This is a genomic window from Pseudonocardia sp., from assembly GCF_035305885.1.
GTDB lineage: Bacteria > Actinomycetota > Actinomycetes > Mycobacteriales > Pseudonocardiaceae > Pseudonocardia.
Genome location: NZ_DATGOP010000003.1, coordinates 1 through 48076 on the forward strand (window position 1 = coordinate 1; position 48076 = coordinate 48076).

Below are 48076 nucleotides of genomic sequence, written 5' to 3' on the forward strand. Positions count from 1 at the left end.
CCTGACCAGGAGCAGGTAGGGCGGGAGCACGTCGGTCCACGGTAAACCCCCGCGCAAGCGGTTTCCGTGCTGCAATCCGCCGGCGGGCGAGCCCGGGCGGAAACCGGGTGGAGCGACGCGGGCTCGACGATCTACGGTGCCGGCCGTGCCGTCCCCGGTTGTGGGCGCTCGCGGCGGCCGCGTTCGTCCACTACACCGACGACTACGTGGTCGCGGGCGTGCTGTCGGAGATCGCCGCCGACCTCGCCGTCTCCGAGGCCGTCGCAAGCCAGCTGATCACCGTGTTCTCGCTGACCGTCGCGTTCGCCGCCCCGGTCGCGGCGGTGGTCACCGCGTCGTGGCCGCGCAGGAGGTTGCTCGTTCGGCCCCCTGATGGCGCTGCGGGTGGTCGCGGCGCTCGCCGCGGCGAGCGCGACGCCGGCCCTGTTCGCCGTCACCGCGGCGCTCGCGCCCGTCGAGCGGCGCGGCCGCTACCTGGGCCTCGTCTCGCTCGGCGTGACCGGCTCGATCGCGACCGGGGTCCCGCTGGGCACGTGGATCGGCGGCGAGTTGGGCTGGCGCGCCACGTTCGGCGCGGTCGCGCTGGCCGGCGTGGTCGTTGCCGTCGCCCTGCTCGCGACGGTGCCCGCCACGCCGCCCGGGCCGGTCCCGCGGCTGCGGGAGCAGCTCGCCGTGCTGGCCGCCCGCCCGATCAGCCTCGGCCTGCTGGCGAACACGATCACGCTGTCGGGCAGCATGCTGCTGCTGAGCTACCTCGCGCCGTTCGTCCGGGACGTGTCCGGCACCGGGCCGGACGGGCGGGCGGTGCTGTTCGCCGTCTCGGGCGTGGCCGGGATGCTCGGGGTGTGGCTCGGCGGGCACGCCGTCGACCGCTGGGGCGCGGACACCTCGCTCCTGATCGGCATCGGCAGCCTGGTCGCCGTGATGGTCGCCTTCTCCGGGATGTGGTTCGCACGGCAGGTGCCGTTCCGGCTCGTCGCGCCGGTCACGGCGGTGTGGTGCGGGTTCGCGTTCTGGAACGCCCCCGCGATCCAGGCGCGCCTGCTCGGGCTCGCCGGCCCGGCCGGGGGCCAGGCGCTCGCGCTGACCACGACCGCGACCTACCTGGGCGTCTCGCTCGCGGGCGGGATCGGCGGCCTGGTGCTCGCACAGGCCGGGACGGGCGGGCTGGCCCCGGCCGCCGCCGTGCTGATCGCGCTCTCGTGGCTGGTGTTCCGGTGGGCCGCGGCGGGTCAGCAGTCGCGCATCACGCGGGCCACCTGATCCTCGGTGAGCGGCGGCACCGGCAGCGGGTGGGCGGCCGGGGCGCGCAGGCCGTCGAGGATGAAGCCGAGGTGGCGCCGCCAGGCGTCGGGCTCGACGCCGGCGGTCGCCTCGACGGTGCGGGTGATCGCCCAGATCACGAACGCCATGTCGGAGAGCGTGAAGTCCGCGCGCAGCGCACCGGCCTCCCGGGCCCGCTCGACCACCCGGGTCATCAGCTCGTGCCCGCGGGCGTGCTGCGGGGTGGCCTGCGGGAGGGCGCGTGCCGCGAGGTCGTTGTAGCCCCGGTCGGCCGCCAGCATCCGGCACACCTGCTCGACGAAGTGGACGAAGCCCGCCCACGGGTCGGCCATGCCCAGCGCGTGCTCGGTGATCCGCACGACGGTCTCCGCGCGGTCGGCGAACACGGCCCGCACCAGCTCGGCGCGCGTGGGGAAGCGGTTGTAGAGCGTCCCGATGCTCACCCCCGCCCGGCGCGCGATCTCGTCGAGCGCGACGTCGAGGCCGCGCTCGGCGAACACGGCGCGGGCAGCCTCGACGAGCCGCTCGCGGTTGCGCTGGGCGTCCTTGCGCAGGGCCATGGTCCTCCCGGAAGTTGACGGTGCCCTCAGGTTACCGGTAAGAACTTGAGCATGTCCTCAAGTTCCGTGATCGCCGTGCTCGGCGCGGGCCCCGGCCTCGGGATGTCCATGGCGCACCGGTTCGGCCGGGAGGGGTTCGCGGTGGCGCTGGTGTCCCGCTCGGCGCGGCGCCACCCCGGCTACCGGGCCGCGCTCGCGGCAGAGGGGATCGACGCGCGGACCTACGCCGCCGACGTCACCGACCCCGCGCAGCTGGCCGGTGTGGTGGAGCGCATCGGCGCCGACCTCGGGCCGATCGACACCCTCTACTTCGGCCCCGCCACCCCGGACGCCGGGGCGGACGTCGTCCCGCTGCCCCAAGCCGGCCCCGCCGAGGTGCGCGCCCCGTTCGAGTCGGTGGTGACACCCGCGGCGGGCGCCGTCGCGGCGGTGCTGCCGCGGATGCTGGAGCGCGGCCGGGGCGCGCTGCTGTTCGGCGGCGGGCTCGCCGGCCTGCGGCCGCTCCCGGCGCTGGGGACGCTCGCTCCCGCGTCGGCGGCCCTGCGCATGTACGTGCTCACCCTGCACGCCGCGCTCGCCGAGCACGGCGTCCACGCGGGCGTGCTCACCATCGGCGGGCTGGTCGAGCGCGGCGACATCCATCGGGTCATGACGGAGCGGGGAGCCCGGCTCCCCACGCTCGACCCGGACGTGATCGCCGAGCGGGCGTGGCGCATGTACCTCGCCCGCGACGAGGCGGAGGCGGTGTTCGACGCGCTGCCGCCCGCCGCCTGAGCGGCGCCCGGCCGGGGTGGCCGGGCGCCGTCGGTGGGTCAGAACTCAGCGAGGGCGGCGTTGAACGTCGCGCTCGGGCGCATCACCGCGTCGGCCTTGGCCTTGTCGACGAAGTAGTAGCCGCCGAGGTCGACCGGCTTGCCCTGCACCGCGTTGAGCTCGGCGACGATCTTCTCCTCGTCCGCGGCGAGCCGCTCCGCGAGCGGGGCGAACGTGGCCGCGAGCTCGGCGTCCTCGGTCTGCCGCGCGAGGGCCTGCGCCCAGTAGAGGGCGAGGTAGAAGTGGCTGCCGCGGTTGTCGAGCTCGCCGACCCGCCGCGACGGGGACTTGCCGGTCTCCAGCAGCGTGCCCGTGGCCTCGTCCAGCGTCTTGCCCAGCACCGCGGCGCGCTGGTTCCCGGTCTTCTCGGCGAGGAACTCCAGCGACACCGCCAGCGCCAGGAACTCGCCGAGCGAGTCCCACCGCAGGTGGTTCTCCTTGAGCACCTGCTGCACGTGCTTGGGCGCCGACCCGCCCGCGCCGGTCTCGAACAGCCCGCCGCCGTTCATCAGCGGCACGATCGAGAGCATCTTCGCGCTGGTGCCGAGCTCGAGGATCGGGAAGAGGTCGGTGAGGTAGTCGCGCAGGACGTTGCCGGTGACCGAGATCGTGTCCTCGCCGCGCTTGGCGCGCTCGAGGGTGTAGCGGGTGGCCTCGGCCACCGGGAGGATCTCGATCGTCAGGCCCTCGGTGTCCTCCTCGGCGAGGTAGACCCGGACCTTCTTGATCAGCTCCGCGTCGTGGGCTCGGGTCTCGTCGAGCCAGAACACCGCGGGCCAGCCCGTGGCGCGGGCGCGCGAGACCGCGAGCTGCACCCAGTTGCGGATCGGGGCGTCCTTGGTCTGGCAGGCCCGCCAGATGTCGCCCGCGGCGACCTCGTGCTCGAGCAGCGTGCCGCCCGAGGCGTCGACCACGCGGACGGTGCCGGGCGCGCTGATCTCGAACGTCTTGTCGTGGCTGCCGTACTCCTCGGCCTTCTGCGCCATCAGGCCGACGTTGGGCACCGTGCCCATCGTGGTCGGGTCGAACGCGCCGTGCTCCTTGCAGAACGCGACGGTCTCGGCGTAGAGCGCGGCGTAGGACGAGTCGGGGATCACGAACTTCGCGTCCTGCAGCTCGCCCTTCGCGTTCCACATCTTCCCGGACGAGCGGATGGCCGCGGGCATCGATGCGTCGATGATGACGTCGCTCGGCACGTGCAGGTTGGTGATGCCGCGGTCGGAGTCGACCATCGCGAGCGCGGGACCCCGCTCGTAGGTCTCGGTGATCGCCCGCTCGATCTCCTCGCGCCTCTCGGCGGGGAGCTTCTCCAGCGCGGCGAGGATGCTCGCCAGGCCGTCGTCCGGGTCGGCGCCCACGCTCGCGAGGTCGTCGCCGTAGCGGGCGAAGACGTCGGAGAAGTAGGTCTGCACCGCGTGCCCGAACAGCACCGGGTCGGAGACCTTCATCATCGTGGCCTTGAGGTGCACCGAGAACAGCACGCCCTTGGCCCTGGCGTCGGCGACCTGCTCGGCGAGGAACGCGCGCAGCGCGTCCACCCGCATGACCGCGGCGTCGACCACCTCGCCCGCCAGCACCGGCACCGACTCCTTGAGCACGGTGACGGTGCCGTCGGTGCCCACGTGCTCGATGCGCAGCTCACCCGGCTCGGCGATGGTGACCGAGCGCTCGGAGTGCCGGAAGTCGCCGTCGGACATCGTCGCGACGTGCGAGGCCGAGTCGCGCGACCACTCGCCCATCGAGTGCGGGTGCTTCTTCGCGTAGTTCTTCACCGACGCGGGCGCCCTGCGGTCGGAGTTGCCCTCGCGCAGCACCGGGTTGACCGCGCTGCCCTTGACCGCGTCGTACTTCGCGCGCGCGGCCCGCTCCTCGTCGGTCTTCGGGTCGTCGGGGTAGTCCGGCACCGCGTACCCGGCGGCCTGCAGCTCCTTGATCGCCGCCTTCAGCTGCGGGATCGACGCGCTGATGTTGGGCAGCTTGATGATGTTGGCCGACGGGGTCTTGGCCAGCTCGCCGAGCTCGCCGAGCGCGTCGGGCGCCAGGTCGAACGCGGCCAGGATGCGCCCCGCCAGTGAGATGTCGCGGGTCTCGACCTCCACGCCCGCCTTGCCCGCGTACGCCTCGATGATCGGCAGGAACGAATGCGTGGCCAGCGCGGGCGCCTCGTCGGTGTAGGTGTAGATGACCTTCATCTTCTGCTTTGGCCTGCCTCGGGACGGGTGGTCGGACGGGGACACGCTATCCCGAACGACGCGTGCGCCGCGTGGGAGGCGCCCGAGGCCACATCCCGGATACGGTGTGTTCCCACACGCTTTCGGGGAGGCATGGACGTGGCCAGGATCACGGTGCCCAAGTTGGAGGCCTCCACCTTCAAGGGGTGGACGTTCGTCTTCGTCGCGGGCGTGGTGCTGGCACTGCTCGCGATCATCGACCGGGGTGGGCTGGGGTCGGTCACGGCGGCCAACGGGTCCACCGGCTGCCAGGTGGAGGTCGTGACCGACCAGCTGAACGTGCGCAGCGGCCCGAGCCAGGGCGCGGCGCTGGTCGACACGCTGCCGCGCGGAACGCGCGTCGACGCCACGAGGGTGGTCACCGACGGGTTCCGGGAGTTGGAGGACGGCCGGTGGGCGGCCGACCAGTACCTGTCCCCCCTGCCGGGCTCGGACTGCTAGCGCGTGATACACCCCGCCCGCGACGCCGCTGACCCCCCATGACCGGACTCAGCCCCACCCGGGTGATCGGCGGGCGCTACGTCGTGCTCGGCGCCGCCGCACCCGACGCCGCAGGTGCGCGGTGGCGCGCCGCCGACCGGGTGACGGGCCGCGAGGTCGCCGTCGCCGAGCTGCACCTCCCGCCCGGACCCGACGAGCGCCGGGTCGCGCGGGAGGAGCTGCTGCGGGTCGCGCGGGCCACCGGGCGGCTCGGCCACCCCGCGTTCGTCGCCGTCCACGACGTCGTCGCCGACGGTGACGTCGACCACATCGTCACCGAGCTCGTGGACGCCCCGACGATCGCCGACACCGTCGCGGCCGACGGCCCGCTCGACGAGCGCGCCGCCACCGGGGTCGCGCGCCAGCTGGCCGCGGCGCTGCACGCGGCGCACTCCGCGGGGGTCGTGCACGGCGACGTCGGCCCGCACACCGTCCGCATCGGGCCGGACGGCCGGGTTCGCCTCGCGGCCGCGGGCCTCGCCGCCGCGCTCGGCCACCGGCCGCACCTCCTCGCCCCCGAGCTGCGCGAGGGCGGACGGGCGACCGCCGAGTCGGACGTGTGGGCCCTCGGCGCCACCGTGCACGTCGCGCTCACCGGCACGCCGCCGGTCGACGGCGTCGCGCCCGGGGTGGCGACCGGCGCGCTCGGAAGCGCGCTCGCCGGGTCGCTGGAGGCGGCACCGCGCAACCGGCCGACCGCGCTGCAGGTGGTGCGGGCCCTCGACGCGGGAAGCCGGGCCCGCGCCCGGCGCCGGTGGTGGCCGGTCGCGGGGGCGGCCGCGGTCGGCCTGCTCGCCGGCCTCGCCGCGGGCTTCGCACTCGCCCAGCCGCGCGTCGAGGTGCTCACCTACGGGGCCGACGGCGACGTGCGCCTGGGCGCGGCGGCCACCTGCCTCGACGCGGCTCCGGCCCCCGGCGCGGTGCTGGGGCCGGCGGACTGCGCAGGCCCGCACGGCGGCGAGATCGTGGCGTCGGTCGATCCGCACGCCGAGCGCTTCCCCGGACCGGACGCGCTCGGCCGGATCGCGGCGGCCGCGTGCCCCGCTGCCTCCGAGGCGGTCGGCGACCGGGCGGATCTCGTGGCGCTGGTCCCGACCGGCGCGGCGTTCGGCGCGGGCGAGCGCGAGGTGCTGTGCGTGGCGCGCTCCCCCGCAAAACCGGGATGACGCCCGTGGTCTGATTCGGGAGTGAGCACCGCGACCCACCGCAACGTCGAACTCGTGGTCGCCGCCCTGGAGAAGGGTGGCGCCGACCCCGCCCGGGTGGCGCGCCTGCAGGTGCTGCCCGACGCCGTCACCACCGCGGCCGCGGCGGCGGAGGCGCTCGGCGTCGAGGTCGGGCAGATCGCGAACTCGCTGGTCTTCGACGCCGACGGCGAACCGCTGCTGGTGCTGACCTCCGGCGCGCACCGCGTCGACACCGCCAAGGTGGCGCGCCTGCTCGGCGTGCAGCGCGTGCGGCGGGCGACGCCCGACTTCGTCCGCGCCGCCACCGGCCAGCCGATCGGCGGCGTGGCCCCGGTCGGGCACCCGAAGCCGCTGCGGACCCTCGTCGACAGGGCGCTGGAGGCCTACGACGAGGTGTGGGCCGCCGGGGGCATCCCGCATGCGGTCTTCCCGACGACCTTCGCCGAGCTGGTCGAGGTCACGGGGGGTGAACCGGCCGACGTGGCGTGAACGATGAGGCTGGCTAACCTCACCGCGTCGCGCCGGAGATCGTCAGGAGGCAACGTGCCTGCCGCCCACCCGTTCGGTCCGTTCGGCCACGTGAGCCGCCGTCGCCTGCTCGCCGGCGCGGGCGCGCTCGGGGCGCTCGGCCTGCTCACCGCCTGCGGCGGTGGCGACACGGCGGCGCCCGTCTCCCAACCGGCCGCCGGGGGCGCGTTCCCGGTCCGGGTCGAGCACAGCAAGGGCGTCACCGAGATCCCGAGCCCGCCGCAGCGCGTGGTCACGGTCGGCTACAGCGATCAGGACCCGGTGCTCGCGATGGGGGTGCGGCCGGTCGGGGTCACCGACTGGTACGGCGACCACCCGTACGCCACCTGGCCGTGGGCGCAGGACGAGCTCGGTGACGCCCGGCCCGCGGTCCTGAACCGGGGCGCCTTCACCGGCACGCCCGAGTACCGGTACGAGGAGATCGCCGCGCTCTCCCCGGACCTGATCATCGGGCTCTACACGTCGATGGACGACACCCAGTACCAGACGCTGTCGCGGATCGCGCCCACGGTCGCGCCGCCCGCCGGCTACCCGGAGTGGGGCGCGCCGTGGGACGAGTACACCCGCCTCGCCGGCCGCGCCCTCGGCGTCCCGGACCGGGCCGAGCGGATGATCGCCGAGGTCAACGCGCAACTCGAGGCGGCGGCCGAGGCGAACCCGCAATTCGAGGGGCGCACCGCGGTGGTTGCGGAGCGGGTCGGTGCCGGCCAGACGTTCGTCCGCTCGCCCAGAGACCAGCGCTCGCAGCTGGTCACCGCGCTCGGGTTCGTGATCCCGCCGGAGATCGGCGAGCTGGCTGGCGACCTGGACGGGGCCACGATCAGCGACGAGCAGATGGGGCTGCTCGACCGCGACCTGCTGCTGTGGAACACCGGCTTCGAGCCGCAGGCACGCGCGGACATCGAACGGGCCCCGCTGTACTCGCGGTTGGAGGTCGTGCGGGAGGGCCGCTCGGTGTTCGTCGACGACCCGCTGGTCTCCGCCGCGTGGACGTGGGGCACCGTGCTCAGCATCCCGACCGTGATCGACGCGCTGGTCGCGAAGATCTCGGCCGTCCTGCCCTGACCCGCGTCTATTCCCGTCCGGCGCTGTGATCTGTAGCGGCGCCGAGCAGGTCGACCCGCCCGCCCGTGCCGACCTACTGTTCACCCCATGGTCGAGGTGCCCCGCGAGCCCGCGCCGTCCGATGCCGCCCTCCGTCGAGCGCTCCGGCGCGCCCGCGACGGCGTGACCCTGGACGTCGCCGAGGCGTCGGTGCTGCTGGCCGCGCGCGGCGACGCCCTCGACGAGCTGCTCGCGGTGGCATCCCGGGTGCGCGACGCCGGCCTGGTGGCCGAGGGCCGCCCGGGCGTCGTCACGTACTCGAAGAACGTGTTCATCCCGCTCACCCGGCTGTGCCGCGACCGCTGCCACTACTGCACGTTCGCCACGGTCCCGCACCGGCTCCCGGCCGCCTACCTGGAGCGGGACGAGGTGCTCGAGATCGCGCGGGCGGGCGCGGCCGCCGGGTGCAAGGAGGCGCTGTTCACCCTCGGCGACCGGCCGGAGGACCGCTGGCCCGCGGCCCGCGAGTGGCTGGAGGAGCGCGGCTACTCCTCCACGCTGGACTACGTGCGGGCCTGCGCGATCGCCGTGCTCGAGGAGACCGGTCTGCTGCCGCACCTCAACCCCGGCGTCATGTCGTGGGAGGAGCTGACCCGGCTCAAGCCGGTGGCCGCGAGCATGGGGATGATGCTCGAGACCACGGCCGAGCGGCTGTGGAGCGAGCGCGGCGGCCCGCACTACGGCAGCCCGGACAAGGAGCCCGCCGTCCGACTCCGCGCGATCACCGACGCCGGGCGGGTGGGCGTCCCCTACACCACCGGGATCCTGATCGGGATCGGCGAGACCCGCACCGAGCGGGCCGAGTCGCTGTTCGCGATCCGCGCGGTCGCCCGGGCGCACGGCCACATCCAGGAAGTGATCATTCAGAACTTCCGGGCCAAGCCGGGCACGGCGATGGCCAACGACCCGGACGCCGACCTGCACGACCTCGCCGCCACGATCGCCGTCGCGCGGCTCGTGCTCGGCCCGAAGATGCGCATCCAGGCGCCGCCGAACCTGATCGGCGACGAGTTCGCGCTCATGCTGCGCGCCGGGATCGACGACTGGGGCGGCGTCTCGCCGGTCACCGCCGACCACGTGAGCCCGGAGATGCCGTGGCCCGCGATCGACGAGCTGGCCACCCGGTCGGCCGCCGCGGGCTTCCGGATCCGGGAGCGGCTCGCCGTCTACCCGAAGTACGTGCTGGCCGGCGCGCCGTGGATCGACGCCCGGATCTCCGCGCACGTCGCCGCGCTCGCCGACCCGGAGACCGGGCTGGCCAACGAGTCGGCCGAGGTGGTCGGCAGGCCGTGGCAGGAGCCGGACGGCGGGTTCGCCTCCACCGGCCGCACCGACCTCAACACCGCGATCGACACGGAGGGCCGCACGAGCGACCGGCGCGGCGACTTCGCGTCGGTCTACGGCGACTGGGACGCCGTGGCCGAGGAGCTCGCCGCCACCCGGCGCTCGGCACCGGAGCGCCTCGACGGCGACGTCCGCGCCGGCCTCTCGCTGGCCGCCTCGAACCCGGCCGCCCTGCTCGACCCGGCGCACGAGGCCGCGGCGATGGCCGTGCTCACCGCGGAGGGGCCCGCGTTGGACGAGCTCGCCCGCCTCGCCGACGCCGTGCGCGCCGACGTCGTGGGCGACGAGGTCACCTACGTCGTCAACCGCAACATCAACTTCTCGAACGTCTGCTACGTCGGCTGCCGGTTCTGCGCCTTCGCGCAGCGCGAGCGCGACGCCGACGCGTTCCGGCTCTCGCTCGACGAGGTCGCCGCCCGCGCCGTGGAGGCGGCCGAGGCCGGGGCCACCGAGGTGTGCATGCAGGGCGGGATCGACCCGCAGCTGCCGGTCACCTTCTACGCCGACCTCGTGCGCGCGGTGAAGGCCGCCGTGCCGGGCATGCACGTCCACGCGTTCTCGCCGATGGAGATCGTGTCGGCGTCGGCGAAGGCCGGGGTGTCGATCGAGGAGTGGCTCACCGAGCTGCGCGACGCCGGGCTCGGCTCCATCCCGGGCACCGCGGCGGAGATCCTCGACGACGAGGTGCGGTGGGTGCTCACCAAGGGCAAGTTGCCCGCCGCGCAGTGGCTCGAGGTGGTGCGCACCGCGCACCGGCTCGGCATCCCGTCGTCGTCCACGATGATGTACGGCCACGTCGACGAGCCGCGGCACTGGCTCGGCCACCTGCGCACGCTCGCTGCGCTGCAGGACGAGACCGGCGGGTTCACCGAGTTCGTCCCGCTCCCGTTCGTGCACCACAATGCGCCGATCTACCTGGCGGGCATCGCCCGGCCCGGTCCGACGGTGCGCGACAACCGCGCCGTGCACGCGTTCGCCCGGCTCGCCCTGCACGGGCGGATCGACCACGTCCAGTGCTCGTGGGTGAAGCTCGGCGACGACCTCGCCGCCGAGATCCTCCGCGGCGGCGCCGACGACATGGGCGGCACGCTCATGGAGGAGACGATCAGCCGGATGGCGGGCTCGGAGAACGGCTCGGCCCGCACCGTCGCCGAGCTGACCGCGATCGCCGCGGCGGCCGGGCGGCCGGTGCGCCAGCGCAGCACCACCTACCGGGAGCCGGTCGAACGCCTCGTGCCCGCGCAGCGGCCGGGGCCGCGGCTGCTGCCGCTCACCCCCGCGTAGTGCGCGCGGTCGTCTACACCGAGGTCGGCGGGCCGCTGCGGGTGCAGGAGGTGCCCGAGCCCGAGTGCCCGCCGGACGCGGTGGTGCTCGACGTCCGGGCGACCGGGGTGTGCCGGTCGGACTGGCACGCGTGGCGCGGCCACGACCCGGTCGCGCTGCCGCACGTGCCCGGCCACGAGTTCGCGGGCGTCGTCGCGCGGGTCGGGGCGGACGTCACGTCGTGGCGGCCGGGGGACCGGGTCACCGCGCCGTTCGTCTGCGGCTGCGGGACGTGCGGCTACTGCCGGGCGGGCGACCCCCAGGTGTGCCCGGATCAGACCCAGCCCGGGTTCACCCACCACGGCTCGTTCGCCGAGCGGGTGGTCGTGCGGTCGGCGGAGTTCAACCTCGTGCGGCTGCCCGATCGGATGTCGTTCGTCGCGGCGGCCGGGCTCGGCTGCCGGGTGGCCACCGCCTACCGGGCGCTCACCGCGCACGGCCGCCTCGGCGCGGGCGAGTGGCTCGCCGTGCACGGCTGCGGCGGGGTGGGGCTGTCGGCCGTGCTGCTCGGCCGGGCGCTCGGGGCGCGGGTGGTGGCCGTCGACGTCGCCGCCGACGCCCTCGCGCTGGCCGCCGACCGCGGCGCCGAGGTGGTGCTCGACGGCTCGGCCGCCGACGTCCCCGGCCAGATCCACCGGATCACCGGCGGGGGAGCGCACGTGTCGGTCGACGCGCTGGGTTCGCCCGACACCGCGGTGGCCTCGGTGCGGTCGTTGCGCCGCCGGGGCAGACACGTGCAGGTCGGCCTGCTGCTCGGCCCGGACGCCACGCCGCCGCTGCCGATGGACCGGGTGGTGGCCTGGGAGCTGTCGGTGCACGGCTCGCACGGCATCGCCCCGCACGAGTACGCCGCGCTGCTCGACCTCGTGGCGACCGCGGGCATCGATCCGGCGTCGCTGGTGGGGAGGGTGATCCCGCTCGAGGAGGCGGGGGCGGCGCTGGCCGCGATGGACGGGCCCACCCCAGCCGGGATGACGGTGGTCGCCCTCGACGCGTGAGAGCGCTGCCCACAGCGTGGCCGCGGCCGGGGCACCGGGTGGATCGCGTCGTCCGGGCGGAACAGCCGGTTGCAGCAGCACGCTGGAGACGCGCGGCGTGCGCTCGCCCTCGAACGCGTTGCGCCCGGTACGGCCCGGCAGCGGGGTGACCGCGGTGCCACCTCCAGCTCCCCGGTCTCGCCCGGCACCCCCGCCGCGGCGCCGGATCCGCTCCCGCGGCCTCGTCACGCAACTCATCGGTCGTCCCGGCGGAGGCGCGTACCGTGGCGGCCATGGGTGTGCTGGGCGAGATGTTCCCGGGACGGAAGATCAAGCACGAGGAGTCGGAGACGGGTAGCGGCCAGGAGCACTACCAGCTCGGGCCGATCGACCTCGACAACTACACGGTGCAGGTGCAGCGGGTGGTCGACGAGCCCGACGAGGACGGCACCGCCCCGGAGTGACCGGCGGGCGGGTGCTGCAGAATCGTCGCCATGACCGCCGCCACCGACCGCCGCCAGCGGGTGCTCTCCGGCATCCAGCCGACCGCTGACTCGTTCCACCTGGGCAACTACCTCGGCGCGGTCCGGCAGTGGGTGGCGATGCAGGACTCGTACGACGCGTTCTACTTCATCCCCGACCTGCACGCGATCACGGTCGAGCACGACCCGAAGGTGCTCGCCGACCGCACGCGCAACGCGGCCGCCCAGCTGCTGGCGCTCGGCCTCGACCCGCAGCGCTGCACGCTGTTCGTGCAGTCCCACGTGCCCGAGCACGCGCAGCTGGCGTGGGTGCTGGGCTGCCTCACCGGCTTCGGCGAGGCGAGCCGGATGACCCAGTTCAAGGACAAAGCCGCCCGCCAGGGCACCGACCGGGCCACCGTCGGCCTGTTCACCTACCCGATCCTGCAGGCCGCCGACATCCTGCTCTACCAGGCCGACGGCGTGCCGGTGGGCGAGGACCAGCGCCAGCACCTCGAGCTCACCCGCGACCTCGCCCAGCGCTTCAACAGCCGCTTCGGCCGGGCGTTCACGGTCCCGGAGGCGTTCATCCCGCCCGGGATCGCGAAGATCCAGGACCTGCAGGACCCGACGGCCAAGATGAGCAAGTCGGCCTCCAGCCCCGCGGGGATCATCGAGCTGCTCGACGACCCCAAGGTGAGCGCCAAGAAGATCCGCTCCGCGGTCACCGACACCGAGCGGGAGATCCGCTACGACCCGGAGGCCAAGCCCGGCATCTCCAACCTGCTCACGATCTACTCGGCGCTCACCGACCGGAAGATCTCCGAGATCGAGGCCGACTACGCGGGCAAGGGCTACGGCGACCTGAAGAAGGACCTGGCCGAAGTGGTGGCGCAGTTCGTCGAACCCCTGCGGGAACGGGTACGTACCTACCGGGACGACCCGGCGGAGCTGGACCGGGTGCTCGCCCGGGGCGCCACCCGGGCGCGCGAGGTCGCAGGCGAGACGCTGGCCGTCGTCCACGAGAAGATCGGGTTCCTGCCGCCGACGTGAGGGGATGACGGCCGTGGCCGCACCAGCCGACGAGAAGCCATCGATGCTCCAGCGGCTGCGTGCGCGCCACGAGTGGCTCGACCACCTGCTGCGGGCGGCGACCCGGTACACCGAGCGGCACGGCAACCACTACGCGGCGGCGATCACGTTCTTCAGCGTGCTGTCGCTGGTGCCGCTGATGATGATCGCCTTCGCCGCCGCCGGGTACGTGCTGTTCTTCAACCCGGCGCTGCTCACCGAGCTGCAGGCCGCCATCACCGAGAACGTCCCGCCCGGGCTGAACACGATGGTCGAGCAGATCATCCAGCAGGCGATCGACCAGCGCGGCGCCGTCGGCCTGCTGGGCCTGCTCGCCGCGCTCTACTCCGGCATCGGGTGGATGTCGAACCTGCGGGAGGCGCTGTCGGAGCAGTGGGCGCAGGTGCCCGCCACGCCCTCCATGCCGAAGCGGATCCTGTTCGACCTGCTCACCCTCGGCGGGCTCGGGCTGGCGCTCGTCGGGTCGTTCGCGATCACCGGTCTCGTCGCCGGTTTCGCGGAGGTCCTGCTGGGGCTCGTCGGGCTCGGCGACGAGGGGTGGGCCCTGTTCCTGCTCGGCGTGCTCGGCTTCCTGCTCGGCATCGTCGCCAACTGGCTGATCTTCCTGTGGGTCATCGCCCGGCTGCCCCGCGAGCACGCCACGCTGCGCAGCGCCGCCAAGGCCGCCCTGCTCGGCGCGGTGGGCTTCGAGGTCCTGAAGATCGTCATGACCTACTACCTGGCCAGCGTGACGTCCTCGCCGAGCGGCGCGGTGTTCGGCTCGTTCCTCGGTCTGCTGGTCTTCGTGTACTTCGCCTCCCGCTTCGTGCTCTTCGTGACGGCCTGGGCCGCCACGGCGCGGGAGAACGAGCAGGAGGAGCCGGTGCCGGTGCCCGAGCCGCCGGTGCTGCACACGCAGGTGGTCCTGCGCAAGGGGCCGACCGCCACCACCGCGCTCGGCCTGCTGGGCGCCGGCGCGCTCACCGGCTGGCTGGTGCGCCGGAGGTGGTAGCGCCCGCCCGGCGCAGGCGCAGCTCGAGCCCGTCGAGGTAGCGGGCCAGCGCGTGCTCGAGCACCGCGTCCAGGTCGTCGAGCTGCCTGCCGTGCACCGCGGCCAGCTGGGGGAAGCGGCCCGAGCGCAGCAGCGCGCGCACCTGACCGTCCAGGGTGGCCCACCACTCGCCGACGTCCTGGCCGGTCTCCCGCTCGGCCTGGGCCTCCGCGGTGAGGTTCGCGGCCAGGCCGCGCACCATCGCGGGTAGCGCGAGCGCCTCGCGGAGCCGCTCGGCCTCGGACAGCGGGAGGTCGGCGAGCGCGCGCAGCGTCCACTCGGTGTGCGCCATCGCCTCGGGCACCAGCATCGGCCTCGTCACGGAGATCAGCTCGGGGAGCCACGGGTGGGCGCGGTAGGCCTGCCACTGCACCCGGCTCACCAGCTCCAGCTTCGCCCGCCAGCCCGGCGGTCCCGGCTCGGGCAGCGGGTGCGCCCGCAGCACCTCGCGCACGAGGAGCACCTCCAGCGCGTCGCGCCCGGCCACGTGCCGGTACAGCGACATCGGGGCGACCCCGAGCGTCGCGGCCAGCCTGCGCATCGAGAGCGCCTCCAGGCCCTCGGCGTCGGCCACGTCCAGCGCGGCGGCCACGATCCGATCGGTCGAGAGCTCCCTCTCCGGCGCGCGGCGCCGGGCCGGCGCGTCCGGGGCGCGCACGACGGTGCCCGACCCGGGGCGCGTGACCACGAGCCCCTCGTCGCGCAGGGCGGCGAGCGCGCGGGTCGCCGTCGCCATCGCCACGCCGAAGTCGCGGACCACCTGCCGGGTGGACGGCACGCGGTCGCCCGGCCGCAGCTCGCCCGCCTCGATCCGGCGGCGGATGGCGGCGGCGATGCGGAGGTAGGGCGGCTCGTCCACGCCGCAACTGTACTAGTGCGCACAAGAGGTGCACTGCGATTTCCGCTGGCGAATCGTCGCCAGATCTACGGTGTACGCATGCTGTCCAGCACGCCGACCACGGCGGCCGCGGTCGACGTCCTCGCCGCGGCCTTCGCCGACGACCCGCTCACGCGGTGGCTGCTGCCGGGCGACCTGGCCGGCGCGGCGGAGGAGGTCGGGTACGGCCCGCTCGTCGCCGCCTCGGCGGCCCACGGCGAGCTCGCCCTCTCCGCGGACGGGGCGGCGGTCGCCGTCTGGCTGCCCGGCGCCGCCGAGCCGGCCGACGACCCGCCGCCGATCCCGGACGAGCTCGCCCGCCTCCGCGCGTTCCTGGAGCTGACCGGGGCCCGGCACCCGACCGGCGCCGCGCACCTGTACCTGGTGCTGCTCGGTGTCCGGCCCGAGGCGCAGGGCCGCGGGCTCGGCGGGGCGCTGCTGCGCGAGCGCCTCGCCCGTGCCGACGCCGAGGGGCTGCCCGCCTACCTGGAGGCGACCTCGCGACGCAGCCGCGCCCTGTACCAGCGCCACGGCTTTCGCGACCACGGCCCGCCCGTCCACCTGCCCGACGGCCCGGCCCTGTGGCCGATGTGGCGACCCACCCCATCCTGACCAGGAGGAACGAATGCACGTCACCGTCGAGACCGTCGCGGGCGACAGCGGCGACTTCATGACCGTCCGCCACATCACGGTGTCCGGCAGCCAGGCCGACATCGGGCGCGCGCTCGCCGTCGAGGCGCGCCGCACCTACGGCTGGACGCCCGCGCCCGCCGACCCGGTCAAGGCCAGGGCCCGCCGGGCCTGGTTCACCCGGTACTGGCCGCAGCACCTCGTGCGCATGCACGGCGCGGCGGCCGCGCTGGGCCTCGACCCGGAGACCGACGAGTTCTACCTCGACGGGGCCGGCGGGATCCCGCTCGGCTCGGCCTGCTCGACGAGCTTCTACCCGCCCACCGCCACCGTCGACGGCCGCGCCGTGCTCGGCCGCAACTACGACTTCTTCACCACCGGCGCCACGGAGCTGTTCGCCCTGCTCGCCGGGGCGCCTGCCCCGCCGATCGACGAGCGGCCGCTCAGCGCCCGCCCGTACGTGATCACCAGCGTCCCCGACGACGGGCCCGCCACCACCGTGCTCACGATGAACGAGCTCGACGGGTGCATGGAGGGGGTCAACGAGCACGGCCTCGCCGTCGCGCTGAACCTGGCCGACGCCGAGAACGCGGGCACGCCGGTCGACGCGGGCCCGCAGGTCGGGGTGTCGAGCGGGCAGCTGCCGCGGTTCCTGCTCGACACCTGCCGCACCGCCGAGGAGGCGAAGGCCGCCCTGCTCTCCGCCAAGCAGTACGACCTCGGCGTCGGGCTCCACTACCTCGTCGCGGACCCGAGCGGGGCGGCGTTCGTGTGGGAGCGCGGGCTGGGCGGCGACGAGCACGTCGTGGAGGCCGACGGCGGCGCGCTCTGCATGACCAACCACCCCCTGCACCGCCACCCCGACCCCGCGGCCCTGCCCGAGGACACCGGGGAGACCCTGCTGACCTACCAGCGCTACCGGACGCTCGTCGAGCGGTCGGCGGGCACGGGCCTGTCCGCCGAGCGGATGCGCGAGGCCCTCGACGCGGTCCGCGTCGACGCCTCCACCGACACGCCCTACCCGATCCGGACGCTGTGGCGCACGGTCGTCGACCTGGAGCGGCGCGCCATGGCCACCCGCTTCTACCTCGGCGACGCCCCCGACGGCGCCCCCCGCTACAGCCCCGAGCGGGAGTTCGCGGTCCCGGCCCCGCACCCCGCCTGACCCGCGCGGACCCGCACCCCGACTCGCCTGCGCTCACACCGCGACTCGCGCACATTCACACCCCGACTCGCCGAGGCATCGGGGTCGCCTCGGCGAGTCGCGGTCTGGGCGCAGGCGAGTCGCGCTCTGGGTGTCGGCGAGTCGCGCCGTCAGTGCCGTCGGCGCAGGGCGAGGCCACCGATGACCATGCCGGCCAGCGCGACCGCGCCCAGGCCGAGCGGCAGCAGCGGGGGCACCGGCCGCACGGCGAGGGTCTGGGCCGCCGCCTGGTCCGCGGCCGGCGGGGGCGCGGGCGGCTCGGGAGGGGCGGGCGCCCTGTCCACGAGGTGGCCGACGGCCGGGGTCGTCGCGGGCAGCTCGAACCCCCACTCGAGCAGGCGCATCCCCTGCTTCCACATCGGCACCGGCGACTGCTCGCCCCGCATCAGCGCGATCACCAGCCGCCTGCCGTCCCGCTCGGCCGCGGCGACGAGCGTGTGCCGGGCCGCCTGGGTGAAGCCGGTCTTGCCACCGATCGCGGCCTCGTAGTTGGCGAGGAGCTTGCTGCTGTTGTAGAGGACGAACCCGGGGTGGTCGGCGTAGCCGGGGAACGGGATGGACCGCAGCCGGATCGTCTCGGCGAACAACGGCTCCCGCATGGCCACCCGGAACAGCAGGGCGAGGTCGTAGGCCGAGGACGCCATGCCCGGCCCGTCGAGGCCGGACGGGGTGGCGGGGCGGGTGTCGAGGGCGCCCACCTCGCGGGCGATCTCGGTCATCTTCGCGATCATGGCGGCGTCGCCGCCCATCGCGCGGGCGAGCGCCTGCGCGGTGTCGTTGCCGGAGTTGAGCAGCAGCCCGGCCAGGAGCTGCCGCACGGTGTACTGCCCGCCGGGGCCGATGCCCGCCTTGCTGCCCTCGATCGCCTGGTCCTCCGCCGTGCCCTGGACGACCTGGTCCGGGTTCAGCGACCGGATGGCGGTGAGCGCGGTGAGCACCTTGAGCGTGGACGCGGGCCGGTGCCGCGCGTGCGGGGCTTGCGCGGCGAGCACGGCGCCGGTGTCGAGGTCGGCGAGCACCCACGACTCGGCCGTGAGCTCGGGCCCGCCGTCCGGCCCGATCCGCCCGCAGGCGCCCAGCTGAGGCCCGCCGACCGGCTCCGGTGGCCAGGGCAGCGGGGCGGGCGGGGGATCCGCCTGCTCCTCCTCGACGGGCGGTCCGGGCGGGACCTGCTGGTCCGGACAGCCGACCGTCACGGCCGCCACCGGCTGCGGATCCGCCACCGTGACGGTCGGGCAAGCCAGTGCGCACACCAGCGCCACCGCCGCGACCCATCGCACGTCAACGAATGTAGGCGCGTTTCGACCGCCCGCGCCCGGCGAGAACGGCCTGATCAACTCCAATGGGGGGACGACGTCACCCGGTCACGCTCCGGAGTCGACGATTCGGTCACGCCCGTCGGTCCAGCATGTGAACCTCCGGGAGCCTCGGATACGGTTCCCCACCGTCGGTCAGGCCGGAACAGGAGAGGTCTCCCTTGCGGATCAGTCGAGGATTCGTCCTGGCAGCCGCCGTGCTGACCAGCGCTCTGGTGGTGACGGGTTGCGCTCGCGACACCGGCACCCCGCAGCAGGGCGGCGGGGGTTCGGGCGGCACCGAGTGCACCCGCAACCCCGCCCCGGCCGCTGCGGGCGGCGGCGCCGCCACACCGGCCCCGATCGTCCCCAACGCCGACGCCAGCGGGCTGCGCGTCGGGCTCGCCTACGACATCGGCGGGCGCGGTGACCTGTCGTTCAACGACTCCGCGGCCGCAGGCCTGGAGAAGGCGATCAGCGACCTCGGCCTGCTGCAGGAGAACACGCGCGAGCTCGCCGCGGCCGAGAACGAGAGCGAGGACGCGGCGGCCACCCGCCTGCGCCAGCTCGTGGCCGACGGCTTCAACCCGATCATCGCGGTCGGCTTCAAGTACGCGGAGCCGCTGAAGATCGTCGCGGCCGAGAACCCGGACGTCCAGTTCGCGATCGTGGACGACGCGACGGTCGAGCTGCCCAACGTCACCCCGCTGGTGTTCGCCGAGGAGCAGGGGTCGTTCCTCGTCGGCGCCGCGGCGGCGCTCAAGACCACCACGTGCAAGATCGGCTTCGTGGGCGGCGTCGACGTGCCGCTGATCCAGAAGTTCGAGGCGGGCTACGTGGCGGGCGCCAAGGCGGTGGCCCCGGACATCGAGGTCGACGTCGACTACATCAGCCCCGCAGGCGACTTCTCCGGCTTCAACGACTCCGCCCGCGGCACCGAGGTCGCGCGCGGCCAGCTCGACGCGGGCGCCGACATCGTCTACCAGGCGGCGGGCGCGTCCGGCCAGGGCGTGTTCGAGGCCGTGAACGCCGCGACCAGCCCCGACGCGCCGAAGTACGCGATCGGCGTCGACTCCGACCAGTACAACACCGTCGCCCCGCCGGTCAACGAGGTGATCATGACCTCGATGCTGAAGCGGGTCGACGTCGCGGTGTTCAACTACATCAACGCGGTGGCGGCCGGCAGCACGGACTCGCTGCCCGAGGCGTTCGACCTCTCCGTCGACGGCGTCGGGTACTCCACGTCCGGCGGAAAGATCGATGACATCACCGACCAACTGGACGCCTACAAGGCCGCGATCATCAACGGCGAGATCACGGTGCCCAGCGAGCGGCAGTAACGCGGGGCACATCCCGTGAGGCACCACCGGGGGCCGGGTCCGCACGGATCCCGGCCCCCGTGCCGTACGTCCCCGGGAGGACCCCCGGGGACGTCCCCGGAAGGCTGGAGGGAATGGCCGAAGACGAGACCGCGCCACCGCGCGGCGAGTACGCCGTCGAACTGGCGGGGATCACGAAACGCTTCCCCGGCGTCGTCGCCAACAGCGACATCTCCCTGAAGGTGCGCCGCGGCGAGGTGCACGCCCTGTGCGGGGAGAACGGGGCGGGCAAGTCGACGCTCATGAAGATCCTCTACGGGATGCAGCAGCCCGACGAGGGCACCATCTCCGTCGACGGGAAGGTGGTGCACTTCCGCTCGCCCGCCGATGCGATCAAGGCCGGGATCGGCATGGTGCACCAGCACTTCATGCTGGCCGACAACCTCACCGTTGCCGAGAACATCCTGCTCGGCGCCGAGGCGCTGCACGGGATGGGTGCCGCGGCCCGGCAGCGGATCGCCGAGCTCTCCGGCATCGTGGGGCTGCGGGCCGCGCCGGACGTGCTCGTCGAACGGCTCGGCGTGGCCGACCGGCAGCGCGTCGAGATCATCAAGGTGCTCTACCGCGGCGCGCGCACGGTGATCCTGGACGAGCCCACCGCCGTGCTGGTGCCGCAGGAGGTCGACGAGCTGTTCGCCACGCTGCGCTCGATGCGCGACGACGGCTTCACGTTCGTCTTCATCTCCCACAAGCTCGACGAGGTGCGGGCGATCGCCGACACCGTGACGGTCATCCGCCGCGGAACGGTCGTCGGCACCGCCGACCCGAAGACCGTCACCACCCGCCAGCTCGCCGAGATGATGGTCGGCAGCGAGCTGCCCAGCCCGGAGACCCGGGAGTCCACGGTCACCGACCGCGAGGTCCTGCGCGTCACCGGGCTCACCCTCGAGGCCGAGGGCGGCGGTCGCCCGGTGCTCGACGGCGTGGACCTCGTGGTGCACGCCGGGGAGGTGCTCGGGATCGCGGGCGTCGAGGGCAACGGCCAGACCGAGCTCGTCGAGACGATCATGGGCATGCGCCGGGCGAGCAGCGGCACGATCACGCTGTCCGGCAAGGACATCACGCGGGCGCACACGCTCCAGCGCCGCGAGGCGGGCATCGGGTACGTGCCCGAGGACCGCACCCGCCACGGGCTGCTCGCCACCCAGCCGCTGTGGGCCAACCGCATCCTCGGCTTCCAGAGTCGCAAGCCGGTGGCCTCGGGCGGGCTGCTCGGCGTGCTCGACCGGGCCGCGGCGCGGCGTGACACCGAGCGGATCGTCGAGGAGTTCGACGTGCGCACCCCGGGCGTCGACGTGCCCGCGGCCGCGCTCTCCGGCGGCAACCAGCAGAAGCTGGTGGTGGGCCGCGAACTGTCCGGCGACCCCGTGCTGCTCATCGCCGCCCACCCGACCCGCGGGGTCGACGTCGGCGCGCAGGCCGGGATCTGGGACGTGCTGCGCCGCGCGCGGGCCCGCGGGCTCGCGGTGCTCCTGGTGAGCGCCGACCTGGACGAGCTGATCGGGCTCTCCGACACGATCAAGGTGATGCTGCGCGGGCGGCTCGTCGCCGACGCCGACCCGGCCACCGTCACACCCGAGGAGCTGGGGGCCGCGATGACCGGCGCCGATGCGAGGGCGGCGTCATGACCCACCTCCGCACCGTCCTCCTGCCGCCCGTGCTGGCGGTCGTCTTCGCCGCCCTGCTGTGCGCCGTGGCGCTGCTGATCAACGGCGACTCCCCGTTCACCGCGCTGGCCGCGATGATCACCGAGGTCGGCGAGGGCACGACCGCCGTCGACATCGTCAACAGCGCGGCGATCTACTACATCGCCGGGCTCGCGGTGGCCATCGGCTTCCAGATGAAGCTGTTCAACATCGGCGTCGAGGGCCAGTTCCGGCTGGCCGCGTGCGTCGCCGCGATCGTCGGCGGGTCGATCTCGTTGCCGCCGGTCCTGCACACGCTGGTGATCATCCTGGTCGGCGCGGCGGTGGGCGCGCTGTGGGCGTCGGTGCCCGCGCTGCTGAAGGCCTACCGCGGCGTGCACGAGGTCATCGCGTCGATCATGATGAACTTCATCGCGACCGGCCTGATCGCCTACCTGATCAGCACCGACGGGTTCGGCGTGCTGCGCGGCAACAACATCTCCACCACCCCGATCGAGCCGACCGGCCACTTCCCGGGCATCTCGTTCGGGGCGTCCGGCACGCTGTTCGGGATGGTGTTCGTCGCCGCCGCGCTCGGGCTGGCGTACGGGTTCATGCTCAACCGCACCCGGTTCGGGTTCGAGCTGAAGGCGTCGGGCGAGTCGCCCACCGCGGCCGCGGCGGGCGGGGTGGACGCGCGCCGGATGGTGATCGTGGCCCTGCTGCTCTCGGGCGCGATGGCCGGGCTCATCGGCCTGCCCGAGCTGCTCGGCCGCGACCACGCCTACACGCTGACCTCGCCCGCGGGTTACGGCTTCACCGGCATCGCGGTGGCCCTGCTCGGGCGCAACCACCCGGTCGGGATCGCGGTCGGCGCCCTGCTGTGGGCCTTCCTGGACAAGTCGGCGCTGGCCCTGGACAACATCGGGGTGCCGCGGGAGATCGTGCTGATCATGCAGGGGTCGACCGTGCTCTCGGTGATCGTCGCCTACGAGATCGTCCGCCGCTACGAGCTCGCGGCCGAGCAGCGGCGGGTCGCGGCGCAGCTGCGGGCGGCGTCGACCGGCGCTCCGGCGGAGGTGGCGTCGTGACCGCGGTCGACACGGTGCAGGCCACCCCGGCCGAGACCCGGGGCGGCCGACGGATGCCGGGCTGGGCGCGCTCCGCGCTCGTCGTGGCGATCGGGATCGGGATCCTGTCGATCACCACGACGCTCACCGGCCAGTACCAGCTCACCTCGAGCGGCACCACGCAGGCCGCCGTCCGGCTGCTGCTGCCGATCCTGTTCGCGGCGCTCGGCGGGCTGTGGTCCGAGCGCTCGGGGATCATCAACATCGGCCTCGAGGGCATGATGATCCTCGGCACCTGGGGCGCGGCGTGGGCCGGGTTCTACTGGGGGCCGTGGGCGGCGGTCGTCGGCGGGCTCGTGTTCGGGGCGCTCGGCGGCGTGCTGCACGCCATCGCCACGGTGACCTTCGGCGTCAACCACATCGTCTCCGGCGTCGCGATCACGCTGCTCGGGATGGGCGTCACGCAGTACCTGGCGCAGCTGGTGTTCGTGCCGCTCTCGCAGAACCCGCGGCAGTCGCCGCGCATCGAGGGCTTCGAGACGTTCTCCATCCAGCCGTTCGCCGACTGGCTGGCGGCGGCGGAGGGCCAGCAGCGCGTGCTGCTGTCGGACGCGGCCGGGCTGCTCGGCGGCCTCGTCTCCGGCCTCACCCCGCTCGTCGTGCTCGGGTTCCTGCTCGTGCCGGTGAGCTACTACGTGCTGTGGCGCACGCGGTTCGGGTTGCGGCTGCGCTCGTGCGGGGAGAACCCGGTTGCGGCCGAGTCACTCGGCGTCAAGGTGTTCACCTACAAGTACATCGCGGTGATCGTCTCCGGCGGGTTCGCCGGGCTCGGGGGAGCGGCGCTGTCGCTCAACCCGGGGCAGCTCGGCTACCTGGAGGGCCAGACCGGCGGCCGCGGGTACATCGGGCTCGCTGCCATGATCTTCGGCAACTGGCGGCCCGGTGGCCTCCTCGCGGGCTCGGCCCTGTTCGGCTACGTCGACGGCGTGCAGCTGCGCGCCGGGGGCGAGGCCGTGCACGCGCTGCTGTACGCCACGTCGATCCTCGCGGTGGTCGTGGCGCTGTTCTGGGCGTCGCGGCGGCACTGGCGGTCCGCGATCGTCGCGCTGGGCGCGGGCGCGGTGGTCTACGTCGTGTACTGGGTGATCCCCGAGGTGCCGCGCGAGTTCGCCCTGTACGCGCCGCAGCTGGTGACGCTGCTCGTCCTCGCGGTCGCGTCGCAGCGGCTGCGGCCGCCTGCGGCGATCGGCGTGGAGTACCGGCGGGGCGAAGGTGACTGACGGGGTGACCGAGCCCGACTGGCCCGCCCTGCGCTCGGCCGCGATCGCGGCGGCCGCGTCGGCCTACGCGCCGTACTCGCGCCTGCACGTCGGTGCGGCCGCGCTGTGCGACGACGGGCGCGTCGTGACCGGGTGCAACGTCGAGAACGCCTCCTACGGGCTGGGGCTGTGCGCCGAGTGCACGATGGCCGGGCAGTTGCGCCTCACCGGCGGCGGCCGGTTCGTCGCCGTCGCCTGCCGCTCCGGCACCGGCGAGCTGCTCATGCCGTGCGGGCGGTGTCGCCAGGTGCTCTACGAGTTCGGCGGCCCGGACTGCCTGCTGGACACCCCGCGGGGCGTGCTGCCGCTGTCCGAGGTGCTCCCCGACGCGTTCGGTCCCGCGGACCTGCCGTAGGTCAGCCGGCGGCCGGCGCGGCGGCGCCGTCGAGCCGGTGCACCTCGGGCGCCCCACCCGCCGCGAGCTCCTCGGCCCGGGCGAACCGCAGCAGCCACGGGCGCATGCGGACCAGCGTGAAGCCCGGGTCGCGCGGGCCCGACGGCCAGATCGTCGCCGGGTCGAACCCGGCGGGCGCCGGCGTCGCGGCCAGTACCGCCCACGCCCGCTCCTTCTCCTCGGGTTCGGTGACGGCGTCCGCGCGGCACTCGGCGACGGCGACATCGTGCCGCTGCCACCAGTAGGAGCAGGAGACGTACGGGGTGGTGGCGATGTGGCGCACCTTCGGCGTGCCCGAGCGGGTGGTGAGCCACCCGACCAGCCCGCCGTCCGGCCGCTCCTCCCAGACCGGGTGGACCACCCGGGAGCGCGGCCTGCCCGCCGCGTCGACGGTGGCGAGCGTGCACCAGACGATCTCGTGCGCGATGGCGACGAACCGCGCGACCGGTGTGTCCATATCAACAACCATAGTTGTGCAACTTTGGTTGTCAACCGCGGTTGTAGGGTTGGGGCGTGCCGGTACCGGACGACCAGCTCGACTTCGCCGTGGTGGCTCAGCTCGCCGGGCTCGCGCTCACCGAGCGCACGCTCGACCGGCTGCACGCGCGCGGCCACACCGCGCTGCGGGTGGCGCACGGCTACCTGTTCCAGCACCTCGTCGAGGGCCCGGTCAGCATCGGCGCGCTGGCCGAGCGCCTGGGGGTCTCGCAGCAGGCGGTGTCGAAGACGGCGGCCGAGCTGAACGCCGCGGGCTACGTCCGCTACCGCACCGACGCCGGCGACCGGCGGGTGCGCCGCGTCGAGCTCACCGAGCGCGGGCACGCCGCCGTGCGGGACGCCCGGGAGATCCGGGCCGAGCTGGTCGGGGAGCTGGCCGAGCGGCTCGGCGCCGACCGGGTCGAGTCGGCGCGGCGCACGCTGCTCGCGGCCCTGGAGCTCGCGGGCGGCGCGGCGGCGGTGCGCCGCAGGCGGGTCCGACCGCTGCCGGGGTCATAGGTTGGGCCCATGCACGCCGTCGAGGTGATCCACAGCAAGCGGGACGGGCACCGCCTGACCGACGAGCAGATCGACTGGGTCGTCGCCGCCCACACGCGCGGCGACGTCGCCGACGAGCAGATGGCCGCGCTCGCGATGGCGATCCTGCTCAACGGGATGGACGCCGGCGAGATCGCGCGCTGGACCCAGGCCATGATCGACTCCGGTGAGGTGCTCTCCTTCGGCGACGTCGGGCGCCCGCTGGTGGACAAGCACTCCACCGGGGGCGTCGGCGACAAGATCACCCTCCCGCTCGCCCCGCTCGTGGCCGCCTGCGGCGCCGCGGTGCCGCAGCTGTCCGGGCGCGGGCTCGGGCACACCGGCGGCACGCTGGACAAGCTGGAGGCGATCCCCGGCTGGCGCGCCTGCCTCACGCAGGAGGAGATCGCCACGCAGCTCGCCGACGTCGGCGCGGTGGTCTGCGCGACCACCCCGACGCTCGCCCCGGCCGACCGCAAGCTCTACGCACTGCGCGACGTCACCGGCACCGTCGAGTCGATCCCGCTGATCGCGAGCTCGATCATGAGCAAGAAGATCGCCGAGGGGACCGACGGGCTGGTGCTCGACGTCAAGGTCGGCTCGGGGGCGTTCATGAAGACACCGGAGCGGGCTCGCGAGCTCGCCGAGACGATGGTCGCGATCGGGTCGGCGCACGGCCTCGCGACCACGGCCCTGCTCACCGACATGTCCGTGCCGCTCGGGCGGGCCGTCGGCAACGCGCTGGAGGTGGCCGAGGCCGTCGAGGTGCTGCGCGGTGGCGGGCCTGCGGACGTCGTGGAGCTCACGGTGGCGCTGGCCCGCGAGATGCTCGCGCTCGCCGGCATCACCGGTGTCGACCCGGCGCAGGTGCTCGCGTCCGGCCAGGCGTACGAGGTGTGGGAGCGGATGATCGCCGCGCAGGGCGGTGACCCGTCCGCGCCGCTGCCGACGGCCTCGCACGTCGAGGAGCTGGTGGCCGAGCGGTCGGGGGTGCTCGCCCGGCTGGACGCCTACGCGGTCGGGGTGGCGGGCTGGCGGCTCGGGGCCGGGCGGGCGCGCAAGGAGGACGCGGTGCAGGCGGCCGCGGGCGTGCGCCTGCTCGTGGACGTCGGAGCCGAGGTGGAGGCGGGGCAGCCGCTGCTGGAGCTGCACACCGACACGCCGCAGGCGGTCGACGGCGCTCGCGCGGCCCTCGCCGGGGGCGTGGTGATCTCCGACGAGCCCGCCGCGCGCCCGCCGCTCCTCATGGACGCGATCCGGCCCTGAGCAGGGCACCCAGCCCGCGACTCGCGCGCACTCACAGTGCGACTCGCGCGCACTCACACCGCGACTCGCGGGCGGGGGCTTCGCCCCTTTCCGCGAGTCGCGCTCGGAGTGCAGGTGAGTCGCGGTGTGAGTGCGGTCAGACGTCGGGGTCGTCGGTGACCGTGTCGTGCGCGGAGGCCCCGTTCGGGCTCTTCACCGTGACCTTGCTGCGGTTGCGCCGCGGGGTCTGCCGGGGCGGGGGCGGCGGCATCTGGTGCACCGACGGGCCGCGGCCGAGGATGAGCTCGGCGAACGTGGCCATGGCCTCGTCCAGCTGGCCCGCGTGGCGGCGCTCCGACTCGGCGTTGGCGCGCTCGACGAGCGAGCGCAGCGAGTCGGTGTCGGGCCGCTCGACGATCGCGGCGTCGAGCTTGCCGAGCTTCTCGTCGAGGGTGCCGCCGAGGCTTCCGATGCGCCCGGACATGCTCTCCTCGATGGCGTCGAGCCGGGCCGCGAGGGCCTCGAGGCGCTTCTCGAGGCTGTTCAGCGAGTCCGTCGGGTCGACCGCGGGCCGCGCGGCCAGGTCCTCCAGCCTGCGGTGCAGGCCGACGCTGGTGTCGCCGAGCAGGTTGCGCATGCCCTCGTTGGACTCGTCGACCGAGCGGATCGCGTTGTCGAGCTGCTCGCGCACCAACCGCTCGATCCCGTCGACGCGCTCCCGGATCGGCGTCCCCACCGACGACGGCATGGCGTCGAGGCGCATCTCGTGCCGGTCGAGGCGGCTGTCGAGGTCGTCGAGGCGCTTGTGGAGGCCGCCGAGCCGGTCGTCGAGCCCGTCCATCCGGCCGGAGACGCCCTCGAGGCGGCCCGCCATCCCGTCGAGGCGGCCGTCGAGCTGCGCGATCGGCTTCGCCATCTTGTCCGGCATCGCCTCGACCGCACGCAGGACGGACGCGATCGAGGCTTCCTGCGCGTCGAGCTTCGCGACGGTCTCGTCGAGGCGCTCGGCGAGGACGCTGACCTCGGTGCGGTCGGGGAGCTCGGTGAGCCGCTTGCGCACCGTGCCCAGAGCGTCGAGCGCCGCGAGCCTGGCGTGGATCTCGTCCAGGGAGTCGAAGATCTGCTGCTGCTCGCTGTCGCGGATCTCCGCAGCGCGCATCAACATGCCGCGCATGCGGTCGAACGAGAGCGTGGAGTCATTGCTCATGGCGGCGGGGAGCTTCCTCTGAGCCGGACATCGGGTGGTGCGCATTGAGGGTAGCGACCGTGGTGGATCACCCGTCCGCGGCTCCCCGATCGGAGGCCTCTTGCCCCGTGTGGAGTAGCGATTATCGCCCGAATACGACGAGGTGGGCGGCGTGTTCTAGCGTGGCGGAGTGCCAGCGCCGCTCACCGTCGACACCATCCGCGATGCCCCGAAGGTGCTCCTGCACGACCACCTGGACGGCGGGCTGAGGCCGGCGACGGTCATCGAGCTCGCCGACGCCGCCGGTTATCGCGGCCTGCCGTCGACGGACCCGGAGGAGCTGGGCGGGTGGTTCCGCGCCGCGTCGCATTCCGGGTCGCTGGAGCGCTACCTCGAGACGTTCGGGCACACGGTCGGGGTGATGCAGACCGAGGAGGCGCTCGTCCGCGTCGCGGCGGAGTGCGCGGAGGACCTCGCGGCCGACGGCGTGGTCTACGCGGAGGTGCGGTTCGCCCCCGAGCTGCACGTGGAGCAGGGCCTCGAGCTCGACGCCGTGGTGGAGGCCGTCCTCGAGGGGTTCCGGGTGGGCACGGCGCGCGCGGCGGAGCGCGGGCGGCGGATCCGGGTGGGCTGCCTGCTCACGGCCATGCGGCACGCCGCCCGCTCGCGCGAGATCGCCGAGCTCGCGGTGCGCTACCGCGACCTCGGGGTCGTCGGGTTCGACATCGCCGGGGCCGAGGCCGGATTCCCGCCCACGCGCCACCTCGACGCGTTCGAGTACCTGCGCCAGCAGAACGCGCATTTCACCATCCACGCGGGTGAGGCGTTCGGCCTGCCGTCGATTTGGGAGGCGTTGCAGTGGTGCGGCGCCGACCGGTTGGGGCACGGCGTGCGCATCGTCGACGACATCACGCTCGGTGCCGACGGAACCCCCCGATTGGGTCTGCTCGCCGCCTATGTGCGGGACAAGCGGATACCGCTCGAAATGTGCCCGACGTCGAACGTTCACACGGGCGCGGCGAAATCGCTGGCCGACCACCCGATCGGGTTGCTGACCGAGCTGCGCTTCCGGGTCACCGTCAACACCGACAACCGGCTGATGTCGGACGTGTCGATGACGAGCGAGCTGGCCGCCCTCGTCAACACGTTCGGTTACGGCTGGGCCGAGCTGCAGTGGTTCACCGTGAACGCGATGAAGAGCGCGTTCATCGGCTTCGACGAGCGGCTCGCGCTGATCAACGACGTGATCAAGCCGGGCTACGCCGCGCTCATGGCGTAGCCCGGCGGCGCTCACGGCCGCGACGGCGGCACCGAGAAGATCCGGGCGACGTCGTCGAGCATCGCGTGCGCGCCCTGCAGGCCCACGGCGCTCATCCAGGTCAGGTCGCTGACCTCGTGCTGCACGCCGGTGAGCCGGCTCCACAACGGGTTGGCGAGGAACTGCGCCTTCGGCCCGTCGGTGGTCGCGTCGGGGTAGGTCGCGATGAAGATGTGGTCGGCATCGAGGTCGAGGATGTTCTCCTGCGCGATGTCGACGGCGATCGCGTCCGAGGTGGGCTGGCCCTCGGGGCGGGGGAACCCGACGTCGGACAGCACGACCCCGGAGTACGACTTCTCCCCGTAGAGGCGCACCGTGTCCTCGCCGGCGAACCGCACGACCGAGATCGTCGGCAGCGCGCCGCCGTTCGCCGCGGCGATGTCGCGGCCGATCGCGGCCGCGCGCTGCTCGTACTCGGCGATCCGGGCCTCGGCGAGCTCCTCCTTGCCGAGCGCCTGGCCCATGAGGCGGAGGTTGTCCTTCCAGATCGCGCCGGTGGTCTCGCTGAAGACCGTGGGCGCGATCCGGGACAGCTGCCCGTACAGCGCCTCGTGCCGGACCTTCGCCGACACGATGAGGTCCGGCTCCAGCGCGGCGATCTGCTCGAGGCTGGGCTCCTCCAGCTTGCCGACGGAGACGGCCTCGTCCGCGTGCGTCTCGGCGAGCGGCCCGAGGTAGTCCGGGAGCCCGTCGGTGATCGCACGGTAGGTCGTGTAGCCGACGACCTCCGTCTCCAGCGACAGCACCGCGTCGACGAAGCTCTGGTCGAGCGCGACCACCCGTTTCGGCTCGGCCGGGATCGCGGTCTCGCCCATCGCGTGGGTGATGACGCGGAACGGTGCCTGTTCCGGTGGGCGCTCCGGCGCGGCGCCGCAGGCGGGGACGAGGGCCAGCAACGCGCCGAGCGCGATCGTGCGGATCAGCTTCACGCGGGTGATGTTAGCCTTGCCTAAATTCGTCACCCGACGGTGAGCGTGCGCAGCTGCGGCCACAGCCGTTCCCACGGCTCCGTCCGGCCGGTGCACAGCCACACCTTCTGGTCCGGCCCCTCGTCGACCACGAGACGCACGTCGGAGAAGAACGGCCGCAGCGCGGCGGGGTCGCGGCCCACGAAGAGCGCGTCGGTCTGCTCCTCCGGCGGGGGCGGGAACCAGCCGTACCCGCGGTTGCCGCTGTAGGCCTGCGGAAGGTCGTAGCGCACCGAGTAGCCGTCCAGGTAGGCCGCGACGATGTAGGAGTCGCCCACCAGCGCCGTGCGCCCGCGGGCATCGGCCGGGAGCGCGTGGTACGCCGCGGCGGCGCGCCGCGCGATCGCCTCGCCCATGTCGTTCGACGTCGAGGTGATCGTGGTCGCGGTGAACACCAGCAACCCGCCCGCCACCGCGGCGCTCAGCGCGTAGGCGGGCCAGGCCGCCCAGCGCAGGCGCGTCCGCCCGGCCTCCCGGCGGCGCTGCAGGTCGAGCGCGCCCGCCGCGACGATGACGCCGTACAGCCCGCCCAGGTAGTACGGCCGGCCGGGCGCCACGACGAAGAGCGCGTACAGCACGAGGAAGGTCACCGCGAGGAAGCGGTAGGGGCGCATCTCCTCGGCCCGCAGCAGCACCCACAGGCCGTACAGCAGCAGCGCGGTCCCCGCGACACCCGCGCAGATGACGAGCGTGAGGGCGACGCCGGTCCGGCCGCCGTACAGCGCGTCGGCCTCCGCGGCCACGACGGAGGACATCTGCAGCTGCGGCCAGCCGTTCACCGCCTGCCAGACGAGGGTGGGCGCCGCGATCAGCGCCCCGATGCCCGCGCCCGCCCACAGCATCGGCCTGCGCAGGAGCTCCCGCGGTCCGCACACCGCGACGGCGGCGAGGAGGACCGCGGCCAGCAGCAGCACCTGGAACTTGGTCTGGGCGGCGATCCCGGCGACGGCGCCCAGCGCGAGCAGGAGCCGGTCGTCGCGCACCCTGATCCAGCGCAACAGCAGCCAGCACAACAGCAGCCACTGGACCGGCTCGAGCACGTACGGGGTGAGCCAGTGCCCGGCGAGCGTCGTCCACAGCGCCGTGGCCTGCGCGCCCGCGGTCAGGACCTGGGCGCGCCGGTCGCCGCCGAGCTCGCGGGCGACCAGCGCGGCGACCACGACCGCGCCGGCGGTGGCGAGCACCGCGGGCAGCCGCAGCGCCGGGATCGAGCCGGGTGCGATCGCGTCCATCAGCGCGGCGAGCAGCGGTGTGAGCGGCGGCTGGTCGGCCGAGCCCCAGTCGAGGTGGTGGCGGCCGATGGCCAGCATGTACACCTCGTCGAACCAGTAGCTGGTGCCGCGGAAGCCCGCGACCGCCTGCGCCACCGCCACGACCGCCGCGATGGCCAGCACCGGCCCCCGGGCGAAGGGGGCGACGGCTCGGGTCGGCGGCACGGGTTTCAACGTCACGGTCGTCACGATCGAGATGACACCCGCTCGCGGCCTCCGCGACCAGCCGCGGGCGGGGGTGGTGCACCCTCCGGAAGTAGGTGCACCACCCGATCGACGACGGTGATACCGCAGGTCGGCGCCCGGTTACCGTGGGCGCGTGGCCCAGCCGACCAAGCCGCGAGACCACTCGACCGGGGCGATCGCCCTCCTGGTCGGCGCCGTGCTGTTCTTCGCGGGCCTCGACGTCCTCTACACCGTGCTCGGGTCGCGGACGAGCGGCCCCGCGGGTCCGTACGCGGGGCTCGTGCTGCGGCTCGTGGTCGACCTGTCGGTGCTCGCGATCCTGCGCGCACCGCTGCTGGTCACCTGGGTGGCGATCGCGGGCACGGTCGCGCTCCAGGTGAGCGAGCTGGTGAGCCCCGGCCTGCTCGTGGCCACCCCCACGCTCTCCGGGGACCCGCTGTCGATGTCCGTGACCCCGGTCGTGGTCAACGTCGTCGTCCAGGTGCGCAACCGGCCGTCGACGTGGGTGCTCGTCGGCGCGCTCACGCTGCTTGCGACGCGGCCGTGGGACCCGTCGTGGCTCACGGTGTCGGTCGGCCTGCTGATCACCGCGTTCCCCGCGCTGCTCGGCCGCTACGTCGCGGCGCGGCGGAACCTGATGGCGAGCCTGCGGGAGCGGGCCGAGCGCACCGACCGGGAGCAGCGGCTGCTCGCCGAGCAGGCCCGCGCCGAGGAACGGGCGCGCCTCGCCGCCGAGATGCACGACGTCGTCACCCACCGGGTGAGCCTGATGGTGCTGCAGGCCGGCGCGATCGAGGTGACCGCGGCCGACGAGGACACGCGCCGGGCGGCCGCGGGCCTGCGCGAGGCGGGGATGCAGGCGCTCGACGAGCTGCGCGAGCTCGTCGGGGTGCTCGGCGGGCAGCGGAAGGGGGAGTCGCCGCAGGTGGGGCCGCGCGCCCCGCAGGCCGACCTGCGCGAGCTCGTCGACGCCTCGGCCGCCGCCGGGGTGGACGTGCGGCTGGACTGCGCGGGTGACGCGGGCTCCGTGCCGCCCGCGGTGCTGCGCACGGCGCACCGCGTCGTGCAGGAGGCGCTGACCAACGTGCACAAGCACGCGCCGGGCGGGCGGGTGGACGTCGACGTGCGCTACGGCCCGGACGAGGTGACCGTGGCCGTCACCAACACGGCCGCCACCGCGGACCCGGCGCTCGCCCCGACCGGTTCCGGCAGCGGGCTGCGCGGGCTGCGGGAACGGGTGTCGATCATCGGTGGGACCCTGGACGCCGGCCCCCGCACCGACGGCGGTTTCGCCGTCCGCGCGGTGCTGCCGGTCGACCGGTGAAGGAGGAGGAGTGACCGTCCGCGTGCTGGTCGTCGACGACGAGCCGATGGTGTGCGCGCACCTGCGCACCATCCTCGGCGCCGCGGACGGGGTCGAAGTGGTCGCCACCGCGTCCGACGGGGCCGAGGCGGTGGAGGCCGTCGTGCTGCACGAGCCGGACGTGGTGCTGATGGACCTGCGGATGCCCGGGGTGGACGGGATCGCCGCAACCGCCCGGATCGTCCAGCTCCCGAACGCGCCGCACGTCGTCGCGCTCACCACGTTCGACGGCGACGAGCACGTGCACCGCGCGCTCGCCGCGGGCGCGGCCGGATACCTGCTCAAGTCCACCCCGCCCGAGGAGCTGGCCGCGCTGGTGCGGGTGGCCGCGCAGGGCCATGCGGTGATGTCGCGGTCGGCGGCCCGCAGCCTCGTCGACCGGGTGGGCGACGAGCAGGTCGCCCGGCGCAGGGCGGCCGCCCGGCTGGCCCGGCTGACCGACCGGGAGCGCGACGTCGTGGCCCTGCTCGGCGAGGGGTGCTCGAACGCCGAGGTGGCGCGGCGGCTGCACCTGACCGAGGCGACGGTGAAGGGCTACGTGTCCAACGCGCTGGACAAGCTCGGGTTCACCAACCGCACCCAGCTGGGCCTGCTGGCCCGCGAGGCCGGCCTCGGCCGGAAGTGATCAGTGCACCCGGAAGCGGTTGACGACGTCCTCGATCAGCTCGCGGAACCGGGCCGCCTCCGCGTCGAACGGCGGGCTCGGGGCGAGCCGGGTCGGGTCGGGCTTGGTGACGTAGGAGACGAGCCACCCGAGCGGCTCCGACTCGCGCAGCGCGTTGCGGGCCTCGTCGTCGCCCGCCCAGTCGCCGACGTCGAGCAGCAGCTCGGTGGCCAGCTCCAGCTGGGAGGGGTCGACGGCGAGCGGGCCCTCGAGCAGGTCGTCGGGCAGCCCGGTGAGGTCGTAGGCGTTCAGGTCGTCGACCTGCACGTCCAGCTCGCCCACCCCGGCCCGCTCGACGACCTCGGGCCAGGTGGATGCGGTCTCCAGGTCGTGCCCGGCGGCGCCCTCCTCGGCGAGCCAGCGGGCCAGCGCCCGCTCGCTGCGGAAGACGTCGATCCGCCCGTCCGCGCCGAGGAAGACGGCCTTGTCGTCGATGTAGCAGCGCAGCGTGTAGTGGTCGCCGTCCCGGGTGGTGATCCGGATGGGGTCGATCCCGACCTCCTCCCAGAAGCCGAGCTCGTCCTCCTCCCGCTCGTCGGCGGTGCCGTCCTCGTCCGCCTCGGTGACGGTCGGCTCGTCGGCCTCGTCGACGATCGCGACCTCCTTCTCGGCGGCCGCGAGCGCCGCGGCGTCGACCTCGGGGGTGGCGACGATGTCGTCGAGCGCGTCGATGACCTCGTCCCACCGCTCCGCGATCGTCTCGACCATCTGCGTCCACAGCCGCTGGCCCTCCCGCCCCGAGAAGGGCAGCGTGCCCTGGCGCAGCAGGCCGAACGCGGGGGCGGCGGCGAGCACGTCCGTGACCGAGGTCAGCTCGCAGACCTCGGCGATCGACCGGACCATCTCGGTGATCTCGGCGAGCTCGCCGACCGTCCAGGTGTCGGGGTCCTCGGCGACGAGCTCGGGCACGCCGACGATGTCGTAGCGGCGCGTGTCGTCGGGGGTCAGCTCCGCCACGGTGAGGTCCGGCACGACCGACCAGGACGGGTGGTCGATCAGGTCGTGCTGCGTGGCCGTGCGGACGAACGCCGCGAGCTGGGTGACCTCCGGGAAGGCGTACAACGCGTCGTCGTCGCCGAGGAAGGCCTCCCACTCCTCGCCGTCCTCGCGCCACCGCGGCGCCCACAGGGTGACGAGGTCACCGGCCGTGAGCGAGAGCTGGATCGGGACGATGTCGCTGGCCACGGTGCGAAAGCCTAGGAGAGCGGCCGGTCAGCGCCCGACGGGGTGCCACACCGTCTTGATCTCGGACCAAGCGCGCAGCCGAGTGAGGTCCGGCTCGCGGGTCGGGTCGGGCTCGGCGGCCGGGCGCGGGAGCACCCGCTTGACCCCGTCGGCCGCGGCGCGCTCGAGCTCGGCGGCCAGCTCCTCGGGGGCGCCCACCAGGTCGAGGGCCTGCACCTCGCCGTGCGAGGCGAGCCACGGCGCGAGCTCGGCGGTGCGACCGGTGAGGATGTTGGCGACGCCGCCGGGCACGTCGGAGGTGGCGAGCACCTCGCCCAGTTCCACCGCGGGCAGCGGCCGGGCCTCGGAGGCGACGACGACCGCGGTGCAGCCCGTCGCGAGCACCGGCGCGAGCACGTCGACCAGCCCGAGCAGCGACGACCTCTGCGGCGCCAGCACCCCCACCACGCCCGTTGGCTCGGGCGTCGACCAGTTGACCAGCGGCCCCGCCACCGGGTTCACCGACCCGAGCACGGACGCGATCTTGTCGGTCCACCCGGCGTACCAGACCCAGCGGTCGATCGCGGTGTCCACCAGCGTCGCCGCCTGCCCCTTCCGCACGCCCTCGGCGGCCACCACGTCGTCGACGAACCCGGCGCGGCGCGCCTGCAGCATCTCCGCGACCCGGTACAGCACCTGCCCGCGGTTGTAGGCCGTGGCGCCGGACCAGCCGGGGAAGGCGGACCGGGCGGCGCTCACCGCGTCCCGCACGTCCTTGCGCGAGGCGAGCGCGGCGTGGGCGAGCAGCCGGCCGTCGGCCGCGGTGACCGGGTAGCTGCGGCCCGACTCCGAGCGCGGGAACGCGCCGCCGAGGTAGAGCTTGTAGGTCTTGGCGACGGCGAGCCGGTCGGTGGTCGTCACGAGGCGCAGGCTACGCCTGGGCGCGGGCCGGCGGGGGATGTCGGCGCCTCCTTCGGGCGTCCGGGGCGGCGCGACATGACCGGCGATACCGAGCAGCCCCGGTCTCGACCTGGTGATCGCTCAGGGCTTCGAAAGGGGTGGGGAAGGGAACGAGGCGCCGGACATGGGGATACCTCCTTGCCTGGATCGAGGTGAGAATCCCACCCGGGTCCGACATCTCGGGCGGGAGAGCAGGCTCCGCGGAACCGCCGGGAGGCCCTACGACAGCCCTCCCAGCTTCGCCAGTTGCGCCCGCGATGCCACCCCGAGCTTCGGGAACGCCTTGTAGAGGTGGTAGCCGACGGTGCGCGGCGACAGGAACAGCTGCGCCGCGATTTCCCGGTTCGACAACCCCGCCGCGGCGAGCCGCACGACCTGCAGCTCCTGCGGGGTGAGCTCGGCGAGCTGGTCGGGGGCGAGGCCGGCGGAACGGGTCTCGCCGGTCGCCCGCAGCTCGGCGCGCGCCCGTTCCGCCCACGGCCCGGCGCCCAGCTCCTCGAAGGTGTCGGCCGCGGCCCGCAGCGGTCCGCGCGCCTCGCTGCGCCGCCGCGCCCGCCGCAGCCACTCGCCGTGCAGGAGGTCGGTGCGGGCGCGCTCGAACGGGTGCGTGCCGTCCACCCGGTGCTGGGCGGCGGCCTCGGCGAAGCGGTCGCCCGCGTCCTCGCCGGAGGCGACGATCGCCTGCCCGCGCAGCGCGACGGCCCGCGCCCACGGCTGGCCGGTGTGCTCGGCCCAGCGGGTGAACCGGTCGGCCGCGCGCCGGGCGTCGGTGCCGCGCCCGGCCCTGGCCGCCGCCTCGACGAGGTCGGGCAGGCCGCGCCACCACCCGCGGGAGGCCGCGGCCGTCTCCGCGAGCCGGTCCGCCGCGGCGTCGAACCGGCCCAGCCCGAGGTCGAGCAGGCCGCGGGCCGCTCCGACGAGCTCGGCCGAGCGCGCCGTCGGGCGCCCGGCCAGCTCGTCGAGGACGGCGGCGACCTGCGCCTCGTCCCCGTGCGCCGCGGCGAGGTTGGCCAGGGTGCCCACGAGCTGGTCGACGACTTGCAGCTGCCCGACGTCGCGCGCGATGGACAGCCCGTCGGTGGCCGCCGCGGCGGCGTCGCGCCAGTGGCCGAGGTACCAGCGGCTCGTCGCGAGCGCGGCGAGCACGGCGGGCAGCGTGCCGAGCGCGCCGGTCGCGCGGGCCTCCCGCTCGGCGGCCGCGGCGACGGCGAGCGCGGTGGTGTCGTCGCCCGCCACCAGGTACCAGGTGGCGAGGCTCGCGGTCGCGCGCGGATCGCCGTTGCCGTGGCAGCGGCCCATCATGGCGAGCGCGGTGGACGCCGACGGCAGCTCGGCGTCCGGGTCGTCGGTGAGCTGGGCCGCGGCGAGCATCGCGTACGCGCGGACGTGGTCGGTGGCCGGCAGCGCCAGCTCGCGCGCGAGGTCGTCCACCTCGAGCACCATCCGGCGGTCGCGGGCCGTCCAGGCGGCCTCGACCGCCCAGAGCAGCATGTCCCCCGCCACGTCCGGCGCTGCGCCTGCGGCCGGACCGGCGGCCTCGAGCAGCAGCCGGTGGGCCTGCTCGACGTCGCCGTCCGCCTCGGCGAGGTGGGCCCGCACGACGGCGAGCCGCGCCCGCAGCTGCGGGTCGTCGCTGCCGGCCGCGGCGCGGTCGGCGAGCCCGGCGGCCCACTCGAGCCGCCCCGCCTCGCTCGCCGCCTCCGCGGCGGCCACCATCCGGCGCCCGCGGTCCGGTCCGGGCGGGGTGAGCGCCGCGGCCCGCTCGAAGGCCGCGGCCACCGCCTCGTGGCTGCCCCGGTCGCGGGCCCGCAGCGCGCTCTCCTCCAGCGCCGCGGCCACCGCCTCGTCCGGGCCGAGGCTGGACGCGGCGAGGTGCCAGTTGCGCCGGTCCTCCTCGCCCCGCCCGTCCAGCACGTCGGCGAGCGCCTGGTGCGCGGCCCGCTTGGCGGCCATGGTCGCGGTGCCGTAGGCCGCCGTCCGGATCAGCGGGTGGTGGAACCTCATGCACCCGTCGGTGAACATCAGCAGCCGTTCCCGCTCCAGCACCTCGACGTCGGCGGTGTCGGCGCCGAGCCGCTCGGCGGCGTCGAGCACCACGCGCATGTCGCACGTGCCGTCGGCGGCGGCGACGAGGAGCGCGGTGCGGGCGGCCTCCGGGAGGGCGGCGATGCGCGCCGCGAACTCCTGCTCGACGGGGCTGCGGGTCGGGGCGAACCCGCCGCGGCCGGCGTCGGGCGGGCCGAGCGGGTACACCGGGGTCCGGCCCGCGCGGTGGGCCGACGGCAGCTCGCGCAGGGCGAGCGGGTTGCCCGCGGCCTCGCGCAGCAGCTGGTCGCGCACCGGCCGGGGCAGGTCGCCGGCCTCGGTGTCCAGCAGCTCCCTGGCGCTCGCGTCGTCCAGCCGGGGGAGGTCGAGCTCGGCGATGCCCGGGGCCGGGAAGTCGGGGGCGAGCCCGCTGCGCGCCGCGAACAGCAGCACGACCGGCTCGTTGCCCAGCCTGCGCGCGGCGAACAGCAGTGCCTGGGCGGACGCGCGGTCGACCCAGTGGGCGTCGTCGATCACGCACAGCACCGGCTGCTCGGTGGCCAGCTCGGCGAGCAGGCCGAGCACCGCGAGCCCGACGAGGAACCGGCCCGGGGGCGGGCCCGCGGCCAGCCCGAGCGCGACGCGCAGCGCGCCCGCCTGCACCTCGGGGAGCCGCTCGAGCGCGTCGCCGTGCTCGGCGAACAGCGCGTGCAGCGTCGCGTACGGCAGCTCCACCTCGGTCTCGACGCCGACCTGGTACAGCACGCGCATGCCGCTCGCGCGCCGCGCCGCGTGCAACAGGAGCGCCGACTTGCCGATCCCCGCCTCGCCGCGCACCACCAGGGCGCCGCTGCGCCCGGCGCGGGCGTCCGCCAGGAGCCGGTCCACGACCTCCAGCTCGGCGCCGCGGCCGCACAGCGGCGCCGCTTCCGGCACCGGGATCACGGCCGCCGCACCGGGACGAGCAGGACCAGCAGCCCGACGGCCACCGCCGCGGTGATCATGATCCCGCCGGCGTGGAAGCCCGCCATGCCGCCGCCCGCGACGGTCCAGGCGAGGGCGGCCGCCGCCGGGGCCACGGTCATCCCGATCGTGCGGACGGTCATGCCCGCGCCGCCCGCGACGCCCTCCGAGCCCGCCGGGGCGGCGGCGAGCATCGAGGCGTTGATCGCGGGGTTGTAGAGCGCGGCGCCGATGCCGAGCACGACCAGCCGCCAGGCGATGTCGGGCAGGCCGGAGGCCTCGTCGAGCGTCAGCACCAGCAGCATCCCGACCAGGCTCACCGCGCTGCCCGCCACCGCGAGCGCGCGGTTGCCGAACCGGTCGGCGAGCGCGCCCGCCGCGGCCGACAGCGGCGCCATCGCCCCGACGAAGAACAGCAGGGCCAGGCCCGTGGCGTCGGGGCCCGCGTGCAGCACGCTCGACATGTAGTAGGGCAGCAGGAACGCGACCAGCCCGCCGGTGAACGTGACCATGAGCAGGGAGACGAGGGTGGCCCCGAACGCCGGGTCGCGCATGATCGCGATCACCGGGCGGGACGCAGCCAGCCGGGACCACCACGCCGCCAGCGCGATGGCGCCCGCCGCCAGCGCGGCCGCGAGGACCGGGCGGCCGTCGACCTCCTCGAAGGTGAGCAGGAGCAGCGTCACGGCCCCGCCCAGGAGCAGCGTCTCGCGCAGGAAGGCCCCGCCCGGCCGGGGCAGCCCCCGGTCGGGGATGCGCGGGACCGTGCGCAGGCCCACCCACAGCACCGCGATCACCAGCGGCAACTTGATCAGGAACACCGCGCGCCACCCCCAGAGGTCGGCGATGAGGCCCCCGAGCGGGACGCCCGCCATCGCGCCCACCGTCATGATCGTGATGACGAACCCGATCGCGCGGCCGCGCTGGGCGGGCAGCACGCTGGTCGTGATGATCGGCATGTAGGCGGCGATGGTCAGCGCGCCCGCCGCGCCCTGCACCAGCCGGCCGAGCACGACGAGCCAGAACGCCGGGGCCAGGCCCACGACCAGGCTCGCGGCGACGACGCCCACCATCGACAGCGCGAACGCCGCCCGCACGTCCGCCCCGTCGGCCCAGCGCCCCGCCGGGATCGCGAGGGCGGCCATCGGGAGCGCGTAGGCCAAGAGCACCCACGCCGTGGCCGACGGGGAGACGTCGAGGTCGGCGCCGATACCGGGCAGCGTCACCGCCGGGATGGTCATCTCGGACGTGACCACCAGCATCGCCAGCCCGAGCGCGGCCACCGGCGCCCATCTCGTGCGCTGGGGTGTCGTCGCCGCTCCGGTGCTGACCATGATCGTTCTACCTCCTGGGTTGCGCGTCGGGCAGCGACGCTAGGAGTTGAAGTGAGGTACAGGTCAAGCGGCGACGTACGGGCGTGCGGTCCGCGCTTCGCGCAGGGCACGTGCCCACCAGACGAGCTGGTCGAGCATCGTCTTCGCGGCCGTGGTGCACTCGGCCGGGTCCACCGGCCGGGAATCCGGGCCGAACCTCTCCCACGCCTGGTGGAAGCTGACGGTGTCGCGCACCGTCACCGCGTGCAGCTCGGCGAGGACGCCGCGCAGGTGCTCCACGGCCCGCAGCCCGCCTGCCAGCCCGCCGTACGACACGAACGCCACCGGCTTCGCCTGCCACTCGGTGAAGTGCCAGTCGATCAGCGTCTTGAGCGAGGCCGGGTAGCTGTGGTTGTACTCCGGCGTCACGATCACGAACGCGTCGGCGGCAGCCAGCCGGGGCGTCACGGCGGTCACCGCCTCGGGCGGGGGTGACCCGTACGCCGTGAGCCGGTCCGGCAGGGCGAACTCGGCCAGGTCCAGCACGTCGACGTCCAGGTCGGCCCGCCCGCGGGCCTGCTCGGCGAACCAGTTGCCCACCGTCGGGCCGAAGCGGCCCTCCCGGGTGCTCGCGATGATGACGACCAGCCGCAGCGGCGTCTCGTCCATGGGGTGTGCTCCTCTCGTCGATCGGACGTGATCGACGCTAGGAGCGCGGGCCCGGCCCTCGAATCAGTCAGGTGACCGGGTTCCGCCTGCGCAGCGCCCACGCGCCCGCGGCGACCAGCACGAGCGGCGCCACCCCGGCGCCCGGCAGGCCGTGGGCGGTGACGAGCCCGTCGAGCCCGGCCTGCGACACCGCGTACATCCCCGCCGCGGCGGCGAGCACCCCGGCGACGGTGGCCCGGGTGCTCACCGGCCCGGCCCCGGGCGCGCCCGCCGACCGCTCGAACCGGACGAACAGCGCGACCAACCCGGCGCAGGCCAGCGAGCAGGCGGCCAGCCACCCGGCCAGCGCCGCGAACCACAGCGGGGTGTCGGCGGCCGGGAGCTCCACGCCGGCCACCAGCAGGGCGCCCTGCACGAGGTAGCAGGCGGTGAGGTGCCAGCAGAACACGGTCATGATCATCGAGTTGCCGGTGGCCACCGCGAACCACGCCTTGGGCCGGGCCACCAGCGCGGTGCCCGCCCCGCGCAGCAGCAGCGCGGTGCCGACCAGGAAGAAGCTCTGCGCGAGCAGCGCGAGGGTGGGCGGCGCGGTGTTGGAGACCTCGTTGCCGGGCAGCCCGACCATGAGCACGGGGTAGGCGGAGGTGCCGAAGACCAGCAGCGCCGCCCCGGCCAGCCCGCCGGCCGCGAGCAGGCCCGCCGTCCGGCGCCCGCCGCGCAGCAGCGTGCCGTCGGCGTAGCCGAACCCGAGCTGGTGCACCGCCAGCCAGACGAAGAGCAGGTTCGCAAGGCCGATCTGCATCACGCCCGTGGCCAGCCGGACCGCGTCCACGGCCGCGACGGCCACCGCGAGCGCGGCCACCACCGGCCACGTCCCGTACCGCAGGTGCAGCCGCATCATCGCCGGGGCGGCCAGCACGATCACCAGGTACACGCCGAGGAACCACAGCGGGATGGTGATCAGCTGGAGGCCGACCGCGAACACGCCGTCGGTGAGCCCGGCGGCGTGCATCAGCAGCGCGAGCACCGACCAGACCGCGAGCAGCACCAGCGCGGGTGGCAGCAGCCGGTACGCCCGCGCCCGCGCGAAGTCGGCGGTGCGCGGCCGGTGCCCCGCGTTCGGCTTGTTCAGCGCCCGGGCGTGCGCGAACCCGCCGACGAAGAAGAACAGCCCCATCACCTGCCACACCCAGGTCGAGAGCGCGAGCGGCAGCGAGGTGGTGACCGAGCCGGCGCCGTGCACCGTGAGCAGCGCGACGACCCAGTGGCCGAGCACGACCATGCCGATGGAGTAGAGCCGCAGCAGGTCGGCGTACCGATCCCGGCCGGCCGGGGTGGCGGCGGCGAGCTCCGCCGCGGTCCGCGGGGTCGTGAGCGCGTCGGTCATGTGGATCAGGGTCGCGGCCCGGGGCGCCCGTCGGATCCGCGGAACTACGCAGTCAGCCGCGCCGCAGCTGTGACCCCAGTCGCGCGGCCTTCGTCAGCAGGTACTCCCGCTCCGGGACGCTCGTGGTGCGGGCGGCGGCCCTGCGGTAGTGCTCGGCCGCGGCCTGCGCCTCGCCGAGCATCTCGCGCAGGTGCCCGCGCACGGCGTCGAGGCGGTGGCTGCCCGCCAGCCGGGCCTCCAGCGGTTCGAGCCGGGCGAGGCCCGCGGCGGGCCCGTGCACCATCGCCTCGGCGACGGCGGCGTTCAGCGCGACCACCGGGTTGTCGGTGATCCGCTCCAGCAGCCCGTACAGGCCGAGGATCTGGGTCCAGTCGGTGTCCTCGGCGCGGGCGGTGCCGTCGTGCAGCGCGGCGATCGCGGCCTGCAGCTGGTACTCGCCCACCGCGCCCCGCGACATCGCCGTGGCGATGAGCCGCGTCCCCTCCGCGATCGCGGCACGGTCCCAGAGCGTGCGGTCCTGCTCGGCGAGCGGCACGAGCTCCCCGGCCGGGCCGGTGCGGGCGGGGCGGCGGGCGTCGGTGAGCAGCATCAGCGCCAGCAGCCCGGCCACCTCGGCGTGCTCGGGCAGCAGCGCGTGCACGGCGCGCGTGAGCCGGATCGCCTCGTTCGACAGGTCCACCCGGTGCAGGTCCGCGCCCGACGTGCTCGCGTAGCCCTCGTTGAACATCAGGTACAGCACGTGCAGCACCGACTGCAGCCGCGGCCCGAACTCCTCCGGCGCCGGCGTCGCGAACGGGATCCCCGAGGCCCGGATCCGCTGCTTGGCGCGGCCGATCCGCTGCGCCATCGTCGCCTCCGGCACGAGGAACGCCTTCGCGATCTCCGCGGTGGTGAGCCCGCCGACCGCGCGCAGGGTGAGCGCGATCGCCGACCCCGTCGACAGGGCGGGGTGGCAGCACAGGAACAGCAGCACGAGCGTGTCGTCGCGGTCCGCGGCCTCGGCGCCGGGCACCTCCCGCCGGAAGACGGCCTCCTCCCGGCGACGCCGCGACCGCTCGGACCGGTAGGCGTCGGTGAACCGCCGCACGGCGGTCTGCACGAGCCAGGCCCGCGGGTTGTCGGGAAGCCCGTCCTCCGGCCACGTGCGGGCGGCCGCCAGCAGCGCCTCCTGGACGGCGTCCTCGGCGGCGTCGAAGTCGCCGGTGTGGCGGACGACGATGCCGAGGACCTGCGGCGCCAGCTCGCGCAGCAGGTCCTCGGGCACCGTCGCCGGTGGGGTCACAGCTCGACGCCGGGCAGGTCGGTCATCACCGCGCGCAGCTCGATCCGCTGCCGCAGCGGGACCCCACCCGGACCGGGCGCGGCCGACACCTTCGCGGCGATCTCGATCGCGCGCTCCTCCGACTCGACGTCGATCATCTGGTACCCGGCGAGCAGCTCCTTGGCCTCCGGGAACGGCCCGTCGGTGACCACGGGCGGGCCGCCGTCGGACACGACGATCCGGGCGAGCTCGGGCCCGGTGAGCACCTGCAGCTCCACCAACTCGCCGCTGTCGATCAGCTCCGCGTTGAGCGCGCGGAGGTAGTCGAGGTGCGCGGTGACGTCGTCGGGGTCCCACTCGGACATCGGCGGGACGCCGAGCCCATCGTCGTGCTTGCTCAGCACCATGTAGCGCGTCATCGCGATCACCTCCGGGCCATCTTCTCGCGGATCAGGTCCTCGACCGCCTTCGGCAGCGTGGTCTCGAAATCCAGCAGCTTCGCCCAGTCCGGGGTGATCCTGATGCGCACCATCCGGTCGTAGAGCCCGCGCACCTGGGTCTCCCAGTCGTCGAACACCTCGGCGGGCAGCGCCTTGCGGCTGCCCTCGATGTACTCCTCCGGCACGCCCTCCACGAGCTCGACGCGCGCCGAGCCGCGGATCAGCAGCACGCGCGGCGGCCACGGCAGCAGGTGGTCGATCGTGATTGCCACGCGCGGGTTCTGCTGCAGCGCCCGCACCTTCGCCGCCGCCGGGGCGGTGCAGATCACCAGCTCCTCGCCGTTCCACCAGAACCCGATCGGCACGACCCGTGGGTCCCCGTCCAACGCCGTGTAGGCCAGCCGGGCCGGGACGTCCGACATCAGCAGCCGGCGGGAGATCGGCTCGTCCACCACCTTCATGACGTCCGCGCGGTCCATCTCGTCCTCCTCCTCGTCCGGGCGGTTGTGGGAGTGGGACGGAGCTGGGCACGCCCTCTCGACGGATCCGGGTGTGACCTGCATCACGAGCGTAGCGTCGGGCGGGTGGGGGAACCGCTCGTCGATCCGGCCTGCCGCCCGGGCGCGCGGGTGGCCGCGCGCGTGCTGCTGCTCGACCCCGCGCAGCGGCTGCTGCTGTTCGAGGGGTTCGACCCGCACGTGCCCGACGAGACGTTCTGGTTCACCGCGGGCGGCGGGCTGGAACCGGGCGAGGAGCTGCGCGCCGGGGCGCGGCGGGAGCTGCGCGAGGAGACGGGCCTGCTGCTTCCCGCGGACCGGCTGGTGGGGCCGGTGTGGCTGCGCCGCGTCCGCTTCACGTTCGAGGGCGTGGAGTACGACAGCGACGAGTGGTTCTTCGTCGCCGCGCTGACCGACGTGGCGGACGTCGACACGGCGGGCTTCACCGAGCTGGAGGCCCGGACCGTGCGCGGCCACCGCTGGTGGAGCGCCGAGGAGCTGGCGGCGACGACCGAGACCGTCTACCCGCTCCAGCTCGCCGAGCTGCTGCCCGGGCTGGTGGCCGACGGGTGGGACGGCCGGCTCCGGACGATCGACTGACCGGCCCGGGCGCGCGCTCAGGCGTCGAGGTAGGCCTCGAGCCCGATCCGGCCGCCCTCGCGGCCGAACCCGCTCTCCCGGTACCCGCCGAACGGGGCGGTGGGGTCGAAGCGGTTGAAGGTGTTGCTCCACACCACCCCGGCCCGCACGCGCTGCGCGGTCCACAGCGCCTTGGAGCCCTTCTCGGTCCAGATGCCGGCCGACAGGCCGTAGGGGGTGTTGTTGGCCTTGGCGACCGCCTCGTGCGGCGTGCGGAACGTCAGCACCGACAGCACCGGCCCGAAGATCTCCTCCCGGGCCACCCGCATCGTCTGCTCCACCCCGGTGAAGACCGTGGGCGGGAAGAACAGGCCGCGCTCGGGCAGCGGGCAGGAGCTCGTCCAGCGCTGGGCGCCCTCGGCGTCGCCGGCCGCGGCGAGGTCGACGATCCGGTCGAGCTGCGGGCGGGAGTTGATCGCGCCGACGTCGGTGTTCTTGTCCAGCGGGTCGCCGACGCGCAGGGTCTCGATCCGCGCGCGCAACAGCTCCATGAACTCCTGCTCGATCGACTCCTGCACGAGCAGGCGCGACCCGGCGCAGCAGACGTGGCCCTGGTTGAAGAAGATGCCGTCGACGACGCCGTCCACCGCCTGGTCGAGCGGGGCGTCGTCGTAGACGATGTTGGCCGCCTTGCCGCCCAGCTCGAGGGTGAGCCTGCAGCCGGTGCCCGCCAGGCGGCGCTGGATCTGCTTGCCGACCTCGGTGGAGCCGGTGAACGCCACCTTGTCCAGGCCGTCGTGGCCCACCACCGCCGCACCGACGTCGCCCGCGCCGGGCAGCACGTTGAGCACCCCGGGCGGCAGCCCGGCCTCGGCGGCGATCTCGGCGAGCACGAGGGCGGTGAGCGGGGTGGTCTCGGCCGGCTTGAGCACGACCGTGTTGCCGCACGCGAGCGCCGGGCCGATCTTCCACGCGGCCATGAGCAGCGGGAAGTTCCACGGGATGACGGCCCCGACCACGCCGAGCGGGCGCGGGTCCGGCCCGAGGCCCGCGTAGCCGAGCTTGTCGGCCCAGCCCGCGTGGTGGAACAGGTGCGCCGACGCCGTCGGGATGTCCACGTCGCGGGACTCGCGGATCGGCTTGCCGTTGTCGAGCGTCTCCAGCACCGCGAGCTCGCGGGCCCGCTCGGCCACCACGCGCGCGATCCGGAACAGGTACTTGGCCCGCTCGGCGCCCGGCATCGGCCCCCACACCTGCTCGTACGCGCGCCGGGCCGCGGCGACGGCGCGGTCGACGTCGGCGGCGTCCGCGGTGCCGACCTCCGCCAGCACCTCCTCGGTGGCCGGGTTGAGCGTCTTGAGCGGCTCACCGCCGCCGTCGACGAACTCCCCGTCGATGAACGGCCGGTAGGCGGGCTTGAGGGCGGCGATCGAGGCCGACTCGGGCGCGGGCGCGTACTCCCAGGCCATCAGGCCCCTCCGATGTGGTCGCGGTCGGTGTAGTGGCCGTCGATCTGGGTGCGCCGCTGCCGCAGCAGGTCGCCCAGGAGCGACGACGCCCCGAACCGGAACAGCTGCGGGGTGAGCCACTCCGGTCCGGCGACCTCGTTGACGGCCACGAGGTGGCGGATGGCGTCCTTCGCCGTGCGGATGCCGCCGGCGGCCTTGACGCCGCGGCGCTCCCCGGTTGCGCGGTACCAGTCGCGCACGGCCTGCAGCATCACCTGCACGACCGGCGGCGTCGCGGCGGGGGAGACCTTGCCGGTGGAGGTCTTGATGACGTCGGCGCCCGCGAGCAGCGCGAGCCACGACGCCCTGCGGACGGCGTCGTAGCCGCCGAGCTCGCCGGTCTCGAGGATGACCTTGAGGTGGGCGCCGCCGCACACCTGCTTCACCGCGACGATCTCGTCGTACACCGCGCCGTACCGGCCGGTGAGGAACGCGCCGCGGTCGAGCACCATGTCGATCTCGGTGGCGCCGGACTCGACGGCGAGCCGGGTGTCGGCGAGCTTGACCGCGCGCGACGACCGCCCGGACGGGAACGCGGTGGCGACCGCGGCCACGGCGACGCCGGAGCCCTTCAGCGCCTCCGCGGCGACGCCCGCGAGGTCGGGGTAGACGCAGACCGCCGCCACCGGCGGGACGTCCGGGTGGTCCGGGTCGGGCCGGCGCGCCTGAGCGGCGAGCGACCGGACCTTGCCCGGGGTGTCGGCGCCCTCCAGGGTGGTGAGGTCGATCATCGAGATCGCCATGTCCAGCGCCTGGAGCTTGGACTCCTTCTTGATGCTCCGGGTGGCCAGCATCGCCGCGCGCCGCTCGACGCCGACGTGGTCGACGCCGGGCAGGCCGTGCAGGAACCGGCGCAGCGACGCGTCATCGCGGACGGCGTCGGCGAACGCCCCGTCGCGGTCGCCCGCGGCGCGCCCCGCGGTAACGGTCGTGGTCACGCGAGCGAGTCTAGGCGCGGGCGGGCCGCGCGGAGTCCCTCGTCACGAGGGGCCGCGGGCCCGGTGGGGCTGAGGAGAACCGCGGACAGCACGCCGCCCGCCGCGTGGTGCCGAGCGGCGGGCGGGGATGAGTGCAGGGGGAGCGAAGGTCGTTCTGTCGTGTTGTCCTTGCGGGCGTGCTTCTGCGCCGAGGGGGAGCTGCGCAGTCCGCTCCGGGATCAGGTGGAGCTGTGCAGCCGAACGACGCCCACGGTCACGTCCTCGAGCCCACCGCGGTCGAAGTCGCGGCGCAGCTGGTCGGCCTTGACCGTGGCAGTGAGCCCGTCGAACGGGCCGTGCGCGTCGACCTCGCCGGTCTGGGGGTCGACGGCGAGGACGACGTATCCGTCGCACTGCGTGAGCTTCTCCGCCGCTGCGACCAGCGTCGCCTCGTCGGAAGTCGTGTTCTCCGGCACCGGATCACCTCCTAGTCACCTAGTACAGCGTCGGCGAGGCTCTCCGCGTGACTGAGTTCGTGCCATACCACCCGTTCGGGTCAGGGTGAAACTTCGTCTTGATCACCCTTTGTGCTGCCGGGGGCACCGAGGGCACGGATCACCGTGCCTGCGGGTCGTTTCCGTTACCGAGCAGGTACTCTCGGTGATCATCGGCGGGAGGGGTGGCCCTGGGGTGCTGTCCGTCGTGTGACGGGTCCGCAACCGGCCCGCGGTGGCGGCCCGCGGCGCCCCGACCCCGCTCCTGCGGTGTCGCTCCGGTTGCGAAGGGTGACCATCGTGCGCCGCCGCTGACAAGATCGGGTCATGGTCTCGCTCCCCGCTCGTGACGCTTCCGGACCATCCCGCAGCTCCACCCGGGGAGCCGGATGGGGGTGCCGGGAGCCCGGGGTGGGGGCGCGGCTCGCGCCCCGCGACAGCCGTTTCTCGTGGCTGCGCCCCGGGCCTCTGATCAAG

At 74.5% G+C, this 48076-nt stretch carries 44 protein-coding genes; 24 read left to right on the forward strand and 20 right to left on the reverse strand.

Translation table 11 applies throughout. From position 1 onward, the window contains the following. Positions 1-372 precede the first annotated feature (372 nt). The gene (locus tag VKZ81_RS00210) at positions 373-1263 is read left to right on the forward strand and encodes an MFS transporter (RefSeq protein WP_324239284.1); all 891 of its coding nucleotides are present in this window, start codon (positions 373-375) and stop codon (positions 1261-1263) included. Here the strand turns inward: VKZ81_RS00210 and VKZ81_RS00215 are convergent. Then, complete coding sequence (locus tag VKZ81_RS00215) at positions 1233-1844, reverse strand: TetR/AcrR family transcriptional regulator (protein WP_324239285.1); 612 nt, start codon at positions 1842-1844, stop codon at positions 1233-1235. The genes VKZ81_RS00210 and VKZ81_RS00215 overlap by 31 nt on opposite strands. Positions 1845-1895: 51 nt before the next feature. Here VKZ81_RS00215 and VKZ81_RS00220 point away from each other — a divergent pair, with 51 nt between their 5' ends. Further along, positions 1896-2618, forward strand: coding sequence for an SDR family NAD(P)-dependent oxidoreductase (locus VKZ81_RS00220; RefSeq protein ID WP_324239286.1), 723 nt, complete (start codon positions 1896-1898; stop codon positions 2616-2618). 38 nt (positions 2619-2656) lie between these two features. Here VKZ81_RS00220 and VKZ81_RS00225 read toward each other — a convergent pair whose 3' ends face one another. Then, positions 2657-4849, reverse strand: coding sequence for an NADP-dependent isocitrate dehydrogenase (locus VKZ81_RS00225; protein ID WP_324239287.1), 2193 nt, complete (start codon positions 4847-4849; stop codon positions 2657-2659). 138 nt (positions 4850-4987) lie between these two features. On the opposite strand from VKZ81_RS00225, the gene VKZ81_RS00230 reads away from it, so the two are divergent. The 9 genes from VKZ81_RS00230 (at position 4988) to yhjD (ending at position 14375) form a co-directional block, all read left to right on the forward strand. Next, positions 4988-5329, forward strand: coding sequence for an SH3 domain-containing protein (locus VKZ81_RS00230; RefSeq protein ID WP_324239288.1), 342 nt, complete (start codon positions 4988-4990; stop codon positions 5327-5329). Between the two features lie 38 nt (positions 5330-5367). Further along, positions 5368-6534 carry a protein kinase domain-containing protein gene (locus VKZ81_RS00235; protein WP_324239289.1) on the forward strand — a complete coding sequence of 389 codons (1167 nt, stop codon included), beginning with the start codon at positions 5368-5370 and terminating at the stop codon, positions 6532-6534. Positions 6535-6555: 21 nt separating this feature from the next. Beyond that, positions 6556-7044 (forward strand): YbaK/EbsC family protein, encoded by a 489-nt coding sequence (locus VKZ81_RS00240; RefSeq protein WP_414709311.1) that lies wholly within the window; start codon positions 6556-6558, stop codon positions 7042-7044. Positions 7045-7098: 54 nt separating this feature from the next. Then, positions 7099-8148 carry an iron-siderophore ABC transporter substrate-binding protein gene (locus VKZ81_RS00245; RefSeq protein ID WP_324239290.1) on the forward strand — a complete coding sequence of 350 codons (1050 nt, stop codon included), beginning with the start codon at positions 7099-7101 and terminating at the stop codon, positions 8146-8148. A gap of 87 nt (positions 8149-8235) precedes the next feature. Continuing rightward, positions 8236-10815: a bifunctional FO biosynthesis protein CofGH gene (locus tag VKZ81_RS00250; protein WP_324239291.1), complete on the forward strand. Its 2580-nt coding sequence runs from the start codon at positions 8236-8238 to the stop codon at positions 10813-10815. Beyond that, complete coding sequence (locus VKZ81_RS00255; protein ID WP_324239292.1) at positions 10815-11852, forward strand: zinc-dependent alcohol dehydrogenase family protein; 1038 nt, start codon at positions 10815-10817, stop codon at positions 11850-11852. Before VKZ81_RS00250 ends, VKZ81_RS00255 begins: the two co-directional genes overlap by 1 nt. A 272-nt stretch (positions 11853-12124) precedes the next feature. Continuing rightward, positions 12125-12295 carry a hypothetical protein gene (locus VKZ81_RS00260; protein WP_324239293.1) on the forward strand — a complete coding sequence of 57 codons (171 nt, stop codon included), beginning with the start codon at positions 12125-12127 and terminating at the stop codon, positions 12293-12295. Positions 12296-12325: 30 nt separating this feature from the next. Continuing rightward, complete coding sequence (gene trpS / locus VKZ81_RS00265) at positions 12326-13345, forward strand: tryptophan--tRNA ligase (protein WP_324239294.1); 1020 nt, start codon at positions 12326-12328, stop codon at positions 13343-13345. Positions 13346-13358: 13 nt separating this feature from the next. After that, entirely contained in the window at positions 13359-14375 is a 1017-nt protein-coding gene (yhjD, locus tag VKZ81_RS00270; RefSeq protein ID WP_324239295.1) for an inner membrane protein YhjD, read from the forward strand. Here yhjD and VKZ81_RS00275 read toward each other — a convergent pair. After that, positions 14344-15273 carry a GntR family transcriptional regulator gene (locus tag VKZ81_RS00275; RefSeq protein ID WP_324239296.1) on the reverse strand — a complete coding sequence of 310 codons (930 nt, stop codon included), beginning with the start codon at positions 15271-15273 and terminating at the stop codon, positions 14344-14346. The two genes, yhjD and VKZ81_RS00275, sit on opposite strands and share 32 nt — an antisense overlap. Before the next feature lie 78 nt (positions 15274-15351). Between VKZ81_RS00275 and VKZ81_RS00280 the strand changes: the two genes are divergently transcribed. Both VKZ81_RS00280 and VKZ81_RS00285 read left to right on the forward strand, forming a co-directional pair. Continuing rightward, positions 15352-15903: a GNAT family N-acetyltransferase gene (locus tag VKZ81_RS00280; protein WP_324239297.1), complete on the forward strand. Its 552-nt coding sequence runs from the start codon at positions 15352-15354 to the stop codon at positions 15901-15903. A gap of 13 nt (positions 15904-15916) precedes the next feature. After that, a complete protein-coding gene (locus tag VKZ81_RS00285; RefSeq protein WP_324239298.1) occupies positions 15917-17086 on the forward strand; it encodes a C45 family peptidase in 1170 nt (389 codons plus the stop codon). Between the two features lie 149 nt (positions 17087-17235). Here the strand turns inward: VKZ81_RS00285 and VKZ81_RS00290 are convergent, their stop codons facing one another. Further along, positions 17236-18405 (reverse strand): D-alanyl-D-alanine carboxypeptidase family protein, encoded by a 1170-nt coding sequence (locus tag VKZ81_RS00290; RefSeq protein ID WP_324239299.1) that lies wholly within the window; start codon positions 18403-18405, stop codon positions 17236-17238. A 236-nt stretch (positions 18406-18641) separates the two neighbouring features. Here VKZ81_RS00290 and VKZ81_RS00295 point away from each other — a divergent pair, with 236 nt between their 5' ends. The 5 genes from VKZ81_RS00295 to VKZ81_RS00315 all read left to right on the forward strand — a co-directional run bounded on the left by VKZ81_RS00295 (position 18642) and on the right by VKZ81_RS00315 (position 24168). Continuing rightward, complete coding sequence (locus tag VKZ81_RS00295) at positions 18642-19760, forward strand: BMP family lipoprotein (RefSeq protein ID WP_324239324.1); 1119 nt, start codon at positions 18642-18644, stop codon at positions 19758-19760. Positions 19761-19873: 113 nt separating this feature from the next. After that, positions 19874-21427, forward strand: a complete 1554-nt coding sequence (locus tag VKZ81_RS00300; RefSeq protein WP_324239300.1) for an ABC transporter ATP-binding protein — start codon at positions 19874-19876, stop codon at positions 21425-21427. After that, positions 21424-22515, forward strand: a complete 1092-nt coding sequence (locus VKZ81_RS00305; protein ID WP_324239301.1) for an ABC transporter permease — start codon at positions 21424-21426, stop codon at positions 22513-22515. Before VKZ81_RS00300 ends, VKZ81_RS00305 begins: the two co-directional genes overlap by 4 nt. Positions 22516-22568: 53 nt before the next feature. After that, a complete protein-coding gene (locus tag VKZ81_RS00310) occupies positions 22569-23774 on the forward strand; it encodes an ABC transporter permease (protein ID WP_324239325.1) in 1206 nt (401 codons plus the stop codon). A 4-nt stretch (positions 23775-23778) separates the two neighbouring features. After that, a complete protein-coding gene (locus VKZ81_RS00315; RefSeq protein ID WP_324239302.1) occupies positions 23779-24168 on the forward strand; it encodes a cytidine deaminase in 390 nt (129 codons plus the stop codon). Between the two features lies 1 nt (position 24169). Here the strand turns inward: VKZ81_RS00315 and VKZ81_RS00320 are convergent, their stop codons facing one another. Then, positions 24170-24664: a pyridoxamine 5'-phosphate oxidase family protein gene (locus tag VKZ81_RS00320; RefSeq protein ID WP_324239303.1), complete on the reverse strand. Its 495-nt coding sequence runs from the start codon at positions 24662-24664 to the stop codon at positions 24170-24172. A gap of 56 nt (positions 24665-24720) precedes the next feature. Here VKZ81_RS00320 and VKZ81_RS00325 point away from each other — a divergent pair, with 56 nt between their 5' ends. Continuing rightward, complete coding sequence (locus tag VKZ81_RS00325) at positions 24721-25203, forward strand: MarR family winged helix-turn-helix transcriptional regulator (RefSeq protein WP_324239304.1); 483 nt, start codon at positions 24721-24723, stop codon at positions 25201-25203. Between the two features lie 9 nt (positions 25204-25212). Next, on the forward strand, positions 25213-26487 hold the full coding sequence (locus tag VKZ81_RS00330) for a thymidine phosphorylase (RefSeq protein ID WP_324239305.1): 1275 nt from the start codon (positions 25213-25215) through the stop codon (positions 26485-26487). A 136-nt stretch (positions 26488-26623) separates the two neighbouring features. On the opposite strand, the gene VKZ81_RS00335 is transcribed toward VKZ81_RS00330, so the two are convergent. Continuing rightward, entirely contained in the window at positions 26624-27673 is a 1050-nt protein-coding gene (locus tag VKZ81_RS00335) for a PA containing protein (protein ID WP_324239306.1), read from the reverse strand. 169 nt (positions 27674-27842) lie between these two features. Here VKZ81_RS00335 and VKZ81_RS00340 point away from each other — a divergent pair, with 169 nt between their 5' ends. Beyond that, positions 27843-28931 carry an adenosine deaminase gene (locus VKZ81_RS00340; RefSeq protein ID WP_324239307.1) on the forward strand — a complete coding sequence of 363 codons (1089 nt, stop codon included), beginning with the start codon at positions 27843-27845 and terminating at the stop codon, positions 28929-28931. Between the two features lie 11 nt (positions 28932-28942). On the opposite strand, the gene VKZ81_RS00345 is transcribed toward VKZ81_RS00340, so the two are convergent. Together VKZ81_RS00345 and VKZ81_RS00350 are read right to left on the reverse strand one after the other, a co-directional pair. Further along, positions 28943-29899: an ABC transporter substrate-binding protein gene (locus VKZ81_RS00345; RefSeq protein ID WP_324239308.1), complete on the reverse strand. Its 957-nt coding sequence runs from the start codon at positions 29897-29899 to the stop codon at positions 28943-28945. 29 nt (positions 29900-29928) lie between these two features. Beyond that, positions 29929-31374, reverse strand: a complete 1446-nt coding sequence (locus VKZ81_RS00350; protein WP_324239309.1) for a glycosyltransferase family 39 protein — start codon at positions 31372-31374, stop codon at positions 29929-29931. 154 nt (positions 31375-31528) lie between these two features. Here VKZ81_RS00350 and VKZ81_RS00355 point away from each other — a divergent pair, with 154 nt between their 5' ends. Both VKZ81_RS00355 and VKZ81_RS00360 read left to right on the forward strand, forming a co-directional pair. Further along, positions 31529-32719 (forward strand): sensor histidine kinase, encoded by a 1191-nt coding sequence (locus VKZ81_RS00355; protein WP_324239310.1) that lies wholly within the window; start codon positions 31529-31531, stop codon positions 32717-32719. Positions 32720-32729: 10 nt separating this feature from the next. Then, positions 32730-33383, forward strand: coding sequence for a response regulator transcription factor (locus VKZ81_RS00360; RefSeq protein ID WP_324239311.1), 654 nt, complete (start codon positions 32730-32732; stop codon positions 33381-33383). Here the strand turns inward: VKZ81_RS00360 and VKZ81_RS00365 are convergent, their stop codons facing one another. The 9 genes from VKZ81_RS00365 to VKZ81_RS00405 all read right to left on the reverse strand — a co-directional run bounded on the left by VKZ81_RS00365 (position 33384) and on the right by VKZ81_RS00405 (position 44083). Beyond that, positions 33384-34607 carry a SatS C-terminal domain-containing protein gene (locus VKZ81_RS00365; protein WP_324239312.1) on the reverse strand — a complete coding sequence of 408 codons (1224 nt, stop codon included), beginning with the start codon at positions 34605-34607 and terminating at the stop codon, positions 33384-33386. Between the two features lie 27 nt (positions 34608-34634). Next, positions 34635-35507 (reverse strand): aldehyde dehydrogenase family protein, encoded by an 873-nt coding sequence (locus VKZ81_RS00370; RefSeq protein ID WP_324239313.1) that lies wholly within the window; start codon positions 35505-35507, stop codon positions 34635-34637. 258 nt (positions 35508-35765) lie between these two features. Continuing rightward, positions 35766-38516, reverse strand: a complete 2751-nt coding sequence (locus VKZ81_RS00375) for an ATP-binding protein (RefSeq protein WP_324239314.1) — start codon at positions 38514-38516, stop codon at positions 35766-35768. Continuing rightward, positions 38513-39868, reverse strand: coding sequence for an MFS transporter (locus tag VKZ81_RS00380; protein ID WP_324239315.1), 1356 nt, complete (start codon positions 39866-39868; stop codon positions 38513-38515). The genes VKZ81_RS00375 and VKZ81_RS00380 overlap by 4 nt, the downstream gene beginning before the upstream one ends. 63 nt (positions 39869-39931) lie before the next feature. Continuing rightward, positions 39932-40516: an NADPH-dependent FMN reductase gene (locus VKZ81_RS00385; RefSeq protein ID WP_324239316.1), complete on the reverse strand. Its 585-nt coding sequence runs from the start codon at positions 40514-40516 to the stop codon at positions 39932-39934. Positions 40517-40583: 67 nt separating this feature from the next. Then, entirely contained in the window at positions 40584-41903 is a 1320-nt protein-coding gene (locus VKZ81_RS00390) for an acyltransferase family protein (protein ID WP_324239317.1), read from the reverse strand. Between the two features lie 52 nt (positions 41904-41955). Next, the gene (locus VKZ81_RS00395) at positions 41956-43185 is read right to left on the reverse strand and encodes an RNA polymerase sigma factor (RefSeq protein WP_324239318.1); all 1230 of its coding nucleotides are present in this window, start codon (positions 43183-43185) and stop codon (positions 41956-41958) included. Continuing rightward, positions 43182-43583 carry a YciI family protein gene (locus tag VKZ81_RS00400; RefSeq protein ID WP_324239319.1) on the reverse strand — a complete coding sequence of 134 codons (402 nt, stop codon included), beginning with the start codon at positions 43581-43583 and terminating at the stop codon, positions 43182-43184. Before VKZ81_RS00400 ends, VKZ81_RS00395 begins: the two co-directional genes overlap by 4 nt. Before the next feature lie 5 nt (positions 43584-43588). Further along, complete coding sequence (locus tag VKZ81_RS00405; RefSeq protein ID WP_324239320.1) at positions 43589-44083, reverse strand: pyridoxamine 5'-phosphate oxidase family protein; 495 nt, start codon at positions 44081-44083, stop codon at positions 43589-43591. Positions 44084-44188: 105 nt separating this feature from the next. Here VKZ81_RS00405 and VKZ81_RS00410 point away from each other — a divergent pair, with 105 nt between their 5' ends. Continuing rightward, on the forward strand, positions 44189-44701 hold the full coding sequence (locus VKZ81_RS00410; protein WP_324239321.1) for an NUDIX hydrolase: 513 nt from the start codon (positions 44189-44191) through the stop codon (positions 44699-44701). Positions 44702-44718: 17 nt separating this feature from the next. Here the strand turns inward: VKZ81_RS00410 and VKZ81_RS00415 are convergent, their stop codons facing one another. From VKZ81_RS00415 to VKZ81_RS00425, 3 genes are all read right to left on the reverse strand, one after another. Beyond that, positions 44719-46152: an aldehyde dehydrogenase family protein gene (locus VKZ81_RS00415; RefSeq protein ID WP_324239326.1), complete on the reverse strand. Its 1434-nt coding sequence runs from the start codon at positions 46150-46152 to the stop codon at positions 44719-44721. Further along, positions 46149-47126, reverse strand: a complete 978-nt coding sequence (deoC, locus tag VKZ81_RS00420) for a deoxyribose-phosphate aldolase (protein ID WP_324239322.1) — start codon at positions 47124-47126, stop codon at positions 46149-46151. Before deoC ends, VKZ81_RS00415 begins: the two co-directional genes overlap by 4 nt. A gap of 218 nt (positions 47127-47344) precedes the next feature. Further along, positions 47345-47581 carry a hypothetical protein gene (locus VKZ81_RS00425; protein ID WP_075940218.1) on the reverse strand — a complete coding sequence of 79 codons (237 nt, stop codon included), beginning with the start codon at positions 47579-47581 and terminating at the stop codon, positions 47345-47347. Between the last annotated feature and the right edge of the window lie 495 nt (positions 47582-48076).

Bases quoted from the DNA above. Each gene is read 5' to 3' on its own strand.
- VKZ81_RS00210 (WP_324239284.1), top strand. From the start codon at position 373: ATGGCGCTGCGGGTGGTCGCGGCGCTCGCCGCGGCGAGCGCGACGCCG.
- VKZ81_RS00215 (WP_324239285.1), bottom strand. From the start codon at position 1,844: ATGGCCCTGCGCAAGGACGCCCAGCGCAACCGCGAGCGGCTCGTCGAG.
- VKZ81_RS00220 (WP_324239286.1), top strand. From the start codon at position 1,896: ATGTCCTCAAGTTCCGTGATCGCCGTGCTCGGCGCGGGCCCCGGCCTC.
- VKZ81_RS00225 (WP_324239287.1), bottom strand. From the start codon at position 4,849: ATGAAGGTCATCTACACCTACACCGACGAGGCGCCCGCGCTGGCCACG.
- VKZ81_RS00235 (WP_324239289.1), top strand. From the start codon at position 5,368: ATGACCGGACTCAGCCCCACCCGGGTGATCGGCGGGCGCTACGTCGTG.
- VKZ81_RS00250 (WP_324239291.1), top strand. From the start codon at position 8,236: ATGGTCGAGGTGCCCCGCGAGCCCGCGCCGTCCGATGCCGCCCTCCGT.
- VKZ81_RS00260 (WP_324239293.1), top strand. From the start codon at position 12,125: ATGGGTGTGCTGGGCGAGATGTTCCCGGGACGGAAGATCAAGCACGAG.
- trpS (WP_324239294.1), top strand. From the start codon at position 12,326: ATGACCGCCGCCACCGACCGCCGCCAGCGGGTGCTCTCCGGCATCCAG.
- VKZ81_RS00280 (WP_324239297.1), top strand. From the start codon at position 15,352: ATGCTGTCCAGCACGCCGACCACGGCGGCCGCGGTCGACGTCCTCGCC.
- VKZ81_RS00285 (WP_324239298.1), top strand. From the start codon at position 15,917: ATGCACGTCACCGTCGAGACCGTCGCGGGCGACAGCGGCGACTTCATG.
- VKZ81_RS00300 (WP_324239300.1), top strand. From the start codon at position 19,874: ATGGCCGAAGACGAGACCGCGCCACCGCGCGGCGAGTACGCCGTCGAA.
- VKZ81_RS00305 (WP_324239301.1), top strand. From the start codon at position 21,424: ATGACCCACCTCCGCACCGTCCTCCTGCCGCCCGTGCTGGCGGTCGTC.
- VKZ81_RS00310 (WP_324239325.1), top strand. From the start codon at position 22,569: ATGCCGGGCTGGGCGCGCTCCGCGCTCGTCGTGGCGATCGGGATCGGG.
- VKZ81_RS00320 (WP_324239303.1), bottom strand. From the start codon at position 24,664: ATGGACACACCGGTCGCGCGGTTCGTCGCCATCGCGCACGAGATCGTC.
- VKZ81_RS00330 (WP_324239305.1), top strand. From the start codon at position 25,213: ATGCACGCCGTCGAGGTGATCCACAGCAAGCGGGACGGGCACCGCCTG.
- VKZ81_RS00335 (WP_324239306.1), bottom strand. From the start codon at position 27,673: ATGAGCAATGACTCCACGCTCTCGTTCGACCGCATGCGCGGCATGTTG.
- VKZ81_RS00380 (WP_324239315.1), bottom strand. From the start codon at position 39,868: ATGGTCAGCACCGGAGCGGCGACGACACCCCAGCGCACGAGATGGGCG.
- VKZ81_RS00385 (WP_324239316.1), bottom strand. From the start codon at position 40,516: ATGGACGAGACGCCGCTGCGGCTGGTCGTCATCATCGCGAGCACCCGG.
- VKZ81_RS00390 (WP_324239317.1), bottom strand. From the start codon at position 41,903: ATGACCGACGCGCTCACGACCCCGCGGACCGCGGCGGAGCTCGCCGCC.
- VKZ81_RS00400 (WP_324239319.1), bottom strand. From the start codon at position 43,583: ATGACGCGCTACATGGTGCTGAGCAAGCACGACGATGGGCTCGGCGTC.
- VKZ81_RS00405 (WP_324239320.1), bottom strand. From the start codon at position 44,083: ATGGACCGCGCGGACGTCATGAAGGTGGTGGACGAGCCGATCTCCCGC.